Raw genomic sequence first — 56909 nt, 5'->3', positions numbered from 1 at the left:
CCTTCAGCGTGCGGGAACCCGACGTGACCGGGACGACCTCGGCACCGAGCAGGCGCATGCGGGCGACGTTGAGAGCCTGACGCTCGGTGTCGACCTCGCCCATGTAGATCGTGCAGTCCAGACCGAACAGCGCCGCCGCGGTGGCCGTGGCGACACCGTGCTGCCCTGCACCGGTCTCCGCGATCACCCGGGTCTTGCCGAGCCGCTTGGTGAGCAGCGCCTGACCGAGCACATTGTTGATCTTGTGCGATCCGGTGTGGTTCAGGTCTTCCCGCTTGAGGAAGATGCGCGCCCCACCGGCATGTTCGGCGAAACGGGGTACCTCGGTGATCGCCGACGGCCGCCCCGCGTACGAGCTGAGCAGATGCGCCAGCTCGGCGCGGAACGTCGGATCGGCGATGGCGTCCTCGTAGGCGACCGTGAGCTCGTCGATCGCGGCGATCAGCGACTCGGGCATGAAGCGCCCGCCGAAATCACCGAAGAAGGGACCGTGCTGATCGCGCAGGCTCATCATGCCTCCAGGAAGGTCTTGAGGGTCGCGACGGGGTCGCCGGTCACGAGCGCCTCGCCGATCAGGACGACGTCCGCACCCGCCGAACGGTAGTGCACGACGTCGGCCGGGGTGAGCACCGCGGACTCCGCGATCTTCACCGCGGTGTCGGGGATGCGGTCGACCAGCCGTCCGAACAGGTCTCGGTCGAGCTCGAGGGTCTTCAGATCACGCGCATTCACACCGATCAGCGGGGCACCGAGATCGACCGCGGCCTCGAGCTCATCGGCGGAATGCGTCTCGACGAGCGGCGTCATCCCGAGCTCGCCGATGAAGCCGAACAGGTCCTTCAGCACATCGGCGTCGAGTCCGGCGACGATGAGCAGTGCGAGATCGGCGCCCGCTGCACGGGCTTCGAGCACCTGGTAGCGGGTGGCGATGAAGTCCTTGCGCAGCACGGGGAGCGACACGCGAGCCGTGACGGCCTCGAGGTCGGCGAGGCTTCCGCCGAAGCGCCGTTCCTCCGTGAGCACGCTGATCGCGGACGCGCCGCCGGTCTCATACAGGGACGCCTGCAGAGCCGGGTCAGGGATGTCGGCGAGGGCTCCACGCGACGGGCTGGCCCGCTTGACCTCCGCGATGATCTTCACGCGGTCGGCCGGCGCCAGGAACGACAAGGCATCCTTGGCGGCCGGACGCGCAAGCGCGTCACGCTCGACAGCGGCCAGCGGGCGCGACAGAGCGCGACGTTCTGCGTCTGCGACAGCGCCGGCCGTCAGGTCGGCGAGCACCATTAGTGCGCCTTCGGAGCGTACTTCGGACCCTTCACGCCGTATCCGGCCTTCGCGAGCGCCCAGCCCACGATCGCACCGATCGGAACGAGTGCGAGCAGGATCCAGGCGAGGGTCCACTGCTCGAAGCAGAAGGCGACGGTCGCCGCCGCGACACCGACGAGCATGATGACGACGGCGGTCCAGGCTGCGGGCGAGTGTCCGTGGCCGGGGTCAGCGATCGGGTTGGTCATGTTCTCCTCCGGGGGACGACGTGCAGTTCGAGTTCAGTCTATCGGGGTCAGCGCGTCGGATCGGTTCCACGGGACAGCTCGTCCCAGGAATCGACCGCATCGACCGGGCCCTCGTGCGGGACATCGGGAGTGTCGGTCCGATAGCGTCGGCCACCAGCCTTCCATCCGCGCCAGGTCGCGAACACCATCACCGCGGCGAGGAGAAGGACCACCCAGCCCACCAGCGCGATGTACGGCCATGCCGAGGGGACGATCCGTGCGACCACGTCATGCGTCGCGTCGCTGCCGGCGAGACCGGTCACCTCCGTGACGGTGGCCGCGACCGCGTCGAGCGGCTCCCCGATAAGCAGTTGCAGCGTCGACCAGCCGAGGAACAGCGCCGTCGCCGCGGCGAGCACCGCGAACACCAGGCGTACGGCCTTTCCCGAGATCGAGAGCGCGGCACCGAGCGCGAGAACCGCGAGGCTCAGCGGGGCGAGGAGGACGAGGGCGGATGCACCCGGAACCAGGATGGCCTCGCCGGCGTCCGCGCGTTCGACCGTCAGCCACGTCTGCGTCGACGAGATGATCCCGATCGCGCCGGCCAGCAGGAAGCCGGAGACGGACAGCGAGCGGCCGCGCTTCGCGATCGTCATGCCTGCTCCTCTCCGGCGACGGCCTCGAGGTCGTTGCTGTCGAAGCACGTGCGCGTACCTGTGTGGCACGCCGGGCCCGTCTGCGCCACGAGCAGCAGGATCGCGTCGCCGTCGCAGTCCAGACGCGCCTCATGCACCACCTGGATGTGCCCGGAGGTGTCGCCCTTGCGCCAGTACTCCTGTCGTGAGCGCGACCAGTAGGTCGCACGCCCCGAGGTCAGCGTGCGGCGCAGCGCCTCGGCATCCACCCAGGCGAGCATCAGCACCTCGCGCGTGTCCCACTGCTGCACGATCACCGGCGCGAGACCGTCGGCGTTGAACGCGACCTGCGCGATGCGCTCGTCGACACTCATCGGACCACCACACCTTCCGCGCGAAGCGCGTCCTTGACATCGCCGACCGTGAGCGCGCCCGTGTGGAACACGCTGGCGGCCAGCACTGCATCCGCTCCGGCTCTGATCGCCGGCGCGAAGTCGGACACGCGCCCCGCACCGCCGGAGGCGATCACCGGCACGGAGGCCACCTCGCGCATCAGCGCCACGAGCTCGAGATCGAACCCGTCCCTGGTGCCGTCGGCGTCGATCGAGTTCACGAGCAACTCGCCCGCGCCACGCTCGACGGCCTCCCGCGCCCAGTCGAGTGCATCGAGAGTCGTCTGCGTGCGTCCGCCGTGCGTGGTGACCACGAAGCCCGACCGCGTGGTCGCGGCGCGCTTCACGTCCAACGACAGCACCAGCACCTGCGCGCCGAAGCGGTCGGCGATCTCGCCGATGAGCTCCGGGCGCGCGATCGCCGCGGAGTTCACACCCACCTTGTCTGCACCGACCGACAGGAGGCGTGCCACGTCGTCGACGCTGCGCACTCCCCCGCCGACGGTCAACGGGACGAACACCTGCTCCGCGGTGCGCTGGACGACGTCGTAGGTCGTCGCGCGCGCATCCACCGTGGCGGTCACGTCGAGGAACGTGATCTCATCGGCTCCCTGTGCCGCATAGTGCCGAGCGAGTTCGACAGGATCGCCCATATCGCGCAGGTTCTCGAAGTTCACGCCCTTCACGACGCGACCCTCGGCCACATCGAGACACGGGATGACGCGGCTGGCGAGCGACATCAGAGCCTCGCGTTGTGGATGGCGGTGACCAGGATCGCGCGCGCGCCGAGCGCATACAGCGCGTCCATCACCGGATTGACGCGCGTGCGCGCCACCATGACCCGCACGGCGACCCACTCCGGATCACGCAGCGGCGACACCGTGGGCGACTCGACGCCGCCCGCGATCTTCACGGCATCGTCGAGGAGCGCGACCGGCAGGTCGTAGTCGATCATCACGAAGCGTCGGGCCACCATGACACCGCGGAGGCGACGCAACAGGGTGTCGGCGCCCTCCGCATCCTCCGGACCGGCGATCAGCACGGCCTCGGACTCCAGGATCACGGGGCCGAACACCTCCAGGCCCGCCTGACGCAGCGTGGTCCCAGTCTCGACGACATCCGCGACGGCATCGGCGACGCCGAGGCGCACGGCCGACTCGACCGCGCCGTCGAGCGGCACCAGGTCGACGGCGATGTCCCGCTCGTCGAGGAAGGCATCCACCAGCCCCGGGTACGACGTGGCGATCCGCAGACCATCGAGTTCGGACACATCCGTGTAGCGCCCCGTGGGGGCAGCGAACCGGAAGGTCGAGCCCGCGAATCCGAGGGCCTCGATCTCCCGCGCACCGGGCATCCGGGCGTCGAGGAGCAGGTCACGGCCGGTGATGCCGACGTCGATGGCGCCGGATCCGACATACGTCGCGATGTCCTTGGGGCGGAGGAAGAAGAACTCGACGTCATTGTCGGCGTCGATGACGTGCAGGGTCTTGGGGTCGCGTCGTCCGGCATAACCGGCCTCGGCGAGCATGTCGGCGGCGGTCTCGGAGAGCGAGCCCTTGTTGGGAACGGCGATGCGCAGCATGGAGTGCTTTCAGTTCGAGAGGAGAGGAACGGAGCGCATCACAGATGTCGGTAGACGTCCTGCAGGCTGAGGCCCTTCGCGAGCATCATCACCTGGACGTGGTAGAGCAACTGAGAGATCTCCTCCGCCGCCGCGTCCTCGGACTCGTACTCCGACGCCATCCAGACCTCGGCGGCCTCTTCGACGATCTTCTTGCCGATCGTGTGCACGCCGCCGTCGAGCTCGGCGACCGTGCCCGATCCCTCGGGACGGGTCTCGGCCTTGACGCTGAGCTCGGCGAACAGCTCGTCGAAAGTCTTCACACTTCCAGGCTAGCGGCTCGCGCGAGGTCTCTGAGCCGGGTGACGGCCGCCTCGACGTCGTCGGCGCCGTACACGGCCGACCCGGCGACGAACGTGTCGGCCCCGGCGGCAGCGGCGATCTCGATCGTGCGATCGGAGATGCCGCCGTCGACCTGGAGCCAGATCTGCGACCCACGGCGACGCGCCTCCTCGGAGAGGGCGCGCAGCTTCGGCATCGTCTCGGGCATGAATCCCTGGCCGCCGAAGCCCGGCTCGACCGTCATCACGAGGATCTGATCGAACTCGTCAAGCACGTCGTACAACGACTCCACCGGCGTCGCCGGCTTGACCGCAACACCCGCGCGGGCGCCGATGTCACGCAGTCGTCGCGCCAGGACCACCGGCTCCGCGGCGGCCTCCAGGTGGAACGTCACGCTCGCCGCGCCGAGTTCGGCGTAACCGGGAGCCCACCGATCAGGATCCGTGATCATCAGGTGCACGTCGAGCGGGACGGGACTCGTGGCCTGGATCCGCTCGACCATCTGCGGACCGAACGTGAGGTTGGGCACGAAGTGGTTGTCCATCACATCGACGTGCGCGAAGTCCGCGGTCGCGATGCGGGCGAGATCCGCCTGCATGTTGACGAAGTCTGCGGCGAGGATGCTCGGATTGATGCGCGGGGCGCGGGGCAGTTCCACGGTCCTAGTCTTCCTTCCCTGAAGGGGCGGGCGTTGCGGGGCGCTGCAGCAGCGCGAGGAACATGGCATCGGTGCCATGCCGGTGCGGCCAGAGCTGGGCACTGCCGGAACCGGAGCGCCCCTCTTCTGCGAGGTCGATCGGCGAACGGGCGACCTCGGAGATCACGGCGCGGGCATCGAGCTCAACGATGTCGGATCGGCCGCGCAGGACCTCCTGCACGACGCCCGTCGTCTCGGCGAGATGCGGCGAGCAGGTGACATACGCGACGATCCCTCCAGGAGCCAGGGCGTCGAGCGCGGCGGAGAGCAGCTCCACCTGCAACGGCACGAGCTCCGCCACATCGGCGGGCGACTTGCGCCACCGCGCCTCCGGACGACGACGCAGTGCGCCGAGCCCGGTGCACGGGGCATCGACCAGGATCCGGTCGAACTGGCCGGCGCGCGCCGCAGCGAACTCGCGCCCGTCCTGCTCATGCACCTCGATCTCGCCCGGCACCGCCCGCAGAGCCTTGCGCACCAGACGCGCCCGTACCGGCACGACCTCATTCGCCTCGAGAGTCACGCCGTGCTGACGGGCGATCGCGCCCAGGAGTGCGGTCTTCCCGCCCGGTCCCGCACACAGATCGAGCCACCGCTCCCCCGCCGCGATCGGGGCGGCAGCCGCCAACGCGAGGGCGACCAGCTGCGAGCCCTCGTCCTGCACCCGGATCGTGCCGCCGGAGGCCTCGACCGCGCGGCGCGGATCACCACCGGACGATGCGAATGCGGTCGGCGCGTACGGCAGCCGGGGCTCGCCCGGATCCGCAAGGCCCGGCAACGCCACGAGTGTCACCTCGGGCGACACGTTGTCGGCGTCGAGCAGGGATTCCAGTTCCTCGACGCGGCCCTCCGCGGCGAGGGCACGACGCAGGGCCCTGATCACCCACACCGGATGCGCCGAACGCAGAGCAAGACGCTCGTCATCGGACCGCGCCTCCTCTTCGATGCGTTCCTGCCACGCATCGGTGGACTCCCGCGTGATGCGGCGCAGCACCGCGTTCGCGAAGCTCGACGCGCCCCGACCCGACGTGGTGGCCACCAGGTTCACCGACTCGTTCACGGCGGCGTGCGAGGCGACCCGGGTCGCGAACAGCTGATGCACGGCGAGTCGCAGCGCATCGAGGACGGCCGGATCGATGCTGTCCGTGCTGCGGTCGGCGGCCGCGGAGATGATCGCGTCATACGTGCCGAGGCGCCGCAGCGTGCCGTACGTCAGTTCGGTCGCCAGTGCCGCATCCTGCGGCGCGAGTCCTGCCTCGGCGATCGCGGACGGCAGCACCAGGTTCGCGTAGGCGTCGGTCTCCGATACTGCCCGCAGCACGTCGAATGCGACGCGCCTGGCCGGCTGCACGGTCCGCACGAGTCCGCGCTGCGCGTCACGGCGGGAATCCCCCGATCGTCCGCCGGACGGTCGACGTCCGCGCGTCTGCGGCGAACGCCGGTTGCGCTCCTCGTCGCTCATGATCCTGCCCTCAGCTCGTCGGTGTCGCGCTGTCCGCGCCACCAGTCGACGGCGTTCATCGCGCCCTTGCCCGCCGGTTGGACGCGGGTGACCGCCAACGGCGTCGAAGCCGTGCCGATGTGGAGAGCCGTCTTGGTGCTGCGCATCGTCCCGGGGGCCAGCGGCTCCGCGTCCGGTGCGGGCAGGGCTTCCAACACCTTGAACGGCTGGCCGTCGATCGTGGTGTGCGCACCCGGCTCCGGCGTGACGCCGCGGAATCGGGCGAACACCGCCTCCAGCGGCTGATTCCAGTCCAGCAGTCCATCGGCGAGGGTGAGCTTCGCGGCGAACGTCGGCTCGCCGGTCTGCGGAGTGGCCCTGCCCGACCCATCCGCGATCGAGGCGACGACTTCGGCCGTGAGCTCCGCGCCCTCCCCTGCGAGGAGTTCCAGGGCCTCGCCGGCGGTCGCGGTCGCCGGGACGTCGACCTCGCGCATCGCGAACACGTCGCCGGCATCCAGTTCGGGCACGAGCTGGAACACGCTCGCCCCGAGCACTCGGTCGTCGGCGATCAGCGCACGCTGCACGGGCGCCGCACCCCGCCAGGCCGGTAGCAACGAGAAGTGCAGATTGATCCATCCGGCCCGGGGGGCGGACAGCAGCGGCTCGCGCACCAGTCCCCCGTATGCGACGATCACGCCGAGCTCCGTCTGCAGCGCGGAGATCTCCGCCGTGGCCGCCTCATCGAGACGTGCCGCCTTGATCACGGGGAGGCCGAGTTCTTCGGCGGCGACAGCGACCGGCGACGGCGTCAGGACGCGACGGCGCCCGAGTGGGGCGTCGGGCCGCGTGACGACCGCGGCGATGTCGTGCGAGGCCGCCAAGCGGCGCAGGGTGGGCACGGCAGCAGCGGGTGTGCCGGCGAAGACGAGGCGCATGAAGGTTCTCCGGAAGGGTCAGAGCTCTGGTTCGAGGATATCGAGGCGGACGGAGAGTGTGCTCTTGGTCGCACGCCCCTTGCGACGGCGACCACTCACGGCTTCGGCGACCACCGCCGCACGCAGCGCGGTGGCGACCCTCGCGCCGGCGCCGTACTCGAAGCGCACGAGGGCACGAACCCGCGGCGGGATGTCATCGGAGTCGACGGGAACGGGGCCGAGGACCGCATCTGCGGGAAGGGCGAGTTCGGTGAGAGCAGCGAGTGCCTGGCCGACCGCCGGGACCGAGCCCTGCACGAGGGCGACTCTGGTCGTGGGCGGCATGTGCAGAGGCGCGCGGCTCTCGAGCTCGGAGCGCGCGTGCGCGGGCTGGGTCCACGTCGCCAGTGCCTTCGCCGCCGCACCGTTCACCCCGACCAGGTGGATGGGTGCGCCAGGAGCGGCCAGTGCCGCCGCATTCGACCACCACCGCAGGCATGACTCGGCGATCCGCAGATCGGGCGCCTGGAGCATGCGCGGACCGTCCAAGAGGACGACCGCGCGGTAACCGCCCTCCGCCACGGGCTCGGCACCGCGCGTCGCGACCACGAGAGCCGGCTTGGCATCGACGCGCTCGACCGGATGCCCGCTGTCGGCCACGATCACTCGCACACCGGGGAACGCCCGTCCGAGCTCGTCCGCCGTGCGTTCGCTCCCGGACGACGCGAGCCGCAGCTTCGTCGAGGAGCAGGCCGGGCACGTCCACGTGCTGGCACCTCGGCCGCACCACCCGCACACGGGTACCGCGCCGCGATGACGCGCACCCAGCGGACCGCCGCAATGGGGGCAGCGCGCCGGCGCCCGGCACTCCGCGCACACCAGCGACGGCGCGAAGCCAGGGCGCGAGACCTGGATGAGCACGGGCCCCTCCGCGGCCGCGGCGCGCGCAGCGAGGAATGCGGACGACGGCATCCGCTGCGCCGTGGGCTGCTCCATTTCCTGCGGAGTGCTCAGGACGACGCGCGGGAGCACGCGACGGACGGCCGTGACCTCCTGCAGCCAGCCGAGCACGACGAGACGCTCGACATCCGTGGTGCGGGTGTGCCCCGCGAACAGCAGCGCCGAACCCTCCAGTTCCCGCCGCACGAGCGCGGCGTCGCGGGCGTTGACGTACGGCGCGAGCGGCTCGGCGAGCAGCGGATCACCGTCGTCCCAGACTGCGACGAGCCCCGCCACGACCGGTGCGTACACCGCCGAGCGGTTGCCGACCACGATGCATGGGGCGTCCTCGAGGGTACGCAGGAACCCCCGGTAGCGCTCGGGATTCGTCTGTCGGGAGTCGTGGCGCACGACCGCGTCGTCCGGCACGAGCGCTGAGAGCGCAGCGAGGAGTCGATCGAGGTCGCGGTGATCCGGTACCACCAAGATCGACGACTTCCCCGCCGCGAGCATGTGCGCCGCCGACGCCGCGAGCAGGTGCGCCCACCCCTGCACGGCCCCGGCGAGCTGCGGTATCGCCTCCACGGCCGCACGGCCGCCCTCGTCGAGCACTGTGCCGAGCCCCTCGTACATCGCCACGGTCGCCGCGACGATCTCGAGTGCGCGTGCATCCGGTACCGCGATCGGGCTGTCGGCCGTCCAGGCCTTCTCCACGCGCACCTGACGCTTGGGGATGACCAGGCGCAGCACGTCCGATGCCGAGCCCGCCGCACGGTCGGCCACCCGCCGCGCCAGGGCGTGCAGACGCTCGGGCAGCACGGGCACCGTGGAGACCACGCTCTCCACCTCCGACAGCGGACGGTCGGCATCGCCTTCCGTGTCGATCTCGACGACGTAGCCGTCGATCACACGTCCCGCCGTGCGCAGAGGCACGCGGACACGCACACCGAGCGGCACGTCGCCGAGCTCCGGAGGGAGCGCGTAGTCGAACAGCCGGTCGAGCTGAGGCAGCGGTGAGTCGAGGAGCACGCGCGCGATGCGCCGGCTCTCCGAGGGCATCAGAGCCGCGGTCCCATCAGAGCCCGGCGGCGCGGCGCAGCTCTTCGACGCGGTCGGTGCGCTCCCACGTGAAATCGGGGAGCTCGCGGCCGAAGTGACCGTAGGCCGCGGTCTGCGCGTAGATCGGGCGCAGCAGGTCGAGTTGCTCGATGATGGCCTGCGGGCGGAGGTCGAAGACGTCGGTGATGGCCCGGGTGATGATCTCGTCGGACACCTTGCCCGTACCGAACGTCTCGACGTAGAGACCGACGGGACGCGCGACACCGATCGCGTACGCCACCTGAACCTCGAGGCGGTCCGCAAGCCCCGCGGCCACCGCGTTCTTGGCGACCCAGCGTGTCGCGTAGGCACCCGAGCGGTCGACCTTCGACGGGTCCTTGCCACTGAAGGCACCGCCACCATGACGCGCGGCGCCGCCATACGTGTCGATGATGATCTTGCGTCCCGTGAGGCCGGCGTCGCCCTTGGGGCCGCCGGTGACGAACGGACCCGCCGGGTTGATGTAGTGCGTGACGTCGTCGAGGTCGAGTCCGGTCGTCGCCAGCACCGGATCGATCACGTGCTCGCGCACCTGCGCCTGGAGCTCGTCCTGCGAGATGTCGGGGTGGTGCTGGGTGGAGACCACGACCGCGTCGACCGTCTTCGGCGTGAAGCCGTCGTAGCCCAGCGTGACCTGTGTCTTGCCGTCCGGACGAAGGAACGGGAGCAGCCCGCTGCGTCGCACCTCGGTGAGACGCTCCGCGAGTCGATGCGCAGTCCACGCGGCCATCGGCATGAGCTGCGCCGTCTCGTTCGTCGCGAAGCCGAACATGATGCCCTGGTCGCCGGCGCCGAGCCCGTCCAGCGGGTCGACCGACGAGCCGTCGCGGTGCTCCTGGGCGCTGTCGACGCCGTGCGCGATGTCGGTGGACTGCTCACCCACCGAGACGCTGACCCCGCACGAGGAGCCGTCGAAGCCGGTGTCGCTCGAGGTGTAGCCGATGCCGTTCACGACCTGACGGACGATCGTGGGGATGTCGACGTAGGCGTCGGTGCGGATCTCGCCGGCCACATGCACGAGACCGGTCGTGACGAGCGTCTCGACCGCGACGCGGGATCCTGTGTCCTTCTCGATGAGCCCGTCGAGGATGCTGTCCGAGATCTGATCGCAGATCTTGTCCGGGTGCCCTTCGGTGACGGACTCGGACGTGAACAGACGCAGGGCGCTCATCGATACTCCAGAACGGGACGGACGGAAGGAGGGTGTTGCACCCATTCTGGACCGCACCTCCGACAGGGGGGAGGCGCGGTCTCGAATATCACTCTGCGTGACGCAGGCGGAGCTTGTCCTCGTTGATCTCGTGCAGCGCGATGGTGAGCGGCTTGTCCTCGACCGAGGAGTCCACGAGCGGGCCGACGTTGTCGAAGAGGTTGCCCTCGTGCAGGTCGGAGTAGTAGTCGTTGATCTGTCGCGCGCGCTTGGCGGCGTAGATCACGAGCTCGTACTTCGAGTCGACGCGGTCGAGCAGGTTGTCGATGGGGGGATCGATGATGCCGTTGTTGTGTCCGGCCATGGTGAGACCTCCTGATCAGGCGACGGGATCGTCGCGAAGACGGTGCGAAAGGCGCGCGAAGACGCTCAGCGCGCAGAGCTTGAAGACAATTCTACGACCTCGCGGGCCGCAGTGGCGACGTCCTCGTTCACGATGAGGTGGTCGAACTCGTTCTGGGCGGCCAGCTCCACCTTCGCGGTGCGCAGTCGGCGTGCCCGTTCCTCGGCACCTTCCGTGCCCCGACCGACCAGTCGGTGCACGAGCTCGTCCCAGCTCGGGGGCAGCAGGAAGATCAGAGTCGCGGCGGGTTCGGCCGCGCGCACCTGGCGGGCACCCTGCAGATCGATCTCGAGCAGCACGGTCTTGCCCTCGGCCAGTGCGGCGTCGATCGGGGCGCGCGGGGTGCCGTATCGGGAGCGGTTGTGCACCACCGCGTACTCGAGCAGCTCGCCGTCGGCGATCAACCGGTCGAACTCGGCGTCGTCGACGAAGTAGTAGTGCACGCCGTCGACCTCGCCGGGGCGGGGCGCACGCGTGGTCGCCGAGACCGACAGATGGATCTCCGGGTTGTTGTCACGGATGTAGGCGGCGACCGTGCCCTTGCCCACGGCGGTGGGGCCCGCGAGCACCAGGAGGCGGCTGCGCGCACCGCGCGGCTCCGTCACCGGGAATCGGCCGTCCAACCAGGCCTCCAGCACGCGACGCTGACGCGCCCCCAGACCGCCGAGACGCTTCACCGGAGAGATGTGCAGCTCCTCGAGGATGCGATCCCGCTTGCCCGCGCCGATCGCCGGCAGGGCGAGCAGGAAGTCCGTGATGCGCATGGACCCCTCGACGGAGTCCGCATCGGCGATCGCACGATGCAGCACGGTCTGCGGAGTGACCACGCGCATCGTGAGATCGCGTTTGACCGACGCCCTGGCACGGCGACGCTCGACGGCCCGGCGCGCGGCGGCCGCCCTGTCGACTTCGGGAACCGTACGCTGCGCGTCAGGCACGCGCCACCTCCAAGTACTCGGCCGCGCGAGCGGTGATGGCGTCCGTCAGGTCGACGGGACCTGCGGAGAGGATGCTGCGGCTCTCGCTCGCGATCACCGCGTCGGACATCGCGCCGAAGCGTGGCCGAAGATCAGCCGGGGTTGCGCCCTGCGCGCCGAAGCCCGGAGCGAGGATGGGGGCGACCGGACTGAACGGCGAGATGCCTGCGGTGGCCCAGTCCACGGTCGCCCCGACGACGAAGCCGAGGCTCCCCCACTCCCCTGCACCTGAGGCGGCAGCGTTGCGCGCGGACACCTCTCCGACGATCGCGGACGACACGGTCTCATCGCTCCCGGTGGTCGAGCGCTGAATGCCCCCCGCCTCGGGATTGCTGGTCGCGGCGAGCACGAACACGCCCTTACCGTGCGCCTCAGCGAGGGCGAACGCCCCGTCGAGGGCACCGACACCGAGGAACGGATTCACCGTGAGCGCATCGGCTTCGAGCGACGATCCGGGCGTCAACCACGCCTTCGCGTAGTCGTCCATTGTCGATCCGATGTCGCCGCGCTTCGCATCGGCGATCACGATCAGGCCCGCGCCACGCGCCGCCGCGAGCACGTCCTCGAGGGCCGCGAAGCCCGCGGAGCCGAAGCGCTCGAAGAACGACACCTGGGGCTTGACGAAGCCGACCCGACCGGCCGCCGCCTCGACCGTGCGGAGACCGAACTCGCGGACTCCGTGCGCGTCGTCGGTCAGCCCCCACGCGGCGAGGAGTGCCGCGTGGGGGTCGACGCCGACGCAGAGCGGTCCCTGCGCCCGGAGCGCAGACCGCACGCGTTCGCCGAAGCGTCCGCTCACTGTGCCGCCTTCCGGTCCAGCGCGTACTCCTGCAGGCTCTTCACCTGGAAGCCCTCGTGGGCGGCGTCCATCCCGCTCACGGCGGCACCGAGGACCGCCATCGTGGTGAACAGCGCCTTGTCGGCGGCCACCGCCGCGGCGCGGATCTCGTACCCGTCGGCGCGTGCGGCGCCACCGGACGGAGTGTTCACGACGATGTCGATCGCGCCCTCGTTGATGAGGTCGACGATGTTCTTCGCGCCCGACGCCTGGGTCGCGCTGTACTTCTCGACCACGGTCACGGCGATGCCGTTGCGCGAGAGGATCTCCGCGGTGCCCTCGGTCGCGACGATCGTGAAGCCGAGCTGCTGCAGGCGGTGCGCGGGCAGGATCACCGCACGCTTATCGGAATCGGCGACCGAGATGAAGACCGTGCCAGAAGTGGGCATGCCGCCGTAGGCCGCGGCCTGGCTCTTCGCGAACGCCGTCGGGAAGTCGCGGTCGATTCCCATGACCTCGCCGGTGGAGCGCATCTCCGGGCCGAGGACCGAGTCGACCGTCTTGCCGTCGGCCGTGCGGAAGCGCTTGAACGGGAGCACGGCCTCCTTGACCGAGACCGGCGCGTCGAGAGGAACCCGCGATCCGTCCTGCTCGGGCAGCATGCCTTCGGCGCGCAGCTCGGCGATCGTGGAGCCCGTCATCACGCGGCTCGCGGCCTTCGCCATCGGGATGCCGAGCGCCTTCGACACGAACGGCACGGTGCGGCTCGCACGCGGGTTCGCCTCGATGACGTAGAGCACACCCGCGCTGATCGCGAACTGCACGTTCAGCAGCCCGCGCACGCCCACTCCCTTCGCGATGGCCAGGGTGGCCTCGCGCACACGGTCGACATCCGTGCGTCCGAGCGAGACCGGCGGCAGGGTGCAGCTGGAGTCGCCGGAGTGGATGCCGGCCTCTTCGAGGTGCTCCATGACACCGCCGATGAACAGGTCGGTGCCGTCGTAGAGCGCGTCCACGTCGAGCTCGATCGCGTCGTCGAGGAAGCGGTCCACGAGGAGGGGCTTGCCCTCTTCGATGACGACCTCGCCCGCGGTGCGCACGAAGTAGTCCCGCAGCGACGCCGTGTCGTACACGATCTCCATGCCGCGGCCGCCGAGCACGAAGCTCGGGCGCACCAGCACGGGGTATCCGATCTCCTCGGCGATGCGCACGGCACCCTCGACGTCGATCGCGGTGCCGTTACGCGGAGCGACGAGCCCGGCCTCGTCGAGCAGACGCGAGAACAGCTCCCGCTCCTCGGCCAGGTCGATCGCCTCGGGGCTGGTGCCGAGCACGGTGTATCCGGCGGCTTCGATGCCCTTCGCGAGCCCGAGCGGGGTCTGCCCGCCGAGCTGGCACACGACGCCGAGAATGGTGCCGCTCGCGGCCTCCGCGTCGAGCACCTCCAGCACGTCTTCGAGCGTCAGCGGCTCGAAGTACAGGCGGTCGGAGGTGTCGTAGTCGGTCGAGACCGTCTCCGGGTTGCAGTTGACCATCACGGTTTCGAACCCGGCGTCCGACAGCGCGAACGAGGCGTGCACGCAGGAGTAGTCGAACTCGACGCCCTGCCCGATGCGGTTCGGACCGGAGCCGATGATGACGACCTTGGTGCGCTCGGACGGAGCGACCTCGGTCTCGAAGTCGTAGCTCGAGTAGTGGTACGGCGTGAGAGCGGGGAACTCGCCGGCACAGGTGTCGACGGTCTTGTACACCGGGCGGATGCCGAGGCCGTGGCGGACGCCGCGCACCTCTTCCTCCGAGGTGCCGCGGAGCTCGGCGAGCTGCGCGTCGGAGAAGCCGTGCTCCTTGGCGTAGCGGAGCGTCGCGGCATCCAGCTCGGGGGCCGTGCGCACGATCTCGGCGACCTCGTTGATCAGCACCATCTGGTCGAGGAACCACGGGTCGATCGCGGTGGCGTCGAAGGCCTGCTCGACGGTCGCGCCCTTGCGCAGCGCCTGCTGCAGCGTGACGATGCGCCCGTCGGTCGGGATCTTCGAGATCTCGAGCAGCTCCTCCATCGAGCGCTCCTCGGGACCCCAGTGGAAGCTGGACCCGCGCTTCTCCAGGGAGCGGAGGGCCTTCTGCAGCGCGGTCGCGTAGTTGCGGCCGATCGCCATGGCCTCGCCCACCGACTTCATGGTGGTGGTGAGCGTGGCGTCGGCGGCCGGGAACTTCTCGAACGCGAAGCGCGGCACCTTGACGACCACGTAGTCGAGCGTCGGCTCGAAGCTGGCCGGGGTCACACCCGTGATGTCGTTCGGGATCTCGTCGAGGCGGTAGCCGAGCGCGAGCTTCGCGGCGAGCTTCGCGATCGGGAATCCAGTCGCCTTGGACGCGAGGGCGCTCGAGCGCGAGACGCGCGGGTTCATCTCGATCACGATGATGCGGCCGTTCGACGGATCCACCGCGAACTGGATGTTGCAGCCGCCGGTGTCGACGCCCACGGCGCGGATGATGTCGATGCCGATGTCGCGCAGCTTCTGGTACTCGCGGTCGGTGAGCGTGAGCGCCGGCGCGACGGTGATCGAGTCGCCCGTGTGCACGCCGACCGGGTCGACGTTCTCGATCGAGCAGACGACCACCGTGTTGTCGGCGGTGTCGCGCATGAGCTCGAGCTCGTACTCCTTCCAGCCGAGGATCGACTCCTCCAGGAGAACCTCGGTGGTCGGAGAGTCACGCAGACCCGCACCGCCGATGCGGCGGAGGTCTTCCTCGTCGTAGGCGAAGCCGGATCCGAGGCCGCCCATCGTGAAGGACGGCCGCACGACCAGCGGGTAGCCGAGCTCTTCCGCACCGGCGAGCAGGTCGTCCATCGTGTGCGCGATGACGCTGCGCGCCACGTCGGCGCCCGCCTCGAGCACGAGCTCCTTGAAGATCTGGCGGTCCTCGCCCTTGCGGATGGCGTCCACCTTCGCGCCGATGAGCTCGACGCCGTACTTCTCCAGGATGCCCTGTTCGTGCAGCGCCATGGCCGCGTTCAGGGCGGTCTGGCCACCGAGCGTCGGCAGGATCGCGTCGGGCTTCTCCTTCGCGATGATCGTCTCGATCACCTCGGGGGTGATCGGCTCGATGTACGTCGCGTCGGCGAAGTCGGGGTCGGTCATGATGGTGGCGGGGTTGGAGTTGACCAGGATGACCCGGACGCCTTCCTCGCGCAGCACGCGGCACGCCTGGGTGCCGGAGTAGTCGAACTCGCAGGCCTGGCCGATCACGATCGGGCCGGAGCCGATGACGAGGACGGAGTTGATGTCGTCGCGCTTGGGCATTACTTGGAATCCTTCTGGCTTGCGATGACCAGGTCGCGGAACCTGTCGAAGAGGTAGTTGGCGTCGTGCGGTCCCGCTGCAGCCTCGGGGTGGTACTGCACCGAGAACGCGGGGATGTCGAGGGCACGCAGGCCCTCCACGACGTTGTCGTTGAGGCCGACGTGGCTGACCTCGACCTTGCCGTAGCCGTTCGGGCTGTCGAAGGTGCCCTCGATCGGTGCCTCGACGGCGAAGCCGTGGTTGTGTGCGGTGATCTCCACGCGTCCGGTCGCCTTGTCGAGCACCGGCTGGTTGATGCCGCGGTGACCGAACGGCAGCTTGTAGGTGCCGAGGCCCAGCGCGCGGCCGAGCAGCTGGTTGCCGAAGCAGATGCCGAAGAACGGCAGGCCGTCGTCGAGCACCGAGCGCAGGAGCTCGACGTGGTCTCCGGAGGCGGCCGGGTCTCCGGGGCCGTTCGAGTAGAAGACGGCGACCGGGTCGACGGCGCGGATGTCGTCGATCGTCACGTTCTGCGGGAGCACGTGCACTTCGAATCCCCGTGCGGCGAGGTTGTCGATCGTGGCCTGCTTCACACCGAGGTCGAGCACGGCGAGGTTGCCGATCCGCTCCCCCACGGCCGTCGTCACGGTCTCGACGTCGACGGATACCTCGGCGGACAGGTTGCGGCCGGCCATCTCGGGGGCCTCGCGGACAATGCGCACCTGCTCCTCCGGGTCGAGCTCAGCATCCGCACCGGAGAAGATCCCGCCGCGCATCGATCCGGCCGAGCGGATGTGGCGGGTGATGGATCGGGTGTCGATGCCGCTGATGCCCACGACGCCGTCCTCCACGAGCACGTCGTCGAGCGAGGCGTTCGCGCGCCAGTTCGACACGACGCGCGAGGGGTCGCGCACGATGTAGCCGGCGACCCAGATGCGTCGCGACTCGGCGTCCTCGTCGTTCATGCCGGTGTTGCCGATGTGCGGTGCGGTCTGGAGCACGATCTGTCCCGCGTAGGAGGGGTCGGTGATCGTCTCCTGGTAGCCGGACATGCCGGTTGCGAAGACCACCTCGCCGAGCGTGCGGCCTCGCGCGCCGTACGCGCGCCCGGTGTGGCGGGTGCCGTCCTCCAGGACGAGGACGGCGGGGTCGGGGAGCTGGGCCGCGGTGGCCTGCCCGGAGGGTGTCGAGAGTGTCATGACGTTGCTCCTGTGTCGGGGGCGGCGGGGACGAGCCGCTGCAGGTCGGAGATGAGGGTTCGAGGGTCGCCGGTGGCGAGACGCAGGTAACTGTCGGCGATCGTGTCTTCGTCGATGTTCCACGCGATGCGCACGAGGCCGCCGGGCTCCACGACGCGGTCGATCGTGACCGTGGCGCGGTCGACGGCGACGAGTCGGTCCTTCGCGAGGAAGACCGTCGGTGCGCCGTCGAGGCAGAGGGCGATGCCGCGATCCGTGAGCGCCAGCTCGCCACGGGCCCGGTACGCGAGCGGCGAGACCGCGAGGCGCTCGAGAGGCTGCTCGTGCCGTGTCGTCGACACGTACAGCACCTCGTCGCGGCGGGCCACCTCCGCGTGCTCCGGAACCCCCAGCGGGGCGCTGAACACGGAGTCGCGGCGGATTCGTCGTCGCCAGGCGAACAGCATCACCAGCAGCACCAGCAGCGCGACCGCGATCGTGATCGCGACGGCGAGGTCCCGAGCGCTCATGCGCGAAGCTCCTCGACGACGCTGCCGCCGTCGACCGTGACGATGCCGCCGTGCACGGTGAACTCCACGCGTCCGGGGAGAGCGCGTCCGAGGTAGGGCGAGTTCACGCTGCGTCCGTGGAGATCGGCCTCGGTGAAGACGCCGTCGACCGAGGCGTCGTACAGCGTGATCTGCGCGGGCTGCCCGACCGCGAGCGGCGTGCCGTGGCCGGAGAGTCGGCCGATCCGTGCCGGTGTCGCGCTCATCACACGTGCCACGTCGGACCATCCGATCAGACCGGTCTGCACCATGGACTGGTGCACGACGCGCAGTGCGCTCTCGAGTCCCACCATGCCGTTCGCCGCCGCCTGCCACTCGCACGCCTTGTGCTCGCTCGGGTGGGGGGCGTGATCGGTGGCCACGATGTCGATGGTGCCGTCGGCGAGGCCCTCGCGCACGGCGAGCACGTCCTCTTCCCGACGCAGCGGCGGGTTGACCTTGTATCGCGCGTCATAGCCACGAACGAGCTCGTCGGTCAGCAGCAGGTGGTGCGGGGTGACCTCGGCGGTGACGTTGATGCCGCGCTTCTTGGCCCAGCGGATGATGTCCACCGAGCCGGCGGTCGAGAGGTGGCACACGTGCAGCCGTGAGCCCACGTGCTCTGCCAGCAGTACATCGCGCGCGATGATCGACTCCTCCGCGACCGCGGGCCACCCGGCGAGACCGAGTTCGGCCGAGACCGTGCCCTCGTTCATCTGGGCGCCCTCGGTGAGGCGGGGATCCTGCGCGTGCTGCGCGATCACGCCGTCGAACGACTTCACGTACTCCAGCGCGCGCCGCATGATCAGCGGATCGAACACGCAAAAGCCGTCGTCGCTGAAGACGCGCACCTGAGCGCGGGAGGTCGCCATGGCGCCGAGCTCGGCGAGGCGCTCGCCCTTCTGGCCGACCGTGACCGCGCCGATGGGCTGGACGGTGGCGTAGCCTGCGGCCTCTCCCAGCGCGAGCTCCTGCTCGACGACACCCGCGGTGTCGGCGACCGGCGACGTGTTGGGCATGGCGAACACGGCCGTGAATCCACCGGCTGCTGCCGCCCTGGTGCCGGTGAGGATCGTCTCGGACGCCTCGTAGCCCGGCTCACGCAGATGAGTGTGCAGGTCGACGAGACCCGGCAGCGCGACGAGCCCCGCCGCATCGATCACGCGGGCACCGGCGCGCTGCAGTCCGCTGCCGATCTCGGCGATCAGACCGTCCTCGATGATGATGTCGGCGCTCTCGGCACCGAGCAGCTGTGCGCCGGTGATGACGAGGGTCTCGCTCACAGGTCTCCCCCTCGTTCGTCGTCTCGTTCTCCTGCCAGCAGCAGGTACAGCACCGCCATGCGGACGGACACCCCGTTCGTGACCTGTTCCAGCACCGTCGAGCGGGGGGAATCGGCAGCTTCCGAGGAGATCTCCAGTCCCCGGTTCATGGGTCCGGGGTGCATCACAATGCTACCGTCCGGAAGCGCCGCCACACGCCGCGCGTCCAGACCCCAGCGGCGGGAATACTCCCGCTCAGTCGGGAAATACGCCGCATTCATCCGTTCCAGTTGGATGCGCAGCATCATGACCGCGTCCGGCTCCTCCGCCAGCGCCTCGTCCAGGTCGTAGACGACGCGGACCGGCCAGAGCGACACGTTCTGCGGAACCAGCGTCGGAGGAGACACCAGAGTCACCTCGGCGCCGAGCGTCGTGAGCAGCCAGACGTTGGACCGGGCGACGCGCGAGTGCAGCACGTCCCCGACGATCACGACGCGCAGACTCGACAGGTCGCGCCCGCGGCTGTCGGCCCCGAACCGGCGCTTGCGGATGGTGAACGCGTCGAGCAGCGCCTGCGTGGGGTGCTCGTGCGTGCCGTCACCGGCGTTGACGACACCGGCCGAGATCCAGCCGCTCGTCGCCAGCGTCTGCGGGGCACCGGAGGCCGGGTGCCGCACGACCACCGCATCGGCGCCGATGGCTTCGAGCGTCTGAGCGGTGTCCTTCAGGCTCTCGCCCTTGGAGACGCTCGAGCCCTTCGCGGCGAAGTTGATCACGTCGGCGGAGAGGCGCTTGGCGGCGGCCTCGAAGGAGATGCGGGTGCGGGTCGAGTCCTCGAAGAAGAGGTTCACGACCGTCTTGCCACGCAACGTGGGAAGCTTCTTGACCTCGCGCGACTGCGTGTCGGACATGTCCTCGGCGACGTCGAGGATGCGCAGCGCCGTGGCCTTGTCGAGGGTACGGGTGTCGAGGAGGTGTCTCATTCGCCGATCGTCACCTCCTCGGCCCCGTCGTTCTCGAAGAGGCGCACGTTGACCCGCTCAGTGCGTGCCGAGGGGATGTTCTTGCCGATGAAGTCGGGGCGGATCGGCAGCTCGCGGTGGCCGCGGTCGACGAGGATCGCGAGGCGCACGACCGCCGGGCGCCCGATCGACTGGATCGCGTCGAGTGCGGCACGGATGCTGCGCCCGGAGAAGAGCACGTCGTCGACGAGCACGACGGTCTTGCCGTCGATGCCGCCGGCGGGGATCTCGGTCGGCTGCGGTGACCGGGTGGGGTGCTTGGCGAGATCGTCGCGGAACAGCGTCACGTCGAGAGACCCCGCCTGCACCGGCTGCTGCGCGATGTCGCTGATCAGCGTCGCGAGGCGGTGGGCGAGAGTGACGCCGCGGGTCGGAATGCCCAGCAGGACGAGATTCTCCGCTCCCCGATTGGATTCGAGGATCTCGTGCGCGATCCGGGTCAGCGCTCGTGAGATGTCGGCTTCGTGCAGCACAGTGCGCATGCTCATCGGCCGCTCCCTTCTCCGCCTCACAGGACGGTGTTAAAGGTTGCTTGTGCTCTCAGTCTAGCGGAGCGCTCAGGCGCCGACGACGGTGACGCCACGTTCCCGGGCCACGTCGGCGAGTCGACGATCGAAGGTGGCCAATGTAGCCCCGAAGGCTTCCGCAGTGGCCAGCACAGCGCAGTCCGGAAGCTTGAGCGAGGAGGCGGCTCGCAGACGGGCGATGTGCACGGGTTCGTCCACGGTCTCTTCGCGCCTCAGCAACCCGAGGGAGTCGATCTTCGCGAGGTCGGCAAGATCGGTACCGCGACGCGCGGGGTGCACCAGCGTCTCCGCGAGCGTCAGAGGGTGGATCAGCAGTTCCTCCTCGGTATCGAGGATCTCGAACGCTGCATCCTGATGGGCGTCACCGACCGAGAGGTGCGCGATGAGCACCCCGGCGTCCAGCACGATCACTCCGGCCAGTCCTTCCGGAGATCTTCGAGGTAGCCGGGAGGGTACGCGATCGATCCCCTCGTGGCCTCCAGGGCCGCTCGTCGCGCCGCCCGCTTCGCCGAACGTCTGCCTGCGAGAGTCTCCGCGCCGAGCGCCGCCAGTCTTGCGACGAGTTCTGACCTCGGCACTCCCGGCCACTCCTGTTCCGCGAGCTCGAGTGCGTCGCGGAGCTGGGCGCTCTGGGTGACCTGAATCCGCGTCAGAGTGGTGGGCATGCCCTCAGAGTACCACCGGGGCATCGAGGTGGTACCGGTCAGCTGGCCTCCTGCAGCACGGGGTCGGTGACCTCGTCGATCTTGGAGGAGCGGATCGGGTGACCGGCGGTGGACAGGCAACGGCCGGTCTTCAGGTCCCACTTCCAGTCGTGCATGCTGCAGGTGAGGATGCCGTCCTCGTCGACCGTTCCAGTACGGGTGAGGTCGGCACGCAGGTGGGGGCAGCGACGCTGCACGGTCCACTCGCCGATCTCGGCGTCCTCGGTCTGGTCGGTCTGCTCCTGGTACCAGTTCTCGACGTACTCGATGCGGTCGACCGACAGGCACTTGAGGAATGTGGTGAGGAACTCGTTGAACTTGCCGCTGCGGCCCACCGAGAACTGCATCGACAGGAAGATCGAGTTCGACCAGTCGATCTCGTGGTCCTTGATGTTCGTGGAGACCAGGTCGGCGGGGATCGTGTACCAGTAGATGCACTCCTCGCCCGCGTACTCGCGGACCTTCGCGCGAGGGAAGTCGACGACCATGTCGAGGTCGCCGATGCGGAAGCGCACGCACCCGCCGACACCCAGCCTGATCGTGCGGGACTTCTTCAGCAGCGGCTCCCACCAGGTCTTGATCGCCTCGAGCATCTCGGCCGGAGGGATCACCTCGGCACGAGACGCCTCCTCGTCACGGATCTCCTGCTGCCGGCTCGCCCGCTGCTCCTCGAGGTAGTCCCACTTCTCGTCGTACATGTGCGCGATCTCGGCCTCGCTGTACAGCGTCTGCTCGGTCGTGACCTCTCCGCCGTCGATCGTGACGACCGTGCCGGGGATGAACAACTGCCCATCGTACTTCGGTGCGAGCTCCTTCATGTGCGCGAGGAACTGCTTCGAATCGGTGAAGATCGACTCGCCGTTCTTGCCGTAGCCGTTGAAGTCGAACAGGTCATCGCGCAGGAACATGGGCGGCCCGGCCATCGGGAACACGTGCGGGGCGTCGACCTTCTCGATGTAGTACATCGCACGCTTGTTCTGCGCGTCGCGCTTGAGCTGCGCGAAGTTCTGCTTGGCGTCGAGCGGGAGGTCGTAGACCATGGGCCACCAGATGGCGCCGGAGACCTGGGTGAAGTAGGCGACGGGCTTGCCGAAGTCGAGCAGCTTCTCGAGGTCGAGCGGGTGCGAGTCGTTCTGGTTGAGCATCGAGCCGGTGCCGTCGTCGACGCTCAGCGAGGAGTCGCCGATGGGGCCGTCGCTGGGAGCACGCAGCGGTGTGATCATCATCTTGAGCTCGCCGCGCTCGATCACCTGACCGGCGGGCGCGTACGTGATGTTCGTGTAGCCGAGCGCGCGGATGTCCTTCTCGAGGTCGTCGGTCGGGTACTCCGGCAGCAGCACCTCGATGTCCTTGCGGATGTAGCGCTCCAGCAGCTTCGGGTCGAAGTGGTCGCGGTGGCGGTGCGAGATCCAGAGGAAGTCGGCCTCGCGTCCGAGCCGCTCCCAGTCGAGGCCGCGGTTGTCGGGGAACGGGAACCAGGATCCGTAGAACGACGGTCCGAGCACGGGGTCGCAGATGATGTTGCCACCCACCGTCTCGATGAACATCCCCGCGTGGCCGAGTCCCGTGATCCGCATTGCATTCCTCCCGAAAGTGAACCGTTCGATTGTACCGACGGCTCCCTGAACGGCCGATCGACCCGGCCGTGAGTAATCCGCTCAGGCGTCGAAGAGTCCGCGGATGTCGTCGGCGGTGAGCGACTGCGCGAACAGGGCCTCATCGTCGAGCACGGCCGTGAACAGCCGCGCCTTGCGACGCTGCAGGTCGAGCACCTTCTCCTCGATCGTTCCGGTCGAGATCATGCGGTACACGAACACCTGGCTGTCCTGGCCGATGCGATGGGTGCGATCCACGGCCTGCGCCTCGGCGGCCGGGTTCCACCAGGGATCGAGCAGGAACACGTAGTCGGCCTCGGTCAGGGTGAGTCCGAACCCTCCGGCCTTGAGGCTGATCAGGAACACGGGCTGCTCCCCCGACGTGAACCCGTCCACGACCTTCTGGCGATGACGTGTGGAACCGTCGAGGTGCGCGTACGGGATACCGGCGGCATCGAGACGCGCGGCCGCCAGGTCGAGGAACGACGTGAACTGGCTGAACACCAGGGCACGGTGGCCTTCGGCCTGCAGCTCGACCACGCGTTCCAGCAGCACGTCGAGCTTGCGGGAGCCGATCTTCGCATCCTCGGGATCGATCAGCCCCGGAGCGAGGCTGAGCATGCGCATCAGCGTGAGCGAGCGGAACACGATGAATCGATTGCGGTCGAGGTCTTCCAGCAGCCCGAGCACCTTCTGCCGCTCCCGCTGCAGCACGGTCTCGTAGAGCGCCCGGTGCGACGCGCTGAGCTCGACCTCGAGGATCTGCTCCTGCTTGGCCGGGAGGTCGGGGGCCACGAGCTCTTTCGTGCGCCGCATCAGGAGCGGGCGGATGCGGCGGCGAAGCTGCGCAAGACGGCGCCGCCGGTAGTCGCCGCCTTCGGCGTTCTCGGGGACCTTGCCCTGCTCGATCGGCTGGATGTAGTCCTCGCGGAACTTGCGCGCGGAGGCGAAGAGGCCGGGGGCCGTCAGCTTGAGCAAGGCCCACAGCTCGCTCAGGCTGTTCTCCATCGGGGTGCCCGTCACGGCGAAGGTCACGTCAGCGGGGAACGACGCGATGGCGCGGTGCAGCTTGGTCGCGGGGTTCTTCACGAACTGCGCCTCGTCGAGGATGAGGCCTGCCCAGACCACACCGGCGAACGTGCTCTCGTCGAGTCGCGCGACGGCGTAGGTCGTGATGACGACGTCGACATCGTCCAGCGTTCCCCCCAACGACGGCCCCTGCGTGCTCGCTCGCAGCAGGACGCGCAGATCCGGGGCGAAGCGCTCGGCTTCGGTGCGCCAGGTCGCGAGGACCGACGTCGGCACGATCACCAGGAAAGGCCGCCTCTCCCCCGTCTCGCGCGCGTGCAGGATGAGTGCGAGCAACTGGAGCGTCTTCCCTAGCCCCATGTCGTCGGCGAGGATCCCGCCCAGACGATGACCCCAGAGGAAGGCGAGCCAGTCCAGCCCCTCCTTCTGGTACGGGCGGAGCTCGGCCTGGAGACCCCGCGGCAGCGTGACGGCCGGAACCGAGGTCGCCCGCCGCAGCCCCTCCGCGGTCGCACGCCAGCTGACGGCCGGAACGGCCTCGTCCGCGAGGTCCTCGAACTCCTCCCAGAGATCCGTCTGATAGCGGCTGATCCGCGGCCCGGTCTCCCACTCGTCGAGGCCACCCGACTCATCGATCAGCTCCCGCAGCCGGTCGAGGGCGCGGTGGCTCAACGAGAAGTACGTGCCATCCACGAGGAGGAGCTTCTTGCGCCCCTTGCTCAGTGCCGTGAACAGCGGTTCGAACGGGATCGTGCGGCCGTCGATCCTCACGAGGACGCCGAGGTCGAACCAGTCCGGATCGGTGCTCTCGACGGTGGAGACAGTGATCTCCGGCTCGCCGGTCAGTTCGTTGTAGGTCTTGCGGCGCCCGGACACCGTCACCTCGACGCCCTCGACCTCCAAGGCCGGTACGACCCGGGCCACGAACTCCGCGGCGGCGACGTCGTGGAACGACCCGGTCGGCGTCAGCTCCTCCCCCAGTCGCTCGGTCCAGACGGTCTCGAGTGCGCCGCGGAGCGACTCCTCGGCCGCCGGATCGCGCACCGCATGCCCGCTCGCCGCGAAGGGAACGCGGCCGAAGCCCGCGTACTCCCACTCGAATGCGTACTTCACCGTGTCGCCACGCAGGAACGACAGCTGCAGCATCGCGCGCGGGGCGGGCAGAGCGGGCAGCTCCACACGCCCGACCGACCTCACCTCGATACGGCGCGCGAGCAAGGGGTACGCGTCGTGGAGGAACGCGGACTCGTCCTCCGCGGGAACGGCGAGTCCGTTCCGGGCGCTGAGCAGGGCGTGGACGGACTCACTCACCGCCACCTCAGCGAGCGTCACGCGAAGCTGTGCGCCGCGCTGCGCGACCTCGTAGACGCCACTGTGACCGATCGTGCGCACGTCGAGAGGATCGGCGGTGCGCCCATCGATTGTGACATCGGGCAGCACCACGAGACCGCCGCCGGCGCCGCGTTCGACCGTCGCCCCGATCGACGCGCGATCTGCGAGCGCGACACTCGTGCTCTTCTGCGTCGCGACCAGCGGGATACCGAGATCAGCACCGGCCCGGAGGTGACCCCACAGCAGGCCCGACTCGATCAGATCAGCCACCAGCCAGTCGCCCGCCGTCCCCGAGAGGAGCGTGTCGCGGGCGATGCTCAGCAGATCGGCGAACCACCGCGAGCGGTCGCGGCCGTACTGCGTGGGCGATCGTCGCACGGCGTCCCACGTCGCCGTGCCCTGCACCCAGGAACCCGTCGCCGCGCTTCGCTCGAGCGGACGGATGCCGAGCAGGATCTCGCCGGTGCGCTTCGCCACATCCCGTGCGGTCGCCGAGCGCTGCGGACGCGACGCCCACGGATTCGCCCCGCGACCATCACGCAGGCGCAGTTCGACACCGAGCGCGAGCCACGCCTCGGCCCCGTCGGTCGGGCCCCCGAGGAGGGAACGCCACCCCGCCGACGATGAACCCTCCGCACGGGACGGGTCAGCGGGAAGGGGCATGCGCCCATCCTCTCCGATACCGCCGACACCGCCTCGGCTCGGCCGGTTCAGGCGGCGCGAGCCACCCGGGCGAGGACTCCGTGCACGAACGCACCGGAGTCGTCGGTCGAGAACTCCTTCGCGAGCTCCACGGCCTCGTCGATCGCGACCGCCGTGGGCACCTCGTCGTTGTAGACGATCTCCCACACCGCGATGCGGAGCAGAGCACGATCCACGGCAGGCATGCGCTCGAGCTTCCAGTCGCGGCTGTGGGTCGTGATGTACTCGTCGATCTCATCGCGCTGATCGATGATGCCGTCGACGATCTCCCGCGCGTACAGCCAGGAGGCCTCCCGCGCGGGCTCGCTCGCCGCGCGCTTCGCCTCGGCGGCCAGCGTGACCGCGAGGTCGTCGCCGCGCACGTCGGCAGAGAACAGGATGTCGAGAGCGCGCTTGCGCGCCTTCGTCCGGGCGCTCACGCCTTACTTCTCGCGGCCGAGGTAGTCACCCGTGCGGGTGTCGACCTTGACCTTGGTGCCGGCCTCGACGAACAGCGGGACCTGGATCTCGTAGCCGGTCTCGAGCGTCGCGGGCTTGGTGCCGGCCGACGAACGGTCTCCCTGCAGGCCGGGCTCGGTGTAGGTGATCTCGAGCACCACGGACGCCGGAAGGTCGATGTACAGCGGGTTGCCGTTGTTCAGCGCGATCGTGACGTTCTGGTTCTCGAGCAGGAAGTTCTTCGCGTCGCCGACCGTCGCGGCGCCGACGGTGATCTGGTCGAAGTCGGTCTGGTCCATGAACACGTAGCCGTCGCCGTCCGTGTACAGGTACGTGTAGTCGCGGCGGTCGACGTTCTCGATCTCGATCTTCGCGCCCGCGTTGTAGGTGCGGTCGACGACCTTCCCGGACACGACGTTCTTCAGCTTGGTGCGCACGAATGCGCCGCCCTTGCCGGGCTTGACGTGCTGGAACTCGATGACGCTCCAGAGCTGCCCGTCGATGCTGAGGACGACGCCGTTCTTGATGTCTGCGGTAGATGCCATGCGCTGCGAGTTCCGTTCGTGAGTCTGCGGGGTCGGACGAGACCGACAGTCGATTCTAAGGGATGAGCGCTGCGAGCTGACGCACGGCGTCCGCGTAGCCGTCGACACCACGCCCGACCACGCGCACCGACGCGACGTCATCCAGGTACGAGAAGTGGCGGAACTCCTCGCGCTGGTAGACGTCGGACATGTGCACCTCGGCGAACGGGAGCGCGACCCCCGTGAGCGCGTCGCGCAGCACCACGGAGGTGTGCGTCAGTCCGCCCGGGTTGATCACGATGCCGACGCAGTCCGCGCGGGCGGCGTGGATCGCGTCGATCAGAACGCCCTCGTGGTTGCTCTGCACCGCACGCACCTCGAACCCGGTCTCTGCGGCGGCCTCGGCCGTGATCCGCTCCACGTCGGCGAGCGTCGCGGTGCCGTACACCTCCGGCTCACGCGTGCCGAGCAGGTTCAGATTGGGACCGTTGACGAGCAGGATGCGCCGGGTCATGCGCCGACTTCCTGATAGGCGGTGAACAGCAGCGATTCGTCCGGGGCCTGCAGCACGGTGGGCTTGGCGATGTCGTCGAGCAGGATGAAGCGCAGCATGCCGCCGCGGCTCTTCTTGTCGCGCTGCATCGTCGCCAGCAGCTGCGGCCACGCGCCGGCACGGTAGGTCGTGGGAAGCCTGAGCGACTCGAGGATCGTGCGGTGGCGCTCGGCTGCCGCATCGGACAACCGGCCCGCGAGGCGCGAGAGCTCTGCGGCGTACAGCATCCCGACCGAGATCGCCGCGCCGTGGCGCCACCGGTACCGCTCGGCGTGCTCGATCGCGTGGCCGAGCGTGTGCCCGTAGTTGAGGATCTCCCGCAGACCCGCCTCGCGGAAGTCGTCGGACACGACCTTGGCCTTCATGTCGATCGCGAGCTCGACGGCGCGGCGGAACTCGTCCGTGGTGGTGTCGACCGCGCGAGCGGGATCCGCCTCGATGATGTCGAGGATCTCCGGCGCCCAGATGAACCCGGCCTTGACGACCTCGGCGAATCCGGCCGTCGCCTCGTTGGGGCTCAGGCTCGCCAGCTCGTCGAGATCGCCGATCACCGCGCGCGGCGCCCAGAACGCGCCGACGAGATTCTTGCCCTCCGCCGTGTTGACGCCCGTCTTGCCGCCCACGGAGGCATCGACGAGACCCAGCACGGTCGTGGGCACCTGGATCAGCTGCACTCCGCGCAGCCAGGTCGCAGCCACGAATCCGGCGAGGTCGGTGACCGCGCCGCCCCCGTAGCCCACGACGGCGTCACTGCGCGTGAAGTCGGCCTGTCCCATCACCTGCCAGCAGAAGGCTGCGACCTCGATGCGCTTGCCCTGCTCGGCGTCGGGGATCTCCGCGAGGAGCACTTCGCGCGGACCATCGGCCGTGTCGGCGAGAAGCCGGTCTCGCAGCTCGGCTGCGCGTGCGGCGAGCGTCGGCGGGTGCACCACGAGGATCTTGCGGACTCCCGGGGCGAGTGCGGCCGACACCTGGTCGAGCACACCGCGTCCGATCGTGATGTCGTAGGCGTCGCTACCGGTGACGCTGATGGTGGTCGTGCTCATCGTTGCTCTCTCTTCCATGCCACGATCTCGTCCGCGATCCGCTGCATCGGACGCCGTGATGTGTCGAACGTCGTCGAGGCGACCTCGGCGTACCAGCCTCGGCGCTCCTCGAAGATCCTCTTCCACCGCTCGAGCGGGTCCTCCCCCGCCAGGAGCGGTCGGCTGCTCCCCCGCAGCCGATCCGCCACCGCGTCGGCGCTCACTGTCAGGAAAACGACCGAGTGGTGCGTCAGCAGCTCACGCGTGGCAGGGTCCGTCACGGCGCCACCGCCGAGGGAGATCACACCGCCTTCGGCGACCGCCTCCGCGACCGCAAGACGCTCGAGGTCGCGGAAGTGCGCCTCACCGTGCTCGGCGAACAGCGCCGGGATCGGTCCGTGCGCCGCCACGATGCGCTTGTCGGTGTCCACGAACGGGACGCCGAGTCGACGCGCCACCCGGCGACCGACGCTGGTCTTGCCGGCGGCCATCGGTCCGACCAGCACCAGCGTCAACGGGTCAGCCGCGCTCGTCATGCGCGATGAGCGCCGCCTCGGACGCGGGAGTCGTGCGCAGTTCGGCGGGGATGCCGTCGAGGTACCCCTCCAGGTTGCGGCGGGTCTCGCGGATGCTGTCGCCGCCGAACTTCTCCAGCACGGCGTTCGCCAGCTCGATCGCAACCATGGCCTCGGCCACCACTCCCGCTGCGGGGACGGCGCACACGTCGGAGCGCTGGTGGTGCGCGGTGGCGACGTCTCCCGTCGCGATGTCGATCGTGCGCAGCGCATGCGGAACGGTGGCGATCGGCTTCATCCCGGCGCGCACGCGCAGCACGGTGCCCGTGGACATGCCGCCCTCGGTGCCCCCCGCACGGTCGGAGCCGCGAGTGATGCCATCTGCGGTCGCGAAGAGCTCGTCGTGGGCCGCGGAACCGCGTCGGCGCGTGGTCTCGAACCCGTCGCCGACCTCGACGCCCTTGATCGCCTGGATGCTCATGAGCGCCTGCGCGAGGCGCGCGTCGAGGCGACGGTCCCAGTGCACGTGGGAGCCGAGCCCCGGCGGAAGACCGTAGGCCAGCACCTCGACGATGCCGCCGAGCGTGTCGCCGTCCTTCTTCGCGTCGTCGACCTCGGCCACCATCAGCGCGGACGTGGAGGGGTCGAAGCAGCGGAGCGGATCGGCGTCCAGCACGTCCACATCGTCGGGAGTCGGCAGCGCGGCGCCGTCCGGCACCTGCACGGGACCGATCGACAGGGTGTGGCTGACGAGCCGGATCCCCAGCTCGCCGAGGAAGGAGCGCGCGATGGCGCCGAGCGCGACACGTGCCGCAGTCTCTCGGGCGCTCGCGCGCTCGAGGATCGGGCGTGCCTCGTCGAAGTCGTACTTCTGCATGCCCACGAGATCGGCGTGCCCCGGGCGCGGTCGCGTGAGCGGGGCGCTGCGTCCGCGCGACTTGTCTGTGAGCTCGATGGGCTCGGGGTTCATGACCTCGATCCACTTCGGCCACTCGGTGTTGCCGATACGCAGGGCGATCGGGCTGCCGAGGCTCTTGCCGTGGCGGACTCCGCCGGAGATCGTCAGCTCGTCCTGCTCGAACTTCATGCGCGAGCCGCGGCCATAGCCGAGCTTGCGCCGGGCGAGGTCGGCCTGGATGGCCTCGGAGGACACAGGGACGCCGGAGGGCAGGCCCTCCATGACGGCGATGAGTTCTGGGCCGTGGGATTCGCCGGCCGTGAGCACGCGGAGCATTGCTCCAGTCTCCCACGGGTTTCGGCCCGTGCCGCGCCGCGTTTCATCGCAGCAGCCGACGCCCGTCGATCCGCGTCAGAGCGCCGCGCGCATCGCCGCGACCACTACCTGCTCGTCGGGCAGTGCGGTCGAGGGATCACCGTGCAGGAAGATGCGGATCTGGCGTACGGCCTGATGCAGCAGCATCCCGAGTCCGGAGATCGCCGGACCGTCGCCCCATCCCGCCGCGAGAGCCGAGGGCCACGGGGCATAGGCCGCGTCGAACAACGCGCCGCCTGCCGCGGCCAGCGGGGTTGTCGTCTCGGCGGGGAGCGCAGTGCCGCTGGGCAGGGTCGCGATCGTCAGCGGGACTCCATGCGCAGCCGCATCGAGCGGATCGGCTGTCACGCGGATGCCGAGGCGGTCGCCGAGTGCCACGAGAGCAGCAGCGCGCTCCGGACGCCGCGCCCGCACGTCGATCCGTGTCGCGCCGATCTCGGCGGCGGCGACCAGCGCCGATGCGGCGGTGGCTCCGGCACCGAGAATACGCACGCCCTCGACCTCGGCGATGCCCGCTTCCGCCAACGCATCGACGATTCCACCCACGTCCGTGTTGAAACCCACCGGGCCGTCTCCGAGCAGCAGCGTGTTGACCGCCCCCGTGAGAGTCGCATGGCGATCACGCGAGGCGGCCGCACGGAACGCCTCCTCCTTCAGCGGCATGGTCAACGAGAGCCCGCGCCAGCTGTCATCGAGACCATCGAGAGCATCGGCGAAGGAAGTCGCCGCGACCTGACGCCGTCCGTACTCCCAGTCGAGTCCGAGCACCCGGTACGCGGCAGCGTGCAGGTCAGGTGACTTGGAATGCGCGATCGGGTCCCCCCAGACCGCGAGTCTCGTGCGCGTCACCGTATCAGCAGCCGGCGTCGGGGTTGGCCCGGCACCACTCGCGCCACTTCTCGATGCCCTGTTCGTGCTCGGCCATGGTCTCGGAGAACTGCGTCTCCCCCGTGGCCAGGTTGATCGTGACGAAGTAGAGCCACGGTCCGTCCTCGGGGTTCATGGCTGCCTTGATCGCGGCGTCGCTCGGGCTCGCGATCGGCGTCACGGGAAGCCCGGTGTGCACATAGGTGTTCCAGGGGTTGTCGTCCTCCAGCGCCTCCTTGGAGCTCGACACGACGCCCTCGTGCAGCGAGCCGTAGCCGTACTGCGCGGTCGAGTCCATCTGCAGCTTCATATCGATGTCGAGGCGGTTCTGAATCACTCGCGACACCTTCGCGAAGTCGTCCAGCCGCCCCTCGCGTTGGATGATCGACGCGATCGTCAGCACGCGCTCCTCATCCCCGGCAGGCACACCGGCCGCGGCGAGCGATTCCCGGGTGCGATCGACCATCCGCTGGATCACCTGCGTTGCCGTCACCCCGGGATCGAACTGGTAGACGGCCGGGAACAACCACCCCTCGAGGCTCTGCGCGGCGACGCCGTACGCAGAGGGGTCGGCGACGGCCGCCTCGAAATCGGCGAGCGGAATCCCTAGCGTCTCGGCCATGCCCGGCAGCTCCGAGGCGATGGTTCCGCCCTCGGTGAGACCCACCGCATTCGCCACCCGGTTGTCCTCGTTCTTGAGCGCTTCGAGAGCGGCCTCGGCCGTCATCTTCTTCTGCAGGGTGTACACGCCGGGATAGAACGTGACGGCGATGTTCTCATCGATCAGGTAGTCGTAGAAGACGTCCTTCGTCTTGGTGACACCGGCGTCGAACAGCGCGGCGGAAACCGGTGCTCCGGTGTCACCCTGCCTGATCGTCACCGTCGTCTCGCCGGTGGCCATCCCCGGCTCCCAGTCCTTCGGCTCACCCCAGCCCATGGCGTCGCTGATCTTCTCGCCGTAGACGCTCCAGGCCCAGGCGCCACCCGCGGCGATGCCGCCGAGCACGGCGAGGACGATGATCAGCGCGATCAGGCATCCCTTGCGCCGCTTCTTCTTCGGACGCGCGGCCGCATGGTCGTCATGGGGCGCGAAGAGGTCGTCGAGTCCGCCGCCGATGGCCGGCTCGGGAGGGGTCGGCGCAGCCGGACCGGCCTCGGCGACCTTCGGAATCACGCGCGTGGGCGTGTCCGCGGCATCCGCAGAAGCGCGGACGGGGGTCGGCGACGGCGCGGCGTCGTGAGCGCTGACGGCATCGTCCGCGGACGAGCGCACCGGCACGGGAGACGGTTCGACGGACGCATCCGGGGTGCCTCCGCGCGGCGTCCCTGCCGCGTCGGGCGATGCCGCGCCGGGCGATACCGCGTCGCGTGGTGCTGTCTCGCCGGCCGCTGCCGCGCGAGCCGCGCGTCGAGAGCCCGGAGCGGGAGCGCTGTTGTCGACGGTCGGGATCTGCCGCGTGGGCTCCGGCAGATTCCCGAACAGGTCGCCGAGGCGGGAGTCGGGATCATTGCGGGGCGTTGCGCTGTCACGTTCGGACATCGTCAGGCGTGCTCCTCGTCAGACGGGATCGTGGCTCCGGCCGGGTTTCCGGTGCTCTTCTCCATGTCGATCGCCTGCTGCAGAAGCACCACTGCGGCGACCTGATCCACAATGCTACGAGACTTCTTCTGTGATCTCCCGGAACTGCGCAGCGCTGCGTGTGCGGTCACGGTGCTGAGTCGCTCGTCGACGAGCCGCACGGGAGTGCCGCTCTGCCGCTGCAGAGCGGCCGCGAACTCCCGCGCATCCGTTGTCGACGGGGTGTCGGTCCCCTGCATGTTCACAGGGAGGCCGACCACGAATTCCAGCGGTTCGTACTCCCCCGCGATCGCGATGATGCGGTCGATCGACGCCTCGTCCCTGGCCACCGTCTCGACCGGCACGGCGAGCATCCCGTCGGGGTCGCAGCGCGCGACGCCGACCCGTGCACGTCCGACATCGATGCCGAGCCGCACTCCGCGGCGAAAACCGCTCACGCGACGTGCAACTCCTGCGCGATGGCCTCGAGCGCCGCCGGCAGAGCCGCCGCATCCGAACCGCCGCCCTGAGCGACATCGTCACGACCGCCCCCGCCGCCGCCGAGCACACCCGCGGCGCGCTTCGCAAGCGCTCCTGCCTTGGCGCCTGCGGCCCGTGCGGCATCGTTCGTCGCGACCACCACGACGGGGCGACCGCCCACCACGGCACCGAGCGCGACCACGGCCGCGTCCGAGCCCACTCGGTCGCGCACGCCGTTCACGAGGTCCCGCACGTCGTCGGCCGATGCCACCTCGCCGAGGTTCTGCGCAGCCAGACGGAATGCTCCGACCCGGGTCGCGGCGTCGACGATGGCCGGCACCTGTCCGGCACGCTCCTTCGCCTCGAACTGCGCGATGCGCTTCTCCGCGGCCTTCAGGCTCGCCGTCAGATCGGCGATGCGCTCGGGCAGCTGCTCGCGGGGGGTCTTCAGCGAGCTGGTCAGCTGCGACACGATCGCCCGCTCCGCCGCGAGCTCACGGAACGCGTCCGCGCCCACGAGTGCTTCGATACGGCGGTTGGACGCGCCGACCGACGACTCTCCGACCAGGCTGACGAGCCCGATCTCGGCGCTCGTGCTGACGTGCGTGCCTGCACATAGTTCACGCGACCAGGGGCCGCCGATGTCGACCATGCGCACGACATCGCCGTACTTCTCGCCGAACAGCGCCATGGCACCCGCTTCCTTCGCCTCGTCGAGCGAGACGATGCGCGTGGTCACCTCGAGCGCGTCCTGCACGGCACGGTTCGTGATCTCCTCGATCTCGCTGCGCGTGTCGGCGGAGAGCGCCTGCGACCAGGCGAAGTCGAAGCGCATGTAGCCGGCGCGGTTCAAGGATCCGGCCTGGGTGGCCGTGGGTCCGAGGGTGTCACGGAGAGCAGCATGGACGAGGTGCGTGGCAGAGTGCGCCTGACGCGCAGCGCGACGGTTGGCGGCATCCACCACCGTGGTGGCGACGTCGTCGACCGCGACGCTGCCGCGCGTGACCTCGACGGTGTGGCTGATGAGTCCCGGCACCGGCTTCTGCACGTCGATCACCTCGAGCACGTAGCCCGGACCGACGATCGTGCCCTTGTCGGCGACCTGCCCACCGGACTCGGCGTACAGCGTGGTCTCGGCGAGCACCACCTCGGCGATCTGGCCCTCGGATGCGCTCCGGACCGGCACGCCGTCGACGAGCAACCCGAGCACGCGGGACTCCACCTCGAGCGCGGTGTAGCCGTCGAAGCCGGTCTCGCCGAGCGCCCGCAGGTCACGGTAGACCGAGACGTCCGCGAGCTGACGCTTGCGATTGCGGGCGTCATCCTTGGCGCGCTGACGCTGCTCCTGCATGAGCGTGTCGAACGCGGCACGGTCGACGTCGAGTCCCGCCTCCTCCGCCACCTCGAGCGTCAGGTCGATCGGGAAGCCGTAGGTGTCGTGCAGCAGGAACGCCTCGGGACCGCTGAGGGTCTTCCCGCCACCCTTCTTCGTCTCATCCAGGGCCAGGTCGAGGATCGTGGAGCCGGCGACGAGCGTGCGGCGGAACGTCTCCTCCTCCGCGAACGCCGACGCGGACAGGATCGACCAGTCCTTCTCGAGCTCCGGATAGACGGCCTTCATCGCGTCGCGGGAGGCGGCGAACAGCTCGGGGAAGGTCGGCTCATCGACGCCGAGCAGACGCATGGCGCGGACGGTGCGGCGCATCAGACGGCGCAGGATGTACCCGCGTCCCTCGTTCGAGGGCCGGACGCCGTCGGAGAGCAGCATGAGAGAGGAGCGCACGTGGTCCGCGATGACGCGGAAGCGGACGTCGTCCTCGTGGGATGCGCCGTAGCGCCGTCCGGAGAGCTCGACGGCGCGATCGAGGACGGGGCGCACCTGGTCGGTCTCGTACATGTTCTCGACGCCCTGCTTGAGGAAGGCGACGCGCTCGAGCCCCATGCCGGTGTCGATGTTCTTCATCGGCAGCTCGCCGACGATGTCGAACTCCGTCTTGCCGCGGATGTTCTCGATGAAGTCCTGCATGAACACGAGGTTCCAGATCTCCAGGAACCGGGTGTCGTCTGCGGCCGGGCCGCCGTCCTTGCCGTAGGACGGACCACGGTCGAAGAAGATCTCCGAGTCGGGGCCGCCGGGGCCGGGCTGTCCGGTGTTCCAGTAGTTGTCGGCGCGACCCAGGCGCTGGATGCGCTCCGGCTTCAGTCCGATGATGTCGCGCCAGATCGCCTCGGCCTCGTCGTCGGTCTCGTAGACCGTGACCCACAGGTCCTTCTCGTCGAAGCCCATGCCGCCGTCGGACTCGGAGCTCGTCAGCAGCTCCCAGGCGTAGCGGATGGCGCCTTCCTTGAAGTAGTCGCCGAACGACCAGTTGCCCAGCATCTGGAAGAACGTGCCGTGACGAGCGGTGCGCCCGACCTCTTCGATGTCGTTGGTGCGGATGCACTTCTGCAGGTCGGCGATGCGCGGGTGCGGTGCGGGAACGACGCCCGTGAGGTACGGGATCATCGGCACCATGCCGGCGACCGTGAAGAGCAGGGACGGGTCGTCGCTGACGAGGGAGGCCGAAGGGACGATGAGGTGGTCGTTCTTCTCGAAGAAGTCGAGGTAACGCTGCGCGATCTCCGCAGTTTTCATAGAGTGCCGGGTGTCCTTGCGTGAAGATGCCGCGCCGAGGCGCTGCTGCGGTGGTTCAGTTGTCGCCCGGCTCCGTGAGCCGTGCCTCCTGCTCGCGGTAGGCGTCGCCGAGGATCGCGGTGAATCCGTTGATCCGTGCGTCGACCTCGGCGAGGATGTCGTGACCGCGCGGGTCCTTGTTCATGAAGTGAGCCGCGACGAAGCCGCCGATCACACCGATCAGGAACCACAGCACGTTCTTCATGTCGTCATCCTTGCCCTTGACCCGCGAAGGCGCGGTGTCACCATCGTATGCGGAAACGACAAGAGGCGTCGGGAATCCCGACGCCTCTTGCGCGATTGCTCGATCGCTGGATCAGCGAGCGGCGTAGTACTCGACGACGAGCTGCACTTCGCAGGTCACGGGGACCTCGGCGCGATTCGGACGACGGACCAGACGAGCCTGGAGCTTGTCGAGCTCGACCTCGAGGTAGCCGGGAACGGGGGGCAGAACCTCGGCGTGACCACCGGCTGCTGCCACCTGGAAGGGCTCGGTGCCCTCGCTCTTGGCCTTGACGTGGATGAGCTGGCCCGGCTTCACGCGGAACGACGGGCGGTCGACGAGCTGGCCGTCGACGAGGATGTGACGGTGCACGACGAGCTGGCGAGCCTGTGCGGTGGTGCGGGCGAAGCCCGAACGCAGCACGAGAGCGTCGAGACGCATCTCGAGGAGCTCGACCAGGTTCTCACCGGTCAGGCCCTCCTGGCGGCGAGCCTCGTTGAACGTGTTGCGCATCTGCTTCTCGCGGATGCCGTACTGCTCGCGAAGACGCTGCTTCTCACGCAGACGGACGGCGTAGTCGCTGTCGGCCTTGCGCTTGGTGCGGCCGTGCTCACCCGGAGCGTAGGGACGCTTCTCGAGGTAGCGGGCGGCCTTCGGGGTGAGCGGGATGCCGAGGGCACGGCTCAGACGCACCTTGCGGCGGTCCTGGGACTTCGTGGTCACGAAGTGTTCCTTCCGATGACGTGGTCGCGTCTCTCGCGACTCACGGACGTATCGTCCGCGTTCTGCCTGTGCAGCGCACGCCGGGGCGCTGGCAGAGGTGGGGTGTGAACGAGGAGATGCCCGAAAACTCGGTTTCGAGCCGATCAAGTCTAACAGATCACCGTTCCGCGGCCGGCGGGACCGTGTCAGCGGTCGCCGAGGATCCGGCGGATGCGCTCGAGGCGTGCCGCGATGTCGCGCTCCGCGCCGAGGTTCTTCGGCTCGTAGTAGTGCGTGCCGTCCAGCTCGTCGGGAAGATACTGCTGCGGCACGATCCCGTACTCGCTGTCGTGCGAGTAGACGTAGCCGCGGCCATGACCGAGCCGCTTCGCACCCGGGTAGTGGGCATCCCGGAGGTGCAGCGGCACGCGCCCGAAGCCACCGGCGCGGATGTCGGCGATCGCGGCGTCGATGCCCACGTACGCCGCGTTCGACTTGGCGGTCGTCGCGAGATAGACCGTGGCCTCGGCGAGCGGGATGCGCCCCTCCGGCATCCCGATGAACGCGACAGCATCGGCGGCGGCGACCGCGATGCCGAGCGCCTGCGGGTCGGCCAGGCCCACGTCTTCCGAGGCCGAGATCACCAGGCGTCGCGCGATGAAGCGCGGATCCTCCCCCGCCTCGATCATCCGCGCGAGGTAGTGCAGCGCGGCATCCGGATCGGACCCCCGGATCGACTTGATGAAGGCGCTGATCACGTCGTAGTGCTCGTCGCCCTGCCGGTCGTACCGCAGTAGCGCCTTGTCGACGGCCTGCGCGATGTCGTCCGCGGAGACCTCCGGCACAGCGTCGTCGCTACCGTCCTCGTCGGGCTCGTCTGCGGCATCGGCAGCGGATGCGTACGACAGGGCCACGGCCGCTCCCGCCTCCAACCCGGTCAGGGCGCGCCGGGCGTCACCCGACGCGAGCCGCACCAGAGCGGAGCGCGCCTCGTCGCTCAGGGTCACGGCACCGTGCAGGCCGCGGGCGTCGACGACAGCGCGGTCCACGAGCAGCCCGATGTCGTCGTCGGTCAGGGGTTGGAGTGTCAAGAGCAGCGAACGCGACAGCAGCGGCGAGATAACCGAGAACGACGGGTTCTCGGTCGTCGCTGCGATGAGGATGACCCAGCCGTTCTCGACACCGGGGAGGAGCGCGTCCTGCTGGGCCTTCGTGAAGCGATGGATCTCGTCGAGGAAGAGGATCGTGGTCTGACCGTAGAGGTCACGCTGGGTGATCGCCTCCTGCATGACCTCACGGACGTCCTTCACGCCCGCCGTGATCGCCGAGAGCTCGACGAAACGGCGTCCGGACGACCGGGCGATCGCCTGTGCGAGGGTCGTCTTCCCCGTGCCGGGCGGACCCCACAGGATGATCGACACCGCCCCCGGTGATGCCGCCGCCGGGTCCGCGAGGGCGACGATCGGGGAGCCGGCGCGCAGCAGATGACGCTGTCCGGCGACCTCGTCGAGGGAAACCGGTCGCATGCGCACGGCGAGGGGCGTCTGCCCGGAGAGCAGCGCGGCGGAGGAGGTCATCCCTCCAGGCTAACGGCGACCCCCGACACTCCGGCGTACTCCCGGTCCCGGTAGGCTCACAGGCGACGTCGGGAAGCGGCGTCGGGACGGGAGATCCAGGGCATGGTCGCACGCGGTTCGAAGAACGCACAGGCGCGTACGTCGGCGGAACGCGCACGACTGCACACGGCGCGCACCCAGTGGCACGACGGGCAGATCCGCCGCCGTGTCCGCGACAACACGATCGCCGCCATCGTCGGCGGCCTCGTGGTCGTCGCGGCGATCGGCAGCCAGGTCGTGCATGCGCAGGTCACCGCGCCCGAGCCTTCCCCGTCACCGTCTGTGGCACCGTCGACCGGCCCCACCGAGACGCCGGCCCCGACGCCGTCGGAGGCACCGGCCGAGTGAGCGCCCGTTCCGCCGGATCCCCCCTCACCGTTCGGTGACAGCCAGGCGATAGCCGCGTTTCACGACCGTCTGGACCAGTTCCCGACCGTCCAGCGACTCTCTGAGCCGTGCGATCGCGACCTCCACCGCGCGACCGCTCCGCTCGCGCCCGGGCAGCGATCGTCCGATCTCCGCACGAGACAGGACTCGACCCCGGGCGAGGAACAGCGCCTCGATGACTCCGCTCCCACCGCGGGACAGGGGGATGAAGTGCTCGTCCACGACCACACCGCCACTGCGCACTTCCAGGCGTCCCGCGTCAGTGGGGAGCGATGCCGAGCCTCCCTGGTAGTGGGCGACGACGGCGTGTGCGAGCTCCGCAGGGTCCGCGACGCGACGGGCAGGAAGCTCTGCTCTGTGCAGGCCGTCGGCATCCGCCGGATCACTCGTCACGAGGAGGAGCCGCCCGGCCTCTGCCCTTCGCCGATGAGTGTCGAGCACTCCGAGGACCTCGGCAGCCGCGATCCACGACGCAGCGGACGACGCGAAGACCACGGCATCCACTCCGCCCGAACCTGTGCGCAGTACCGCGCGCCGCAGCACGGCCGGCGCCGGGGCGCGGAGACGTTGCGGCGCGATCCGCGAGACCCGGGCGCCAGCACCGGCGAGGACCTGAGCCAGCTCGCGCACCGTTGTCCCGGCGCCGCGCGAACTCACAGGATCGTGTGCGGCGCTGTTGCCCGAGACGATGATCCTGCACCCGGCAAGGGCGGGGTCTCTCCCCTGAGGACCGGCGTTCATGCCGGGCTCTCCACGCGCAGGGGTGACTCACGACGTTCGTTCTCCATCCGCCGCGGATACTCGTTCCCTCGGTCGACGCCGATCGTGCGCGCGCCCGCCGGAGGCAGCTGGTGGCCGCTGGCGAGACCCGCCTCCCGCAGCCGCTCCCGGAGCGAGGACGACTGTTCCGGGAGGACGCCGTGCAGCTCGATCCCGTCGCCGGTCACGAAAGGCCGGAGCCCGAACGCCTCCGCGAGCCGGCCGATCGCCATGAGCTGGCTCGGCGAAAGCACGCCACCCGACGGAGACACCCGCACCGCGGCGATCTCGGTCGGTGGCCGCATCGTCGCTCCGCTCTCCTGTTCGCCACGTGCGTGAGACCCGTCCGATGAAGGCGTTCCGACCCGTCCCGACAACGTGCCGTAGTCCGTCGTGTCGCCCACGAGCACGCCACCCAGGAGGGTGCGTGCATCGCCGCTGAGCACGAGCCTGCGATAGGTGCCGGACATCGGGTCGTGATGAACGATGACCTCCGTCCCGTCCAGCTCCTGCGGCAGGGGGTCTCCGAAGAACGCGAGGTCGAGACCGGCGAGCCTCCGGTGCGCCCCCTTCGCGGATCCGGTGACACGGGATCCTCCCCCGAGCAGACGCTCCGCCGCCACCTCCGCCGTCTCACGCCGGGGACCTGCAGAGAGCCGTTCCGGCTGCACCCGAGCGACCTCGCCGATGGCGAAGATGTGCGGATCCGAGGTAGTGGACCCGTCATCGACGAGCACGCCACCGAGGGGATGCACATGCAGGCCGGCGTTCCGGGCCAGCTCATCCCGCGGGCGCACTCCCACCGTGAAGACCACGACATCGGCACGCAGGAAGGTACCGTCCTGGAACTCGAGGGCCGTCACCGCACCGGACTCGTCCGGGTCGAGTCGCGTTGTCCGCGTACGGGTGCGCACGGCGATACCCAGCCGCTCGACGGCACTCTGAACCATCCCAGCGGCCGTCGGGTCCAACAGCGTCGACAGGAGACGGTCGGGGTACTGCACCACCGTCACACCGAGCCCCAGGCCGTGCAGCACGGTCGCGGCTTCGACACCCTGCAGACCTCCCCCGATCACGGCAGCACGCAACGGGCGGCCGAGCGATCGGGAACGGGCGTCCACGAACGACCGCACCGACTCCGCGTCCTCGATCGTCCGCAGCACGAAGCAGCCGGGCAACCGCGCGCCGTCCACAGCGACCCGCGCCGCATACGCACCGGTCGCGAGCACGAGCCTGTCGTACGAGTAGGTGCGTCGAGACCGCGTGCGCACGGTCCGCGCCCTCGGGTCGAGGTGCAGCACCCGATCGTCGCGGATCAGGCGAACCCGGTCGTCGCGGAAAACGGAACGATCGAGCTGCAGCGCTGCGGTGTCTGCACCGGAGAGGACGTCGACGAGCGCCGAGCGATCATAGGGGCCGTACTCCTCGTCACCGATGACGGTCACCCGGACATCGGCACCGGGGTCTCGGAGCAGTCGCTCCACGAAGCGATGGGCGGACATCCCCGCGCCGACGACCAGGATCTCGCGCGCCGGGATCGAGCTGTCGTCCATCATGCTCCTGTCGACGGGAAGGGCTGTCGTGACCGCGACGATACGAGCCGGGTGTTTCCCGGAGATGACGGCGAGTGTTTCCTGCGTCGAAAGTTCTGCTCACGAATCGGTAACGACGGCACCTGACGGCGGGGCCTCACCCGCGGTGCTCCGGCGTACTAGGCTGAGCCTCGTCCTTTCCGCCTCCCGCGGCCCGACCGCGCAAGGAGAATCACGTGTCTGCCACCGAGCCTTCGAAGCCGACCCCGCCCGTCCCTGCACCGCCTGCCGTGCCCATGCCGCGAAAGGCGCCGACACCCGCGACCGTCGCGCCCGCGACCCCGACCCCAGCGTCCTCGTCGACGTCGGCGGAATGGGGCCGCGTCTCCGAAGACGGCACCGTCGAGGTCCGAGAGGGCGAGGTCTGGCGGATCGTCGGACAGTACCCCGACGGCACCCCGGACGAGGCCCTCGCCTACTTCGTGCGCAAGTTCGACGACATCGCCTTCAAGGTGCACGCGCTCGAACAGCGCCAGCAGGCCGGAGGCGCATCCGCGAGCGATCTCGCGAAGCAGGCGTCGCACCTGATCGAGGAGGCGACGGATGCCGCCGCCGTCGGCGACCTCGCCGGCCTGCGCGACCGTCTCACCACCCTGACCGCCTCGCTCTCGGAGGCGACCGAGCAGGAAGCGCAACAGGCGAAGGAACTCGTCGATCAGGCGATCGCCGAGCGAACTGCCCTCGTCGAGCGCGCCGAGGCGATCGCCGCCCGCGACCTCAGCAAGGTGCAGTGGAAGCAGGTCACGGCCGAGCTGGGCGAGCTGTTCGACGCCTGGCAGGCGCAGCAGCAGAACGGCCCGCGACTGTCCAAGGGCATCTCGCAGCAGCTCTGGAAGCGTTTCCGCGATGCGCGAGCCGTCGTCGACAAGCAGCGCCGCGCGTTCTACTCCGAGCTCGACGACGCGCACAAGGCCGCCCGCGACGCCAAGTCGCGCCTGGTCGAGCGCGCCGAGGCTCTCGCACCGCGCGGCACCGATGGCATTCCCGCCTACCGGACGCTGCTCGACGAGTGGAAGGCATCAGGGCGCGCAGGTCGCAAGGCCGACGACGCGCTCTGGGCGCGCTTCAAGGCCGCCGGTGACGCGCTCTACGCGGCCCGCGCCGAACAGGCTGCCGCCGAAGAGGCGGACTCGGCCCCCAAGATCGAGGCGCGCCAGGCTCTCCTCGAGGAGGCGAAGGCCGTCGCCGATGAGTCGAACATCAAGCGCGCCCGTGCGCTTCTCACGCGCATCCAGCGCCAGTGGGATGAGATCGGTCGCATCTTCCCCCGGGAGAAGGAGCGTGCGCTCGACGACAAGCTCCGCACCATCGAGCAGGCGTTGAAGGCGCGTGAGGATGTGGACTGGAAGAAGAACAACCCCGAGACCAAGGCGCGCGCCAACGACATGAGCTCGCAGCTCCTCGAGGCCATCGAGAAGCTCGAGGCCGAGGTCGCTGCGGCGGAGAAGTCCGGGGACAAGAAGGCCGCGAAGGCTGCGGCGGATGCGTTGGAAGCGCGCCGGGCCTGGCTGAACGCTCTCGGCGGCTGATCGGTTCTCCACAAGTCGCCTGCGCGAACGGAAGACGCGGGGTGTGCTGCGCCAGACTGGCGTGGTGCACCCCGCGTTCCTGTATCGCCCCGGCGGACGACTGAGCCAGCCCGAACTCTGTGCGGCGTGCATCGACGGTCATGTCGTGGAGCTGGGCGATGCCTACATCCCGGCGGATCTGGTGGAGACTGCGGATGTCCGCGCAACCACGATCGCCCACCTGGTGCAGCCGGGCTCCGCCGCGTGCGGGCCCACAGCAGCTTGGATCCACGGCGCCGGCGACGCGCCTCCCGCGATCCACCACGTGAGACGCTGCGTCGAGCGCCGACTGAGACCCGTGACCAACGCGCGACTCGTCTTCCACGACACGGTGCTTCCGGAATCCGATGTCGTCCTTCTCGGCGGCATCCCGGTCTCGACGCCGGCGCGCACGATGCTCGATCTCGCAACGACCCTGCATCGCGACCCCCGGGTGCGCACCTGGATGGACCGACTCGCCCGCGCGTGTCCCACCGCGCCCGCCGACGCCGTCGTCGCGCTGCAGGACATGAAGCGCGTCCCCGGAAGCCGCACCGGCATGGCCGCGCTGGAGCGGCTCGCCGTCAGGATGACGTGACGCGATAGACGTCGTACACGGCGTCGATCCGTCGGACCGCGTTGAGAACCCGGTCCAGATGCACCGCATCCCCCATCTCGAACACGAAACGGCTCAGGGCGAGGCGCTCGTCGGTCGTCGATACCGTGGCTGAGAGGATGTTGACGTGGTGCTCGCTCAGCACTCGCGTCACATCCGAGAGCAGACCGGAACGATCGAGTGCCTCGACCTGGATCTGCACGCGGAAGACGCTCTTCGTCGTCGGCGCCCAGGATACCTCGACGAAACGGTCCTGCTCCCCGCTCAGCGCCTTCACGTTGACGCAGTCGGCGCGGTGCACCGAGACGCCGCTCCCCCGCGTCACGAATCCCACGATCGGGTCACCGGGAACCGGCGTGCAGCACTTCGCGAGCTTCACGAGAATGTCGTTCGCGCCGCGCACCAGCACCCCGGAATCGCCGGAGCGCGGCTCACGGGTCGGGACACTGCCGGGCAGGTCGATGGCACCGGTCGTGGTGTCGTTCGCCGCCACGAGGGCGGTGACCTTCTCGAGCACGGACTGTGTGGAGACGTGGCCCTCGCCGACCGCCGCATACAGCGCGGAGACGTCTTCGTAGTGCATCCCGCGCGCAACCTCGGCGAACGAGTCGTGACTCATCAACCGCTGCAGGGGCAGGTTCTGTCGGCGCATCGCACGGGCGATGGCTTCCTTCCCCTGCTCGATCGCCTCCTCGCGGCGCTCCTTCGTGAACCACCCGCGGATCTTGTTGCGGGCGCGGGTACTCGCCACGAAACCGAGCCAGTCCTGGCTGGGGCCCGCGTCGGGGTTCTTCGAGGTGAACACCTCGACGACGTCACCGCTCTTGAGCTCCGACTCCAGCGGTACGAGGCGTCCGTTGACCTTCGCCCCCATGGTGCGGTGGCCGATCTCGGTGTGCACGGCGTAGGCGAAATCGACCGGCGTCGCGCCGGCCGGAAGCCCGATCACGCGCCCCTTGGGCGTGAAGACGTAGACCTCCTTCGCACCGATCTCGAAGCGCAGCGAGTCGAGGAACTCACCGGGGTCTGCGGTCTCGGCCTGCCAGTCGGAGATATGCGCGAGCCACGCCATGTCGGTGTCGGAGGCGCGGACCTCGGTCTTGCCGCCGCCGTTCATCCGCTCCTTGTACATCCAGTGCGCCGCAACGCCGTACTCGGCCTGCTGGTGCATCTCGTGCGTACGGATCTGGATCTCGACGGTGCGCCCGGCGGGGCCGATCACCGTCGTGTGCAGCGACTGGTAGAGGTTGAACTTCGGGGTGGCGATGTAGTCCTTGAATCGCCCGGGGAGCGGCGTCCAGCGTGCGTGGATCGCGCCGAGGACCGCGTAGCAGTCGCGCACCGAGGCGACCAGGACCCGGATGCCGATCAGGTCGTAGATGTCGTCGAACTCGCGGCCGCGGATGACCATCTTCTGGTACACCGAGTACAGCTGCTTTGGCCGTCCGACGACCTTTCCGCGAATACGGAGGTCGCGCAGATCCTCATCGATCTCTTCGACGACCTGGTTCAAGTACTTCTCGCGCTGGGGGGTGCGCTGGGCGATGAGGCTGTGGATCTCGTTGTAGATCTTCGGGTGCAGCACCGCGAACGAGAGGTCCTCCAGTTCGGACTTGATCGCCTGGATTCCGAGTCGGTTCGCGAGAGGGGCGTAGATCTCCAGCGTCTCCTTGGCCTTCTTCGCCGCCTTCTCCGGCGGGACGAAGCCCCAGGTGCGCGCGTTGTGCAGCCGGTCGGCGAGCTTGATCAGCAGCACGCGGATGTCCTTCGACATCGCGACGATCATCTTGCGCACGGTCTCGGCCTGCGCGCTCTCGCCGTACTTGACCTTGTCGAGCTTCGTGACGCCGTCGACGAGCATCGCGACCTCGTCGCCGAACTCGGCGGTCAGGTCGGTCAGCGCGTAGCCGGTGTCTTCGACGGTGTCATGCAGCAGCGCCGCGGCGATCGCCCTCGGACCGAGCCCCAGCTCCGCGAGGATCTGTGCGACCGCGAGCGGATGGGTGATGTACGGTTCGCCGCTCTGCCGCTTCTGACCCTCGTGCTTCTCCTTGGCGACCGCGTAGGCACGCTCGATGACGGAGAAGTCGCCCTTCGGGTGGTTCGCCCGTACCGTGCGGATCAGGTTGTCGAGGTCGTTGATCCTCGACGCGCGAGAGAAGATGCGGGGAACCAGCCGTCGCAGACTCGAACCCTGCGATGACGTCTGCGGTTCCGCCATCAACTCACCTCCCAGATCAGTTCATCCTACGCGTGCTGTGCGGGACGAGCTCCCGCTGAGGAGACCGATCAGACCTCGACGGCCGCCTTGCTGCGGGCCGCACGGATGCGGGCATCGCGCGCCTTGAGCTGCGGCTCGTTCTCGCGGAACAGCGAGTAGAGCGGGGCAGCCACGAACAGCGTCGAGTAGGTCGCGACGAGGATGCCGACGAAGATCGAGAGCGAGATGTCGGTGAGCGACTCGGCACCGAGCCAGAAGGCGCCGATGAAGAGCACCGCGCCGACCGGCAGGGCGGCGACGGCCGAGGTGTTGATCGATCGCACGAGCGTCTGGTTGACCGCGAGGTTCACCGATTCGCCGAACAGACGGGCAGACTTCTCCCCGTCTTCCGTCGTGTTCTCTCGGATCTTGTCGAACACGACCGTGGTGTCGTACAGCGAGTACGCGAGGATCGTCAGGAAGCCGATCACGGCAGCGGGCGAGATCTCGAACCCGGCCAGCGCGTAGACGCCGACCGTGATCACGAGCACATCGAGCAGGCCGATGATCGCCGCAGCAGACATCTTCCACGTGCGGAAGTAGATCGCGAGGATCAGGAAGGTCAGCGCCAGGAAGATCGCGAGACCCCAGAGGGACTGCTTCGTGACGTTCTCGCCCCAGGCCGGGCCGATGAAGGACGACGTGACGTCGGACGGCTCGACACCGTATGCCTTGGCCAGCGCCTCGCCCACCTGCTGCGTCTCAGCGGCACTCATCTGGTCGGTCTGGACCCGGATGTCCTTGCCGTTGACGACGACGACCTTGGTAGCGGCGCCGGGCACCACCGACTGCACGGCGGTGGTGGCCGTGTCCTGATCCAGAGTGTCGGGCGCCTGCACCGTGAACTGCGAGCCGCCCGTGAACTCGATCGAGAACTGGACGGGGCGGAACAGCGGCACCAGGGCCGAGCCCACGACCAGTGCGATCGCGATGATGAACCACAGCCGGCGGCGGCCGACGAACGGGAAGGATGTCTTCCCCGAGTAGAGGTTGTTGCCGAACTCATTCATGGAAGGCATCAGGCGTCTCCCTCACTTCCGGCGTTCGTGGGTTTCTCGCCCGCGAGGGCTTCGGCGCGCTTGCGTTCGGCGATGGTCTGTCTGCGGTCGGCCTCGCCACGGGAGCGGGCGTTCTTCGCGCCACGGCCGGCGGATGCGGTCGCGACCTCGCGGAACTGCGACCGGCTGCGGTACACGGCGCCGAGCGCCTCGGGATCCAGCCCGGACAGCTTGTGCCCGCCGCCGAAGAACCGGGTGCGCGCCAGCAGCTGCATGACCGGGTGGGTGAAGATCACGAAGATGAACACGTCGATGAGTGTCGTGAGCCCGAGCGTGAACGCGAAGCCCTTCACCGTGGCGTCGGCCAGGATGTACAGCACGAGCGCCGCCAGGATGTTGATCGACTTCGAGATGTAGATCGTGCGCTTCGCACGACCCCAGCCGTCCTCCACCGCAGCGGTGATGGACTTGCCGTCTCGGAGCTCATCTCGTATTCGCTCGAAGTACACGATGAACGAGTCGGCCGTGAATCCGATCGACACGATGAGACCCGCGACACCGGCGAGCGAGAGGCGGAAGCCGATGCGCCACGCCAGGATGCAGATGATGATGTAGGTCAGCACCGCCATCACCGCGATCGACGCGATGATCACCGAGCCGAGGGCGCGATAGACGATCAACGAGTAGATGGCGACGAGCGCGAGACCGATGAGGCCGGCGATCAGGCCGATCTGCAGCTGCTGGGTACCCAGTGTGGCCGAGATGGTGTCGGAGCTCTGCACCGTGAAGCTGAGCGGCAGGGCGCCGAACTTGAGCTGGTCGGCGAGCGTGGTCGCACTCTCCTGCGTGAAGCTGCCGGAGATGCTGGGGCGACCGTCGAGGATCTGCCCGTTCATCCGCGGAGCGCTGATCACGTTGCCGTCGAGGACGAAGGCGAACTGGTCGCGCGGGCTCAGGCCGTCGATGCGGTTCTGGTTGAGTCGCGTGCTGACCTTGCCGAACGCGTCTGCACCCTCGCTGTTCATGGTGAGCTGCACGATCCACGCGCCCGACTTCGGGTCGCGACCTGCCGAGGCGTCGGTGATGGCCGTGCCGTCGAGTTCGGCCGGGCCGAGCAGGTACTTCGCGGTGCCATCCGCCGAGCACGCGATGAGCGGCTCGTCCTTCGGAGCACGAGCGGGATCGTTGTCCGGGTTCGCGCAGTCGTACGCCTGGAACTCGGCCGCGAGCTTCTCCGTCACCCAGGACAGGTCGCTCGCATCCGTCGGCGCCGCCGTCGGGGTGGAGTTCAGCGAGTCGTCGGGCGTCGGGTACGGAGTCTCGTTGCCGTCGTCGCCGACGAACGAGGTGCTGGCCGCCGTCGTGTAGAGCACCGGACGGAACTCGAGCTGCGCACTCGACTGGATCCGCTCGCGGGTCTGCGCATCCGCCTCGCCCGGGATCTGGACGACGATGTTCTGCCCGCCCTCGGTGGTGATGTCCGCCTCGGCGACACCGGAAGCGTCGACGCGCTGACGGATGATCGCGGCGGCCTGATCCAGCTGCTCCTGCGTGGGAGCGGCGCCATCCTCCGTCTCGGCGCTCAGAACGATCTGCGTTCCGCCCTGGAGGTCGAGAGCGAGCTCAGGAGTCCAGGAACTCGCGGGGTTCCCGTCGCCGTCCTTGAAGACGTAGACGCCCAGAGAGTTGATGCCGAAGAGCACGCCCGTCACGAGGAGCAGGCCGAGGAGGACCCGCCAGGCGTGACGGACGGGAGAGGATGAAGCCACGTGTGTTCAGCTTTCTGGAAGGACGGGGATCCGAGCGGTCGCGCCGACCGTGGACTTACTTGTCGTCGGCGTCACGCTCGAGACGAGCGCGCGTCTCCTCAGGGGTCTCGACGGCAGGAGCGGCGGTCTCGTCGGCGACGTGGTCGTCGACCTCATCGACCGGAGCCTCGATCACGGCGTCCTTGGGCTCGACGACGCGCAGGATGGCCTGGCTGTGCACGTCGATGATCGTGCCGGGTGCGATCTCGACGAGCGCCGGGGTGTCGAGGTCGTCGGGGTCGTACGACACGATGGTGCCGTAGATGCCGCCCTGCAGGAGCACCTTGGCGCCGGGGACGGTCTTGGTCGCCTTCTCCTCCTGCTCTGCCTTCATCTGCTTCGTGCGCTTGCGCGTGTTGAAGATCATGAAGACGAGGAGGACGGCGAGAAGGCCGAAGAGCAGGAATTCCATGGGCATGGGGGAAGCGCCTTTCTCAGGTGCACGCTCCAGCCTTTGGGCGCGCGAAGGTAACCGGGAAGTCTTCAGCGATTATAGGTCATCCAACTTAAGCATCCCGTCCGGATGTGCGACACCCAGATGCGCGTACGCCTCGGGCATCGCCACACGGCCGCGGGGCGTGCGTCCGAGGAATCCGATGCGCACGAGGTACGGCTCCACGACGCTCTCCACGGTCTCGGCCTCCTCGCCTACCGCGACCGCCAGCGTGCTGAGTCCGACCGGCCCTCCGCGGAACCGTCTGACGAGCACTTCCAGCACCGCACGGTCCAGGCGGTCGAGGCCGATCGGATCCACGTCGTAGAGCTCCAGCGCGGCGCGGACCTCGTCGATGGTCGCCGCTCCCCCGCCGTGCACGAGCGCATAGTCGCGCACCCGTCGAAGGAGCCGGTTCGCGATGCGGGGCGTGCCCCGGGAGCGGCGCGCGATCTCGGCGAGTGAATCGCTCGGAAGATCCACACCGAGCACGGCAGCCGATCGCCCGATGACCTGCTCCAGTTCCGCCTCGTCGTAGAACTCGAGGTGTCCGGTGAAACCGAAGCGGTCGCGCAGCGGGTTCGGGAGCAGTCCAGAACGCGTGGTCGCTCCGACCAGGGTGAACGGGGACAGTTCGAGCGGGATGCTGGTCGCCCCCGCGCCCTTGCCCACCATGATGTCGATCCGGTAGTCCTCCATCGCGAGATAGAGCATCTCCTCCGCCGAGCGGGCCATGCGGTGGATCTCGTCGATGAATAGCACCTCCCCGGGGACGAGGCTGGACAGCAGCGCCGCGAGGTCACCCGCATGCTGGATCGCCGGGCCGCTCGAGAGTCGGAGCGGACGCTCGCTCTCGTGGGCCACGATCATCGCAAGGGTCGTCTTGCCGAGTCCCGGAGGACCGGCCAGCAGGATATGGTCGGCCGGCCGACTCTGGATGCGCGCGGCCTCGAGCAGCAGCTGCAGCTGCCCGCGGACCTTCTGCTGTCCGACGAACTCGCCGAGGCTGGTGGGTCGCAGAGCGCCCTCGATCGCGAGCTCCGTCTCGTCGGAGGGCTCCGTGGCGTCGAGCTCTTCAGACACGCGCCTGGCCTCCCTGCGCCGGGCCCAGGAGCGCGAGCGTGCGGCGCAGGAGCGCGGCCACGGACGCGCGCTCCGCATCCGTCGCATCTTCCGCCGTCTGGGCGGCCGCTTCCGCAGCGACCTTCTCCGACCAGCCGAGGCCGACCAGCGCCGTCGTCACCTGGGCGATGACGTCGCCCCCGCCCGACACGGCCGCCTTCGCGGGTGCCGCGACAGCCTGGACCTTGCCTGCGAGTTGCACCACGATGAGCTTCGCGGTCTTCGGGCCGATGCCCGACACGCGCCGGAACGGGGCATCGTCTTCCGCCGTGACCGCCTCGGCGATCTGATCGACGGTGAGATGCGAGAGCACGCCGAGCGCCGACTTCGGCCCCACGCCGGTGACACTGATGAGGAGTCCGAAGATCTCCAGCTCACCGCGATCGGCGAAGCCGAACAACGAGAGGGAGTCTTCCCGGACGATGAGGCTCGTGTGCAGGAGGAGCTTCTCCCCCACGGTAGCCGTATGGGCGACGTCCGCGGGGACGGCGACGGAGAACCCCACCCCTCCGACATCGATGACGACCTGATCGGACGCCGCATGCAGGACGACACCGTGCAGAGAAGAGATCATCCGTTCAGCCTACGGGGTCGCTCGTAGATATGTTCGACCGACACGCTTCTCGGCCTCTGCCCATGCGCGCTGTGCGGGAGTGAGCGCGCCCGAACCCGATGCGGTCGCTCCGCCCCGACGCCAGGCGTGGCAGAGGGCGATCGCGAGTGCATCTGCCGCGTCCGCGGGCTGCGGTGGAGCATCCAGACGCAGGATCCGGGCGATCATCGCCTGCACCTGACGTTTGTCGGCGGAGCCGTAGCCCGTGACTGCCGCCTTCACCTCGCTCGGCGTGTGCGTGGCCGCAGGAAGACCCGACTCTGCGGCGATGAGCAGCGCGATTCCGCTCGCCTGCGCGGTGCCCATCACGGTGTGCGTGTTCTGCTGAGCGAAGACCCGCTCGACAGCGACGGCATCCGGACGATGCTCGGCGATCACGCTACGGATTCCCGCCGCCACGATCGCGAGACGATCCCCGATCTCCGCGTCTGGAGCGGAACGGATCACTCCGACATGCACCAGGGTGCCCCGGCGCGAGCGGTCGACGTCGACGATGCCGACTCCGCACCGGGTGAGGCCCGGGTCGATGCCGAGCACACGCAGGGAGGAGGTCACTCCCCCAGGCTATGCGTCCGCACCGACACCGGCCCTTCGGCGCGCCTAGGCGTCGTCGTTCTCCAGCTCGGCCTGCACCTCGGGGGTCAGGTCGAAGTTGGTGAACACGTTCTGCACGTCTTCGCTGTCCTCCAGCGCGTCGATGAGACGGAAGATCTTGCGCGCGGTGTCGGCGTCGATCTCGACCTTGAGGTTCGGGACGAACTCCACGTCGGCCGACTCGTAGTCGATCCCGGCATCCTGAAGTGCAGTGCGCACGGCGACCAGATCCGTCGCCTCGGTGATGACCTCGAACCCTTCCGCGTGCGGCTCGATCTCCTCGGCACCCGCCTCGAGTGCCGCCATCATGACGTCATCCTCGGTGGTGCCCTCGGAGCCGACGACGATGACGCCCTTGCGGCTGAAGTTGTAGGCGACGCTGCCCGGGTCGGCCAGCGTGCCGCCATTGCGGCTGAGCGCCGTGCGCACCTCGGCAGCCGCGCGGTTCTTGTTGTCGGTCAGACACTCGATCATGAGAGCAACGCCGTTGGGCCCGTAGCCTTCGTACATGATCGAGAGGTACTCGACGGCCTCGCCGCCGATGCCCGCACCACGCTTCACCGCGCGGTCGATGTTGTCCTTGGGGACAGACGTCTTCTTCGCCTTCTGAACGGCGTCGAACAGCGTCGGATTGCCCGCGAGGTCAGGTCCGCCGAGCTTCGCCGCAACTTCGATGTTCTTGATGAGCTTGGCCCACGACTTGGCACGGCGTGCGTCGATGACCGCCTTCTTGTGCTTCGTGGTCGCCCACTTGGAATGCCCGGACATAAGTCTCCGCTCGTCGTATCCGCGTGAGCTCGCGCTCAGCGCGTCGTCCATTCTATCGAACGGCGCGAGTGGAGCAGGATGGATGCATGCGCCGATCGCGACACATCGCCCCTGCCTCCCGCTCATCGGACGTGCGCGACGGGGAGCCGACCCCGGCCGACTCCTTGCGCTACCTCGTCCATCTTCCCGACGACTACGACACCGATCCGGACAAGCTCTGGCCCCTCGTGCTGTTCCTCCACGGAGCCGGTGAGCGAGGTTCCGACCTCGACAGCGCCGCCGTGCACGGTCCACCGAAGCTGGCGGATGCCGGTCACGAGTTCCCGTTCGTCCTGGTCACACCGCAGTGCGCCGAGTCGAGTCAGTGGGTCGCCGAGCTCTCGACGTTGTCTGCCCTGCTCGACGAGGTCGGCGCGACGCACCGCATCGACCCGTCCCGCGTGTCGGTGACCGGACTCAGCATGGGTGGATTCGGGACCTGGAGCCTGGCGGTGCGCTACCCCGATCGGTTCGCCGCGATCGCTCCGGTCTGCGGCGGGCTGTGGATGCAGAGCGCCGCACCGATCCGTCATCTGCCCGTCTGGGCGTTCCACGGCGACGCCGACGATGTCGTGCCGATCGCCGCCACGGAGCAGATCGTGACCGAGTTGGAGGCGCTCGACGCCGATGTCCGGTTCACGCGATATGCGGACGTCGGTCACGACTCCTGGACGGAGACCTACGACAACCCCGAGCTATACGACTGGCTGCTCGCCCACCGGCGCGCGCCCTGATGCACCGGCGGGACAACACGGCAGGATGAACGCAGGCGCCGACCGGCTCCGGCCTGAATGGGCCCCGCTCCCGGTCGCCCTCCGCACCCGGATCATTGATGCGATCGGCGGCCGATTCGTCAGCGATGCGCCCACACATGGCGGGTTCAGCGCCGCGTACGCAGGCGTGGTCACGACCACCGCGGGGCGGGCCTTCGTCAAGGCCTACCCGACTTGGTCGGCATCGAGCAGGACTTCGCGGAGGCGGTCCGCGGCGACAGGATCGTGCACGATGACGTGCGTGCCGACAACATCCTCATCCGCGATGGGTGGGCACACCTCCTCGACTGGCCGCACGCTCGACGTGGAGCCGCCTGGATCGATCTGCCGTTCCTGCTTCCCAGCATCGAAGCCTCGGGTGGCCCGCGCTGCGAAGATGCGTGGACGGTCTTCGAAGAGCACGGCGCACCCGCCCAGGAGACCCTGCTCCCCGTGGCCTCCCTCTTCGCGTCCTACCTCTGGCACGCGCAGGCACAGCCCGAGATTCCCCAGCTGCCCGGACTCCGATCTTTCCAGCGCGCACAGGCGATTCCCGCTCTGCGCTGGGTGTCACGGATGCTCGCTCGGAATCAGTGAGAACGCACCCCGGCGTAGGCGGTCGCCCTGTCGAGGAAGCGGGAGTGGAAGCGGGTCTCACCGTCGACCTCGGGGTGGAAGCTCGTGCCGAGAAGGCTTCCCTGCTCGACCGCGACGACCGTCCCATCGCTCAGGGAGGCAAGGACCTCGACCGCAGCACCCACCCGCTCGACGACCGGCGCACGGATGAACGTGGCCTTGACGGGCGGCTCGCCCAGCAGCGGCACATCGAGTTCCGTCTCGAACGACTCGGTCTGACGACCGAACGCGTTGCGCCTCACAACGACGTCCATGCCGCCGAAGGACTCCTGACCGTCGATGCCGTCGAGCACGGTGTCAGCGAGGAGGATCAGCCCTGCGCACGTGCCGTACACGGGCATCCCGGCGTCGATCGCGGCACGGATCGGTCGTTGCAGCTCGAAGATGCGCGCCAGCTTGTCGATCACGCTCGATTCCCCGCCAGGGAGGACGAGGCCGTCGACCGAAGCCAGCTCCTCCGGACGGCGCACCAGCACGACGTCGGCGCCCAGGTGCGAAAGCAGGGCGGCGTGCTCGCGCACGTCGCCCTGCAGCGCGAGGACACCGACCCGGGGACTACCAGCCACGCTCGGCGAGACGGTGCGGCGCGGGAAGGTCGCTGACGTTGATGCCGACCATCGCCTCACCGAGGCCACGAGACACCTCGGCGACGACCTTGGCGTCGTCGAAGAAGGTCGTCGCCTTCACGATCGCCTTCGCCCGCTCGGCCGGGTTGCCCGACTTGAAGATGCCGGAGCCGACGAACACACCATCGGCGCCGAGCTGCATCATCATCGCCGCGTCGGCCGGGGTGGCCACGCCTCCGGCGACGAAGAGCACGACAGGGAGTTGGCCGGTCTCGGCGATCTCGGCGACCAGCTCGTACGGTGCCTGCAGCTCCTTCGCCGCGACGAAAAGTTCGTCCTTGGGCAGCGCGGTGAGAGCGGCGATCTCGCCCCGGATCTTGCGGATGTGCTTCATCGCCTCGGAGACGTCGCCGGTGCCGGCTTCACCCTTCGAGCGGATCATCGCCGCGCCCTCGTTGATGCGGCGAAGCGCTTCACCCAGGTTGGTGGCGCCGCACACGAACGGCACGGTGAACCCGTATTTGTCGATGTGGTTGACGTAGTCGGCGGGCGAGAGCACCTCGGACTCATCGATGTAGTCGACGCCGAGCTCCTGCAGCACCTGCGCCTCGACGAAGTGGCCGATGCGCGCCTTCGCCATGACCGGAATCGAGACGGCATCGATGATGCTGTCGATCATGTCGGGGTCGCTCATGCGCGAGACGCCGCCCTGCGCACGGATGTCGGCCGGCACGCGCTCGAGCGCCATGACGGCGACCGCGCCGGCGTCTTCAGCGATCTTCGCCTGCTCTGCAGTGACGACGTCCATGATGACGCCGCCCTTGAGCATCTCGGCGAGGCCGCGCTTGACGCGCGAGGATCCGGTGATGTTCTGCTCGGTCATGGGGGCTCCTGTCGGATGATCCGAAGTCGGGATTGATCTAGATCAAACATAGCACTGTCGCATTCGACCTAGAATCGCTGAGGAGAACCATGAGCGACCAGATCACAGGCACCACCGCGGCGGAGATCGCCGACAGCGTGCGCGCGCTGCGCGACCGTGGCGTCCTCCAACCCGGGAGTGTGCTGCCGCCCGTGCGTGAGCTCGCCGCGAGCCTCGGCGTCAACCGCAACACCGCGGTCGCCGCCTACCGACAGCTCGCTCAAGCAGGTCTCGTGCTCTCGCGCGGCCGCGCCGGGACCATCGTCGCCGGCCTCGAATCGGTGGCGCAGGAGGGGTACGCCGCCGACACCGTGCTGCGCGACATCGGCACCGGCAACCCCGACCCGCGACTCATCCCCGACCCGGCCCCCGCGCTGATGACGATCGCCTCGCGCCCCGTGCTCTACGGCGAGCCCGTGATCGACCGCGGCCTCGACGAGTGGGCGCGTGCGTGGATCGCCACAGACCTGCCCGACGTCGACTTCCGCATCACGATCACCAGCGGCGCCGTCGACGCCGTCGAACGACTGCTCGCGCAGGCCCTGATGCGGGATGACGCCGTGGCTCTCGAAGATCCCTGCTTCCTGGCGAGCATCCACACCGTGCGCCTCGGCGGCTATCGCGCCGTTCCGGTGCCGGTCGACGAGCAAGGAATGACCGTCGAGGGTCTGCGCGCCGCCCTCGACGCCGGCGTCCGTGCCGTGATCTGCACGCCACGCGCCCAGAACCCGACCGGCGCGAGCCTCACCGCAGAACGAGCCGCAGAGCTCCGCGCCGTGCTGGCCGACCACCCGTACGTACTGATCATCGAGGACGACCACTTCTCGATGCTGTCGCAGCGCCCGTACGAGTCTCTGATCGGCCCCGGCCACAAGCGGTTCGCGCTCGTGCGGTCGGTGTCGAAGTTCCTCGGTCCCGACATGTGCCTCGCGATCGCCGCCACGGACGCCGAGACCGCAGAACGTCTCGCGATGCGCCTGAGCCCCGGGACCACCTGGGTCAGCCACCTGCTCCAGCGTCTCGCCCTGACCCAGCTGACGGATCCCGACGTTATGGCCGATGTCGCCGCGGCGGCCGCGCACTACGCCGAACGCAATTCCGCCTTCGCCGCACGACTGCGCGCGAGCGGGATCGACGCCACCGCGTCCGACGGACTGAGCCTGTGGGTCGCGCTCGCGCAGCCCGCGCGCCTCGTCGCCGATCGACTGATGCGGCGCGGTTGGCTCGCCCGCACCGGCGACGACTTCGCACTCGACGACCGGGCTGAGCCTTCCCCTCACCTGCGCCTGACCGTGCATGATCTGTCCGACGACGACGCGGAGACCCTCGTCGCCGACCTCGTCGCCGCCGGACGATGACCACCCGTCGCGGACAGTCGTCCGCACCGAACGAAAGAGTCGGAGAATGAAGATCCTCTCCATCCAGTCCGCCGTCGCCTACGGTCACGTCGGCAACTCCGCCGCCGTCTTCCCCCTGCAGCGCATCGGTGTGGACGTGCTGCCGGTCTACACGGTGAACTTCTCCAACCACACCGGATACGGTGCCTGGCGTGGCCCGCTGATCGCTCCCGACGATGTGCGCGACGTCATCACCGGCATCGAGGAGCGCGGCGTCTTCGGCCAGATCGACGCGATCCTCAGCGGCTACCAGGGCGGCGAGGGCATCGGCGACGTGATCATCGACGCCGTCGCCCGCGTGAAGTCCGCGAACCCGAAGGCGGTGTACGCCTGCGACCCGGTCATGGGCAATGCCAAGTCGGGGTGCTTCGTCGCCCCGGCCATCCCCGTGCTGCTGCGCGAGCGGGTCGTCCCGGTCGCCGACATCATCACTCCGAACCAGTTCGAGCTCGGCTTCCTCACCGACACGGAGCCCGACACGCTGGAGTCGACGCTCGCCTCGGTCGACCTCGCCCGAGCGATGGGCCCGCGCACGGTGCTCGTCACGAGCGTCGAGCGCCCCGACCGCGAGGAGGGCACGATCGAGATGCTCGCTGCCGACGACGAGCGCGCATGGATCGTGCAGACCCCGCACCTGACGATGAAG

General features: G+C 69.0%; 58 protein-coding genes (1 of these 58 running past the window's edge). 7 read left to right on the top strand and 51 right to left on the bottom strand.

Features of this window, described 5'->3' with window-relative positions:
• The 39 genes from trpB to WFM69_RS15110 form a co-directional block, all read right to left on the bottom strand.
• Positions 1-511, bottom strand: partial view of a tryptophan synthase subunit beta gene (gene trpB / locus WFM69_RS15300; RefSeq protein ID WP_337006144.1) — the beginning only. Its footprint begins 698 nt before the window's first position; 511 of the gene's 1209 nt are visible here — the first part of the coding sequence; the start codon lies at positions 509-511; its stop codon lies beyond the left edge, outside the window.
• On the bottom strand, positions 511-1281 hold the full coding sequence (gene trpC, locus WFM69_RS15295; protein WP_337006290.1) for an indole-3-glycerol phosphate synthase TrpC: 771 nt from the start codon (positions 1279-1281) through the stop codon (positions 511-513). Before trpC ends, trpB begins: the two co-directional genes overlap by 1 nt.
• 2 nt (positions 1282-1283) lie before the next feature.
• Positions 1284-1514 carry an HGxxPAAW family protein gene (locus WFM69_RS15290; RefSeq protein WP_337006142.1) on the bottom strand — a complete coding sequence of 77 codons (231 nt, stop codon included), beginning with the start codon at positions 1512-1514 and terminating at the stop codon, positions 1284-1286.
• A gap of 47 nt (positions 1515-1561) precedes the next feature.
• On the bottom strand, positions 1562-2149 hold the full coding sequence (locus WFM69_RS15285; RefSeq protein ID WP_337006139.1) for a Trp biosynthesis-associated membrane protein: 588 nt from the start codon (positions 2147-2149) through the stop codon (positions 1562-1564).
• A complete protein-coding gene (hisI, locus tag WFM69_RS15280) occupies positions 2146-2502 on the bottom strand; it encodes a phosphoribosyl-AMP cyclohydrolase (protein WP_337006137.1) in 357 nt (118 codons plus the stop codon). Before hisI ends, WFM69_RS15285 begins: the two co-directional genes overlap by 4 nt.
• Positions 2499-3260 (bottom strand): imidazole glycerol phosphate synthase subunit HisF, encoded by a 762-nt coding sequence (gene hisF, locus WFM69_RS15275; protein ID WP_337006135.1) that lies wholly within the window; start codon positions 3258-3260, stop codon positions 2499-2501. Before hisF ends, hisI begins: the two co-directional genes overlap by 4 nt.
• Positions 3260-4102, bottom strand: coding sequence for an ATP phosphoribosyltransferase (gene hisG / locus WFM69_RS15270; RefSeq protein WP_337006133.1), 843 nt, complete (start codon positions 4100-4102; stop codon positions 3260-3262). The genes hisF and hisG overlap by 1 nt, the downstream gene beginning before the upstream one ends.
• A 38-nt stretch (positions 4103-4140) precedes the next feature.
• Positions 4141-4404 carry a phosphoribosyl-ATP diphosphatase gene (locus WFM69_RS15265; RefSeq protein WP_337006131.1) on the bottom strand — a complete coding sequence of 88 codons (264 nt, stop codon included), beginning with the start codon at positions 4402-4404 and terminating at the stop codon, positions 4141-4143.
• Positions 4401-5081 (bottom strand): ribulose-phosphate 3-epimerase, encoded by a 681-nt coding sequence (rpe, locus tag WFM69_RS15260; RefSeq protein WP_337006129.1) that lies wholly within the window; start codon positions 5079-5081, stop codon positions 4401-4403. Before rpe ends, WFM69_RS15265 begins: the two co-directional genes overlap by 4 nt.
• A gap of 4 nt (positions 5082-5085) precedes the next feature.
• A complete protein-coding gene (locus WFM69_RS15255; RefSeq protein ID WP_337006126.1) occupies positions 5086-6582 on the bottom strand; it encodes an RsmB/NOP family class I SAM-dependent RNA methyltransferase in 1497 nt (498 codons plus the stop codon).
• Complete coding sequence (gene fmt, locus WFM69_RS15250) at positions 6579-7499, bottom strand: methionyl-tRNA formyltransferase (protein ID WP_337006124.1); 921 nt, start codon at positions 7497-7499, stop codon at positions 6579-6581. Before fmt ends, WFM69_RS15255 begins: the two co-directional genes overlap by 4 nt.
• An 18-nt stretch (positions 7500-7517) precedes the next feature.
• Complete coding sequence (locus WFM69_RS15245) at positions 7518-9476, bottom strand: primosomal protein N' (RefSeq protein ID WP_337006122.1); 1959 nt, start codon at positions 9474-9476, stop codon at positions 7518-7520.
• Between the two features lie 16 nt (positions 9477-9492).
• Positions 9493-10686: a methionine adenosyltransferase gene (metK, locus tag WFM69_RS15240; protein ID WP_337006120.1), complete on the bottom strand. Its 1194-nt coding sequence runs from the start codon at positions 10684-10686 to the stop codon at positions 9493-9495.
• An 88-nt stretch (positions 10687-10774) separates the two neighbouring features.
• Positions 10775-11029: a DNA-directed RNA polymerase subunit omega gene (rpoZ, locus tag WFM69_RS15235; protein ID WP_017204385.1), complete on the bottom strand. Its 255-nt coding sequence runs from the start codon at positions 11027-11029 to the stop codon at positions 10775-10777.
• 65 nt (positions 11030-11094) lie between these two features.
• On the bottom strand, positions 11095-12006 hold the full coding sequence (gene gmk, locus WFM69_RS15230; RefSeq protein ID WP_337006116.1) for a guanylate kinase: 912 nt from the start codon (positions 12004-12006) through the stop codon (positions 11095-11097).
• A complete protein-coding gene (gene pyrF / locus WFM69_RS15225) occupies positions 11999-12844 on the bottom strand; it encodes an orotidine-5'-phosphate decarboxylase (RefSeq protein ID WP_337006114.1) in 846 nt (281 codons plus the stop codon). The genes gmk and pyrF overlap by 8 nt, the downstream gene beginning before the upstream one ends.
• Positions 12841-16128: a carbamoyl-phosphate synthase large subunit gene (gene carB, locus WFM69_RS15220; RefSeq protein ID WP_337006112.1), complete on the bottom strand. Its 3288-nt coding sequence runs from the start codon at positions 16126-16128 to the stop codon at positions 12841-12843. The genes pyrF and carB overlap by 4 nt, the downstream gene beginning before the upstream one ends.
• A complete protein-coding gene (gene carA / locus WFM69_RS15215; protein WP_337006110.1) occupies positions 16128-17306 on the bottom strand; it encodes a glutamine-hydrolyzing carbamoyl-phosphate synthase small subunit in 1179 nt (392 codons plus the stop codon). The genes carB and carA overlap by 1 nt, the downstream gene beginning before the upstream one ends.
• Positions 17303-17815: a PH-like domain-containing protein gene (locus WFM69_RS15210; RefSeq protein ID WP_337006108.1), complete on the bottom strand. Its 513-nt coding sequence runs from the start codon at positions 17813-17815 to the stop codon at positions 17303-17305. Before WFM69_RS15210 ends, carA begins: the two co-directional genes overlap by 4 nt.
• The gene (locus tag WFM69_RS15205; protein WP_337006106.1) at positions 17812-19116 is read right to left on the bottom strand and encodes a dihydroorotase; all 1305 of its coding nucleotides are present in this window, start codon (positions 19114-19116) and stop codon (positions 17812-17814) included. The genes WFM69_RS15210 and WFM69_RS15205 overlap by 4 nt, the downstream gene beginning before the upstream one ends.
• The gene (locus WFM69_RS15200) at positions 19113-20078 is read right to left on the bottom strand and encodes an aspartate carbamoyltransferase catalytic subunit (protein ID WP_337006104.1); all 966 of its coding nucleotides are present in this window, start codon (positions 20076-20078) and stop codon (positions 19113-19115) included. The genes WFM69_RS15205 and WFM69_RS15200 overlap by 4 nt, the downstream gene beginning before the upstream one ends.
• Positions 20075-20605: a bifunctional pyr operon transcriptional regulator/uracil phosphoribosyltransferase PyrR gene (pyrR, locus tag WFM69_RS15195; RefSeq protein WP_337006102.1), complete on the bottom strand. Its 531-nt coding sequence runs from the start codon at positions 20603-20605 to the stop codon at positions 20075-20077. The genes WFM69_RS15200 and pyrR overlap by 4 nt, the downstream gene beginning before the upstream one ends.
• 69 nt (positions 20606-20674) lie before the next feature.
• Entirely contained in the window at positions 20675-21055 is a 381-nt protein-coding gene (locus WFM69_RS15190; protein WP_337006100.1) for a type II toxin-antitoxin system VapC family toxin, read from the bottom strand.
• Positions 21052-21309 (bottom strand): hypothetical protein, encoded by a 258-nt coding sequence (locus WFM69_RS15185; RefSeq protein ID WP_337006098.1) that lies wholly within the window; start codon positions 21307-21309, stop codon positions 21052-21054. Before WFM69_RS15185 ends, WFM69_RS15190 begins: the two co-directional genes overlap by 4 nt.
• A 38-nt stretch (positions 21310-21347) precedes the next feature.
• Complete coding sequence (locus WFM69_RS15180) at positions 21348-22925, bottom strand: Rieske 2Fe-2S domain-containing protein (RefSeq protein ID WP_337006096.1); 1578 nt, start codon at positions 22923-22925, stop codon at positions 21348-21350.
• Positions 22926-23006: 81 nt separating this feature from the next.
• Positions 23007-25967: a DEAD/DEAH box helicase gene (locus tag WFM69_RS15175; protein WP_337006094.1), complete on the bottom strand. Its 2961-nt coding sequence runs from the start codon at positions 25965-25967 to the stop codon at positions 23007-23009.
• A gap of 47 nt (positions 25968-26014) precedes the next feature.
• Positions 26015-26425 (bottom strand): transcription antitermination factor NusB, encoded by a 411-nt coding sequence (nusB, locus tag WFM69_RS15170; protein ID WP_337006092.1) that lies wholly within the window; start codon positions 26423-26425, stop codon positions 26015-26017.
• Positions 26426-26428: 3 nt separating this feature from the next.
• Positions 26429-26989: an elongation factor P gene (efp, locus tag WFM69_RS15165; RefSeq protein WP_183150055.1), complete on the bottom strand. Its 561-nt coding sequence runs from the start codon at positions 26987-26989 to the stop codon at positions 26429-26431.
• Between the two features lie 55 nt (positions 26990-27044).
• Positions 27045-27482: a type II 3-dehydroquinate dehydratase gene (locus WFM69_RS15160; RefSeq protein ID WP_337006090.1), complete on the bottom strand. Its 438-nt coding sequence runs from the start codon at positions 27480-27482 to the stop codon at positions 27045-27047.
• On the bottom strand, positions 27479-28567 hold the full coding sequence (aroB, locus tag WFM69_RS15155; RefSeq protein ID WP_337006089.1) for a 3-dehydroquinate synthase: 1089 nt from the start codon (positions 28565-28567) through the stop codon (positions 27479-27481). Before aroB ends, WFM69_RS15160 begins: the two co-directional genes overlap by 4 nt.
• Positions 28564-29082, bottom strand: a complete 519-nt coding sequence (locus tag WFM69_RS15150) for a shikimate kinase (RefSeq protein ID WP_337006088.1) — start codon at positions 29080-29082, stop codon at positions 28564-28566. The genes aroB and WFM69_RS15150 overlap by 4 nt, the downstream gene beginning before the upstream one ends.
• Entirely contained in the window at positions 29066-30295 is a 1230-nt protein-coding gene (aroC, locus tag WFM69_RS15145) for a chorismate synthase (RefSeq protein ID WP_337006087.1), read from the bottom strand. Before aroC ends, WFM69_RS15150 begins: the two co-directional genes overlap by 17 nt.
• Before the next feature lie 75 nt (positions 30296-30370).
• A complete protein-coding gene (locus WFM69_RS15140) occupies positions 30371-31183 on the bottom strand; it encodes a shikimate dehydrogenase family protein (RefSeq protein ID WP_337006086.1) in 813 nt (270 codons plus the stop codon).
• Between the two features lie 4 nt (positions 31184-31187).
• Positions 31188-32741: an endolytic transglycosylase MltG gene (gene mltG / locus WFM69_RS15135; RefSeq protein WP_337006085.1), complete on the bottom strand. Its 1554-nt coding sequence runs from the start codon at positions 32739-32741 to the stop codon at positions 31188-31190.
• Positions 32742-32743: 2 nt separating this feature from the next.
• Complete coding sequence (gene ruvX, locus WFM69_RS15130; protein WP_337006084.1) at positions 32744-33217, bottom strand: Holliday junction resolvase RuvX; 474 nt, start codon at positions 33215-33217, stop codon at positions 32744-32746.
• Positions 33214-35874 (bottom strand): alanine--tRNA ligase, encoded by a 2661-nt coding sequence (gene alaS / locus WFM69_RS15125; protein WP_337006083.1) that lies wholly within the window; start codon positions 35872-35874, stop codon positions 33214-33216. The genes ruvX and alaS overlap by 4 nt, the downstream gene beginning before the upstream one ends.
• 55 nt (positions 35875-35929) lie before the next feature.
• Positions 35930-36118 (bottom strand): hypothetical protein, encoded by a 189-nt coding sequence (locus WFM69_RS15120; RefSeq protein ID WP_017202147.1) that lies wholly within the window; start codon positions 36116-36118, stop codon positions 35930-35932.
• A 111-nt stretch (positions 36119-36229) separates the two neighbouring features.
• Entirely contained in the window at positions 36230-36859 is a 630-nt protein-coding gene (gene rpsD, locus WFM69_RS15115) for a 30S ribosomal protein S4 (protein ID WP_337006082.1), read from the bottom strand.
• Positions 36860-37044: 185 nt separating this feature from the next.
• Positions 37045-38415, bottom strand: a complete 1371-nt coding sequence (locus tag WFM69_RS15110; RefSeq protein ID WP_337006081.1) for a replication-associated recombination protein A — start codon at positions 38413-38415, stop codon at positions 37045-37047.
• A gap of 102 nt (positions 38416-38517) precedes the next feature.
• Between WFM69_RS15110 and WFM69_RS15105 the strand changes: the two genes are divergently transcribed.
• The gene (locus tag WFM69_RS15105; protein ID WP_337006080.1) at positions 38518-38802 is read left to right on the top strand and encodes a hypothetical protein; all 285 of its coding nucleotides are present in this window, start codon (positions 38518-38520) and stop codon (positions 38800-38802) included.
• Positions 38803-38826: 24 nt separating this feature from the next.
• Here WFM69_RS15105 and WFM69_RS15100 read toward each other — a convergent pair whose 3' ends face one another.
• Complete coding sequence (locus WFM69_RS15100; RefSeq protein WP_337006079.1) at positions 38827-39582, bottom strand: winged helix-turn-helix domain-containing protein; 756 nt, start codon at positions 39580-39582, stop codon at positions 38827-38829.
• A complete protein-coding gene (locus tag WFM69_RS15095) occupies positions 39579-41156 on the bottom strand; it encodes an FAD-dependent oxidoreductase (RefSeq protein ID WP_337006078.1) in 1578 nt (525 codons plus the stop codon). The genes WFM69_RS15100 and WFM69_RS15095 overlap by 4 nt, the downstream gene beginning before the upstream one ends.
• Before the next feature lie 212 nt (positions 41157-41368).
• On the opposite strand from WFM69_RS15095, the gene WFM69_RS15090 reads away from it, so the two are divergent.
• Both WFM69_RS15090 and WFM69_RS15085 read left to right on the top strand, forming a co-directional pair.
• Positions 41369-42721, top strand: coding sequence for a DUF349 domain-containing protein (locus WFM69_RS15090; protein WP_337006077.1), 1353 nt, complete (start codon positions 41369-41371; stop codon positions 42719-42721).
• A 43-nt stretch (positions 42722-42764) separates the two neighbouring features.
• Entirely contained in the window at positions 42765-43337 is a 573-nt protein-coding gene (locus tag WFM69_RS15085) for a type IV toxin-antitoxin system AbiEi family antitoxin (protein WP_337006076.1), read from the top strand.
• On the opposite strand, the gene WFM69_RS15080 is transcribed toward WFM69_RS15085, so the two are convergent.
• The 8 genes from WFM69_RS15080 to WFM69_RS15045 form a co-directional block, all read right to left on the bottom strand.
• Positions 43324-45576 (bottom strand): RelA/SpoT family protein, encoded by a 2253-nt coding sequence (locus WFM69_RS15080; RefSeq protein WP_337006075.1) that lies wholly within the window; start codon positions 45574-45576, stop codon positions 43324-43326. The two genes, WFM69_RS15085 and WFM69_RS15080, sit on opposite strands and share 14 nt — an antisense overlap.
• A gap of 68 nt (positions 45577-45644) precedes the next feature.
• A complete protein-coding gene (secF, locus tag WFM69_RS15075) occupies positions 45645-46634 on the bottom strand; it encodes a protein translocase subunit SecF (RefSeq protein WP_337006074.1) in 990 nt (329 codons plus the stop codon).
• A complete protein-coding gene (gene secD / locus WFM69_RS15070; protein WP_337006073.1) occupies positions 46634-48382 on the bottom strand; it encodes a protein translocase subunit SecD in 1749 nt (582 codons plus the stop codon). Before secD ends, secF begins: the two co-directional genes overlap by 1 nt.
• 55 nt (positions 48383-48437) lie before the next feature.
• Positions 48438-48833: a preprotein translocase subunit YajC gene (locus WFM69_RS15065; RefSeq protein WP_337006288.1), complete on the bottom strand. Its 396-nt coding sequence runs from the start codon at positions 48831-48833 to the stop codon at positions 48438-48440.
• Positions 48834-48911: 78 nt separating this feature from the next.
• Positions 48912-49937 carry a Holliday junction branch migration DNA helicase RuvB gene (gene ruvB, locus WFM69_RS15060; protein WP_337006072.1) on the bottom strand — a complete coding sequence of 342 codons (1026 nt, stop codon included), beginning with the start codon at positions 49935-49937 and terminating at the stop codon, positions 48912-48914.
• A complete protein-coding gene (ruvA, locus tag WFM69_RS15055; RefSeq protein WP_337006070.1) occupies positions 49930-50550 on the bottom strand; it encodes a Holliday junction branch migration protein RuvA in 621 nt (206 codons plus the stop codon). The genes ruvB and ruvA overlap by 8 nt, the downstream gene beginning before the upstream one ends.
• 9 nt (positions 50551-50559) lie before the next feature.
• On the bottom strand, positions 50560-51144 hold the full coding sequence (gene ruvC / locus WFM69_RS15050) for a crossover junction endodeoxyribonuclease RuvC (protein WP_337006068.1): 585 nt from the start codon (positions 51142-51144) through the stop codon (positions 50560-50562).
• 45 nt (positions 51145-51189) lie between these two features.
• Positions 51190-51951 (bottom strand): YebC/PmpR family DNA-binding transcriptional regulator, encoded by a 762-nt coding sequence (locus WFM69_RS15045; RefSeq protein WP_337006066.1) that lies wholly within the window; start codon positions 51949-51951, stop codon positions 51190-51192.
• Between the two features lie 86 nt (positions 51952-52037).
• On the opposite strand from WFM69_RS15045, the gene WFM69_RS15040 reads away from it, so the two are divergent.
• Positions 52038-52724 (top strand): dienelactone hydrolase family protein, encoded by a 687-nt coding sequence (locus WFM69_RS15040; RefSeq protein WP_337006064.1) that lies wholly within the window; start codon positions 52038-52040, stop codon positions 52722-52724.
• A gap of 213 nt (positions 52725-52937) precedes the next feature.
• A complete protein-coding gene (locus tag WFM69_RS15035) occupies positions 52938-53339 on the top strand; it encodes a hypothetical protein (protein ID WP_337006062.1) in 402 nt (133 codons plus the stop codon).
• Here WFM69_RS15035 and pdxT read toward each other — a convergent pair.
• Complete coding sequence (gene pdxT / locus WFM69_RS15030; RefSeq protein WP_337006061.1) at positions 53333-53944, bottom strand: pyridoxal 5'-phosphate synthase glutaminase subunit PdxT; 612 nt, start codon at positions 53942-53944, stop codon at positions 53333-53335. The genes WFM69_RS15035 and pdxT overlap by 7 nt on opposite strands.
• Positions 53934-54827 (bottom strand): pyridoxal 5'-phosphate synthase lyase subunit PdxS, encoded by an 894-nt coding sequence (gene pdxS / locus WFM69_RS15025; RefSeq protein WP_337006060.1) that lies wholly within the window; start codon positions 54825-54827, stop codon positions 53934-53936. The genes pdxT and pdxS overlap by 11 nt, the downstream gene beginning before the upstream one ends.
• 89 nt (positions 54828-54916) lie before the next feature.
• Between pdxS and WFM69_RS15020 the strand changes: the two genes are divergently transcribed.
• Together WFM69_RS15020 and pdxY are read left to right on the top strand one after the other, a co-directional pair.
• Positions 54917-56224 carry an aminotransferase class I/II-fold pyridoxal phosphate-dependent enzyme gene (locus tag WFM69_RS15020; protein ID WP_337006058.1) on the top strand — a complete coding sequence of 436 codons (1308 nt, stop codon included), beginning with the start codon at positions 54917-54919 and terminating at the stop codon, positions 56222-56224.
• Between the two features lie 46 nt (positions 56225-56270).
• Positions 56271-56909 (top strand): pyridoxal kinase PdxY (pdxY, locus tag WFM69_RS15015; RefSeq protein WP_337006056.1); only part of this gene is annotated, 639 nt, incomplete at its 3' end.

The sequence above is a fragment of the Microbacterium sp. LB12 genome, from assembly GCF_037150835.1.
In the GTDB taxonomy this organism is placed as follows: domain Bacteria; phylum Actinomycetota; class Actinomycetes; order Actinomycetales; family Microbacteriaceae; genus Microbacterium.
Note: the sequence above shows the minus strand (reverse complement) of the source record. Positions and strands in the feature narration are given on the sequence as shown.

Bases quoted from the DNA above. Each gene is read 5' to 3' on its own strand.
- WFM69_RS15290 (WP_337006142.1), bottom strand. From the start codon at position 1,514: ATGACCAACCCGATCGCTGACCCCGGCCACGGACACTCGCCCGCAGCC.
- WFM69_RS15285 (WP_337006139.1), bottom strand. From the start codon at position 2,149: ATGACGATCGCGAAGCGCGGCCGCTCGCTGTCCGTCTCCGGCTTCCTG.
- hisI (WP_337006137.1), bottom strand. From the start codon at position 2,502: ATGAGTGTCGACGAGCGCATCGCGCAGGTCGCGTTCAACGCCGACGGT.
- hisF (WP_337006135.1), bottom strand. From the start codon at position 3,260: ATGTCGCTCGCCAGCCGCGTCATCCCGTGTCTCGATGTGGCCGAGGGT.
- hisG (WP_337006133.1), bottom strand. From the start codon at position 4,102: ATGCTGCGCATCGCCGTTCCCAACAAGGGCTCGCTCTCCGAGACCGCC.
- WFM69_RS15255 (WP_337006126.1), bottom strand. From the start codon at position 6,582: ATGAGCGACGAGGAGCGCAACCGGCGTTCGCCGCAGACGCGCGGACGT.
- fmt (WP_337006124.1), bottom strand. From the start codon at position 7,499: ATGCGCCTCGTCTTCGCCGGCACACCCGCTGCTGCCGTGCCCACCCTG.
- WFM69_RS15245 (WP_337006122.1), bottom strand. From the start codon at position 9,476: ATGCCCTCGGAGAGCCGGCGCATCGCGCGCGTGCTCCTCGACTCACCG.
- metK (WP_337006120.1), bottom strand. From the start codon at position 10,686: ATGAGCGCCCTGCGTCTGTTCACGTCCGAGTCCGTCACCGAAGGGCAC.
- rpoZ (WP_017204385.1), bottom strand. From the start codon at position 11,029: ATGGCCGGACACAACAACGGCATCATCGATCCCCCCATCGACAACCTG.
- carB (WP_337006112.1), bottom strand. From the start codon at position 16,128: ATGCCCAAGCGCGACGACATCAACTCCGTCCTCGTCATCGGCTCCGGC.
- carA (WP_337006110.1), bottom strand. From the start codon at position 17,306: ATGACACTCTCGACACCCTCCGGGCAGGCCACCGCGGCCCAGCTCCCC.
- WFM69_RS15210 (WP_337006108.1), bottom strand. From the start codon at position 17,815: ATGAGCGCTCGGGACCTCGCCGTCGCGATCACGATCGCGGTCGCGCTG.
- WFM69_RS15200 (WP_337006104.1), bottom strand. From the start codon at position 20,078: ATGAGACACCTCCTCGACACCCGTACCCTCGACAAGGCCACGGCGCTG.
- pyrR (WP_337006102.1), bottom strand. From the start codon at position 20,605: ATGAGCATGCGCACTGTGCTGCACGAAGCCGACATCTCACGAGCGCTG.
- WFM69_RS15185 (WP_337006098.1), bottom strand. From the start codon at position 21,309: ATGCCCACCACTCTGACGCGGATTCAGGTCACCCAGAGCGCCCAGCTC.
- WFM69_RS15180 (WP_337006096.1), bottom strand. From the start codon at position 22,925: ATGCGGATCACGGGACTCGGCCACGCGGGGATGTTCATCGAGACGGTG.
- WFM69_RS15175 (WP_337006094.1), bottom strand. From the start codon at position 25,967: ATGCCCCTTCCCGCTGACCCGTCCCGTGCGGAGGGTTCATCGTCGGCG.
- efp (WP_183150055.1), bottom strand. From the start codon at position 26,989: ATGGCATCTACCGCAGACATCAAGAACGGCGTCGTCCTCAGCATCGAC.
- WFM69_RS15160 (WP_337006090.1), bottom strand. From the start codon at position 27,482: ATGACCCGGCGCATCCTGCTCGTCAACGGTCCCAATCTGAACCTGCTC.
- aroB (WP_337006089.1), bottom strand. From the start codon at position 28,567: ATGAGCACGACCACCATCAGCGTCACCGGTAGCGACGCCTACGACATC.
- WFM69_RS15150 (WP_337006088.1), bottom strand. From the start codon at position 29,082: ATGACGAGCGCGGCTGACCCGTTGACGCTGGTGCTGGTCGGACCGATG.
- aroC (WP_337006087.1), bottom strand. From the start codon at position 30,295: ATGCTCCGCGTGCTCACGGCCGGCGAATCCCACGGCCCAGAACTCATC.
- mltG (WP_337006085.1), bottom strand. From the start codon at position 32,741: ATGTCCGAACGTGACAGCGCAACGCCCCGCAATGATCCCGACTCCCGC.
- alaS (WP_337006083.1), bottom strand. From the start codon at position 35,874: ATGAAAACTGCGGAGATCGCGCAGCGTTACCTCGACTTCTTCGAGAAG.
- WFM69_RS15120 (WP_017202147.1), bottom strand. From the start codon at position 36,118: ATGAAGAACGTGCTGTGGTTCCTGATCGGTGTGATCGGCGGCTTCGTC.
- WFM69_RS15110 (WP_337006081.1), bottom strand. From the start codon at position 38,415: ATGACCTCCTCCGCCGCGCTGCTCTCCGGGCAGACGCCCCTCGCCGTG.
- WFM69_RS15105 (WP_337006080.1), top strand. From the start codon at position 38,518: ATGGTCGCACGCGGTTCGAAGAACGCACAGGCGCGTACGTCGGCGGAA.
- WFM69_RS15100 (WP_337006079.1), bottom strand. From the start codon at position 39,582: ATGAACGCCGGTCCTCAGGGGAGAGACCCCGCCCTTGCCGGGTGCAGG.
- WFM69_RS15095 (WP_337006078.1), bottom strand. From the start codon at position 41,156: ATGATGGACGACAGCTCGATCCCGGCGCGCGAGATCCTGGTCGTCGGC.
- WFM69_RS15080 (WP_337006075.1), bottom strand. From the start codon at position 45,576: ATGGCGGAACCGCAGACGTCATCGCAGGGTTCGAGTCTGCGACGGCTG.
- secF (WP_337006074.1), bottom strand. From the start codon at position 46,634: ATGCCTTCCATGAATGAGTTCGGCAACAACCTCTACTCGGGGAAGACA.
- WFM69_RS15065 (WP_337006288.1), bottom strand. From the start codon at position 48,833: ATGGAATTCCTGCTCTTCGGCCTTCTCGCCGTCCTCCTCGTCTTCATG.
- ruvA (WP_337006070.1), bottom strand. From the start codon at position 50,550: ATGATCTCTTCTCTGCACGGTGTCGTCCTGCATGCGGCGTCCGATCAG.
- WFM69_RS15045 (WP_337006066.1), bottom strand. From the start codon at position 51,951: ATGTCCGGGCATTCCAAGTGGGCGACCACGAAGCACAAGAAGGCGGTC.
- WFM69_RS15040 (WP_337006064.1), top strand. From the start codon at position 52,038: ATGCGCCGATCGCGACACATCGCCCCTGCCTCCCGCTCATCGGACGTG.
- pdxS (WP_337006060.1), bottom strand. From the start codon at position 54,827: ATGACCGAGCAGAACATCACCGGATCCTCGCGCGTCAAGCGCGGCCTC.
- WFM69_RS15020 (WP_337006058.1), top strand. From the start codon at position 54,917: ATGAGCGACCAGATCACAGGCACCACCGCGGCGGAGATCGCCGACAGC.